General features: G+C 39.7%; 47 protein-coding genes (1 of these 47 only partly in view). 13 read left to right on the forward strand and 34 right to left on the reverse strand.

Annotated elements, in window-relative coordinates; translation table 11 throughout:
* On the reverse strand, nt 1-918 hold the 5' portion of the coding sequence (locus MJ612_RS01650) for an alpha/beta hydrolase-fold protein (RefSeq protein WP_187028824.1). Its footprint begins 243 nt before the window's first position; only the first 918 of its 1,161 coding nucleotides appear in the window; it begins with the start codon at nt 916-918; its stop codon lies beyond the left edge, outside the window.
* Nucleotides 919-1,126: 208 nt separating this feature from the next.
* On the opposite strand from MJ612_RS01650, the gene MJ612_RS01655 reads away from it, so the two are divergent.
* From MJ612_RS01655 to MJ612_RS01710, 12 genes are all read left to right on the forward strand, one after another.
* Nucleotides 1,127-3,853, forward strand: a complete 2,727-nt coding sequence (locus MJ612_RS01655; protein WP_187028826.1) for an alpha-L-rhamnosidase-related protein — start codon at nt 1,127-1,129, stop codon at nt 3,851-3,853.
* 452 nt (nt 3,854-4,305) lie between these two features.
* Nucleotides 4,306-5,478: a site-specific integrase gene (locus MJ612_RS01660; RefSeq protein WP_187028828.1), complete on the forward strand. Its 1,173-nt coding sequence runs from the start codon at nt 4,306-4,308 to the stop codon at nt 5,476-5,478.
* 61 nt (nt 5,479-5,539) lie between these two features.
* Entirely contained in the window at nt 5,540-6,520 is a 981-nt protein-coding gene (locus MJ612_RS01665; RefSeq protein WP_187028830.1) for a hypothetical protein, read from the forward strand.
* A 175-nt stretch (nt 6,521-6,695) separates the two neighbouring features.
* Nucleotides 6,696-6,989 (forward strand): helix-turn-helix domain-containing protein, encoded by a 294-nt coding sequence (locus tag MJ612_RS01670; protein ID WP_187028832.1) that lies wholly within the window; start codon nt 6,696-6,698, stop codon nt 6,987-6,989.
* Nucleotides 6,983-7,753, forward strand: a complete 771-nt coding sequence (locus tag MJ612_RS01675; RefSeq protein ID WP_187028834.1) for a helix-turn-helix domain-containing protein — start codon at nt 6,983-6,985, stop codon at nt 7,751-7,753. Before MJ612_RS01670 ends, MJ612_RS01675 begins: the two co-directional genes overlap by 7 nt.
* Nucleotides 7,671-8,444, forward strand: a complete 774-nt coding sequence (locus MJ612_RS01680; RefSeq protein WP_187028836.1) for a P-loop NTPase family protein — start codon at nt 7,671-7,673, stop codon at nt 8,442-8,444. The genes MJ612_RS01675 and MJ612_RS01680 overlap by 83 nt, the downstream gene beginning before the upstream one ends.
* A gap of 2 nt (nt 8,445-8,446) precedes the next feature.
* A complete protein-coding gene (locus tag MJ612_RS01685; RefSeq protein ID WP_187028838.1) occupies nt 8,447-8,932 on the forward strand; it encodes a DUF4200 domain-containing protein in 486 nt (161 codons plus the stop codon).
* A 2-nt stretch (nt 8,933-8,934) separates the two neighbouring features.
* The gene (locus tag MJ612_RS01690) at nt 8,935-9,114 is read left to right on the forward strand and encodes a hypothetical protein (RefSeq protein WP_187028840.1); all 180 of its coding nucleotides are present in this window, start codon (nt 8,935-8,937) and stop codon (nt 9,112-9,114) included.
* 288 nt (nt 9,115-9,402) lie between these two features.
* Nucleotides 9,403-10,053: a hypothetical protein gene (locus MJ612_RS01695; protein ID WP_187028841.1), complete on the forward strand. Its 651-nt coding sequence runs from the start codon at nt 9,403-9,405 to the stop codon at nt 10,051-10,053.
* Nucleotides 10,054-10,124: 71 nt separating this feature from the next.
* Complete coding sequence (locus MJ612_RS01700) at nt 10,125-10,817, forward strand: SOS response-associated peptidase (RefSeq protein ID WP_187028843.1); 693 nt, start codon at nt 10,125-10,127, stop codon at nt 10,815-10,817.
* A 179-nt stretch (nt 10,818-10,996) separates the two neighbouring features.
* Nucleotides 10,997-11,656: a DUF5715 family protein gene (locus MJ612_RS01705; RefSeq protein WP_187028844.1), complete on the forward strand. Its 660-nt coding sequence runs from the start codon at nt 10,997-10,999 to the stop codon at nt 11,654-11,656.
* A 68-nt stretch (nt 11,657-11,724) separates the two neighbouring features.
* Nucleotides 11,725-12,444 carry a glycoside hydrolase family 25 protein gene (locus MJ612_RS01710; RefSeq protein ID WP_187028846.1) on the forward strand — a complete coding sequence of 240 codons (720 nt, stop codon included), beginning with the start codon at nt 11,725-11,727 and terminating at the stop codon, nt 12,442-12,444.
* Between the two features lie 291 nt (nt 12,445-12,735).
* Here MJ612_RS01710 and MJ612_RS01715 read toward each other — a convergent pair whose 3' ends face one another.
* From MJ612_RS01715 to MJ612_RS01875, 33 genes are all read right to left on the reverse strand, one after another.
* Nucleotides 12,736-13,380: a hypothetical protein gene (locus MJ612_RS01715; RefSeq protein WP_187028848.1), complete on the reverse strand. Its 645-nt coding sequence runs from the start codon at nt 13,378-13,380 to the stop codon at nt 12,736-12,738.
* Between the two features lie 74 nt (nt 13,381-13,454).
* Nucleotides 13,455-14,015 (reverse strand): hypothetical protein, encoded by a 561-nt coding sequence (locus tag MJ612_RS01720; protein ID WP_187028850.1) that lies wholly within the window; start codon nt 14,013-14,015, stop codon nt 13,455-13,457.
* Between the two features lie 140 nt (nt 14,016-14,155).
* A complete protein-coding gene (locus MJ612_RS01725; protein WP_187028851.1) occupies nt 14,156-16,108 on the reverse strand; it encodes a protein kinase family protein in 1,953 nt (650 codons plus the stop codon).
* A complete protein-coding gene (locus MJ612_RS01730) occupies nt 16,108-17,508 on the reverse strand; it encodes a protein phosphatase 2C domain-containing protein (RefSeq protein WP_187028853.1) in 1,401 nt (466 codons plus the stop codon). The genes MJ612_RS01725 and MJ612_RS01730 overlap by 1 nt, the downstream gene beginning before the upstream one ends.
* On the reverse strand, nt 17,508-18,239 hold the full coding sequence (locus MJ612_RS01735; RefSeq protein ID WP_187028855.1) for a vWA domain-containing protein: 732 nt from the start codon (nt 18,237-18,239) through the stop codon (nt 17,508-17,510). The genes MJ612_RS01730 and MJ612_RS01735 overlap by 1 nt, the downstream gene beginning before the upstream one ends.
* A gap of 92 nt (nt 18,240-18,331) precedes the next feature.
* Nucleotides 18,332-18,817 carry a DUF805 domain-containing protein gene (locus tag MJ612_RS01740; protein WP_187028857.1) on the reverse strand — a complete coding sequence of 162 codons (486 nt, stop codon included), beginning with the start codon at nt 18,815-18,817 and terminating at the stop codon, nt 18,332-18,334.
* A 46-nt stretch (nt 18,818-18,863) separates the two neighbouring features.
* The gene (locus MJ612_RS01745; protein WP_187028859.1) at nt 18,864-19,730 is read right to left on the reverse strand and encodes a hypothetical protein; all 867 of its coding nucleotides are present in this window, start codon (nt 19,728-19,730) and stop codon (nt 18,864-18,866) included.
* Nucleotides 19,731-19,752: 22 nt separating this feature from the next.
* Entirely contained in the window at nt 19,753-20,511 is a 759-nt protein-coding gene (locus MJ612_RS01750; protein WP_187028861.1) for a S1C family serine protease, read from the reverse strand.
* A gap of 15 nt (nt 20,512-20,526) precedes the next feature.
* Nucleotides 20,527-21,252: a hypothetical protein gene (locus MJ612_RS01755; protein WP_187028863.1), complete on the reverse strand. Its 726-nt coding sequence runs from the start codon at nt 21,250-21,252 to the stop codon at nt 20,527-20,529.
* A 2-nt stretch (nt 21,253-21,254) separates the two neighbouring features.
* The gene (locus tag MJ612_RS01760; RefSeq protein ID WP_187028865.1) at nt 21,255-22,925 is read right to left on the reverse strand and encodes a hypothetical protein; all 1,671 of its coding nucleotides are present in this window, start codon (nt 22,923-22,925) and stop codon (nt 21,255-21,257) included.
* 4 nt (nt 22,926-22,929) lie between these two features.
* On the reverse strand, nt 22,930-23,775 hold the full coding sequence (locus MJ612_RS01765) for a hypothetical protein (protein ID WP_187028867.1): 846 nt from the start codon (nt 23,773-23,775) through the stop codon (nt 22,930-22,932).
* Nucleotides 23,762-27,172, reverse strand: coding sequence for a hypothetical protein (locus MJ612_RS01770; protein ID WP_187028869.1), 3,411 nt, complete (start codon nt 27,170-27,172; stop codon nt 23,762-23,764). Before MJ612_RS01770 ends, MJ612_RS01765 begins: the two co-directional genes overlap by 14 nt.
* A 16-nt stretch (nt 27,173-27,188) precedes the next feature.
* Complete coding sequence (locus tag MJ612_RS01775) at nt 27,189-28,673, reverse strand: FtsZ/tubulin family protein (protein WP_187028871.1); 1,485 nt, start codon at nt 28,671-28,673, stop codon at nt 27,189-27,191.
* 431 nt (nt 28,674-29,104) lie between these two features.
* Nucleotides 29,105-30,580: a hypothetical protein gene (locus MJ612_RS01780; RefSeq protein ID WP_187028873.1), complete on the reverse strand. Its 1,476-nt coding sequence runs from the start codon at nt 30,578-30,580 to the stop codon at nt 29,105-29,107.
* A 303-nt stretch (nt 30,581-30,883) separates the two neighbouring features.
* Nucleotides 30,884-32,218, reverse strand: a complete 1,335-nt coding sequence (locus MJ612_RS01785) for a hypothetical protein (RefSeq protein ID WP_187028875.1) — start codon at nt 32,216-32,218, stop codon at nt 30,884-30,886.
* Between the two features lie 891 nt (nt 32,219-33,109).
* Nucleotides 33,110-34,378: an McrC family protein gene (locus tag MJ612_RS01790; RefSeq protein ID WP_187028877.1), complete on the reverse strand. Its 1,269-nt coding sequence runs from the start codon at nt 34,376-34,378 to the stop codon at nt 33,110-33,112.
* Nucleotides 34,368-37,400, reverse strand: coding sequence for an AAA family ATPase (locus MJ612_RS01795; RefSeq protein WP_250419018.1), 3,033 nt, complete (start codon nt 37,398-37,400; stop codon nt 34,368-34,370). Before MJ612_RS01795 ends, MJ612_RS01790 begins: the two co-directional genes overlap by 11 nt.
* Nucleotides 37,401-37,515: 115 nt before the next feature.
* Nucleotides 37,516-38,448 carry a hypothetical protein gene (locus MJ612_RS01800; protein ID WP_187028878.1) on the reverse strand — a complete coding sequence of 311 codons (933 nt, stop codon included), beginning with the start codon at nt 38,446-38,448 and terminating at the stop codon, nt 37,516-37,518.
* Nucleotides 38,449-38,865: 417 nt separating this feature from the next.
* Nucleotides 38,866-39,378, reverse strand: a complete 513-nt coding sequence (locus MJ612_RS01805; protein ID WP_187028880.1) for a hypothetical protein — start codon at nt 39,376-39,378, stop codon at nt 38,866-38,868.
* Between the two features lie 138 nt (nt 39,379-39,516).
* Entirely contained in the window at nt 39,517-39,900 is a 384-nt protein-coding gene (locus MJ612_RS01810; protein ID WP_187028882.1) for a hypothetical protein, read from the reverse strand.
* A gap of 129 nt (nt 39,901-40,029) precedes the next feature.
* The gene (locus MJ612_RS01815; protein WP_187028884.1) at nt 40,030-40,716 is read right to left on the reverse strand and encodes a M48 family metallopeptidase; all 687 of its coding nucleotides are present in this window, start codon (nt 40,714-40,716) and stop codon (nt 40,030-40,032) included.
* Nucleotides 40,679-43,954: a type I restriction endonuclease subunit R gene (locus tag MJ612_RS01820; protein WP_187028886.1), complete on the reverse strand. Its 3,276-nt coding sequence runs from the start codon at nt 43,952-43,954 to the stop codon at nt 40,679-40,681. The genes MJ612_RS01815 and MJ612_RS01820 overlap by 38 nt, the downstream gene beginning before the upstream one ends.
* A gap of 36 nt (nt 43,955-43,990) precedes the next feature.
* Nucleotides 43,991-44,893, reverse strand: coding sequence for a Shedu anti-phage system protein SduA domain-containing protein (locus MJ612_RS01825; protein WP_187028888.1), 903 nt, complete (start codon nt 44,891-44,893; stop codon nt 43,991-43,993).
* 61 nt (nt 44,894-44,954) lie between these two features.
* Nucleotides 44,955-46,244, reverse strand: a complete 1,290-nt coding sequence (locus MJ612_RS01830; RefSeq protein ID WP_187028890.1) for a restriction endonuclease subunit S — start codon at nt 46,242-46,244, stop codon at nt 44,955-44,957.
* A complete protein-coding gene (locus MJ612_RS01835; protein WP_187028892.1) occupies nt 46,237-48,630 on the reverse strand; it encodes a type I restriction-modification system subunit M in 2,394 nt (797 codons plus the stop codon). The genes MJ612_RS01830 and MJ612_RS01835 overlap by 8 nt, the downstream gene beginning before the upstream one ends.
* A gap of 125 nt (nt 48,631-48,755) precedes the next feature.
* The gene (locus MJ612_RS01840) at nt 48,756-49,568 is read right to left on the reverse strand and encodes a hypothetical protein (RefSeq protein ID WP_187028894.1); all 813 of its coding nucleotides are present in this window, start codon (nt 49,566-49,568) and stop codon (nt 48,756-48,758) included.
* Nucleotides 49,569-49,666: 98 nt separating this feature from the next.
* On the reverse strand, nt 49,667-50,866 hold the full coding sequence (locus MJ612_RS01845) for a PDDEXK-like family protein (RefSeq protein ID WP_187028896.1): 1,200 nt from the start codon (nt 50,864-50,866) through the stop codon (nt 49,667-49,669).
* Nucleotides 50,867-50,891: 25 nt separating this feature from the next.
* Nucleotides 50,892-52,115: a PDDEXK-like family protein gene (locus MJ612_RS01850; protein WP_187028898.1), complete on the reverse strand. Its 1,224-nt coding sequence runs from the start codon at nt 52,113-52,115 to the stop codon at nt 50,892-50,894.
* A gap of 34 nt (nt 52,116-52,149) precedes the next feature.
* Nucleotides 52,150-52,506: a hypothetical protein gene (locus MJ612_RS01855; protein WP_187028900.1), complete on the reverse strand. Its 357-nt coding sequence runs from the start codon at nt 52,504-52,506 to the stop codon at nt 52,150-52,152.
* 52 nt (nt 52,507-52,558) lie between these two features.
* Nucleotides 52,559-53,284, reverse strand: coding sequence for a hypothetical protein (locus tag MJ612_RS01860; RefSeq protein WP_187028902.1), 726 nt, complete (start codon nt 53,282-53,284; stop codon nt 52,559-52,561).
* A 44-nt stretch (nt 53,285-53,328) separates the two neighbouring features.
* Nucleotides 53,329-54,183 carry an agmatine deiminase family protein gene (locus tag MJ612_RS01865; protein ID WP_187028904.1) on the reverse strand — a complete coding sequence of 285 codons (855 nt, stop codon included), beginning with the start codon at nt 54,181-54,183 and terminating at the stop codon, nt 53,329-53,331.
* A 753-nt stretch (nt 54,184-54,936) separates the two neighbouring features.
* Complete coding sequence (locus tag MJ612_RS01870; RefSeq protein ID WP_187028906.1) at nt 54,937-55,350, reverse strand: hypothetical protein; 414 nt, start codon at nt 55,348-55,350, stop codon at nt 54,937-54,939.
* A 155-nt stretch (nt 55,351-55,505) separates the two neighbouring features.
* Nucleotides 55,506-56,435, reverse strand: a complete 930-nt coding sequence (locus MJ612_RS01875) for a metallophosphoesterase (protein WP_187028908.1) — start codon at nt 56,433-56,435, stop codon at nt 55,506-55,508.
* 594 nt (nt 56,436-57,029) lie between these two features.
* On the opposite strand from MJ612_RS01875, the gene MJ612_RS01880 reads away from it, so the two are divergent.
* The gene (locus MJ612_RS01880) at nt 57,030-57,266 is read left to right on the forward strand and encodes a hypothetical protein (RefSeq protein ID WP_187028910.1); all 237 of its coding nucleotides are present in this window, start codon (nt 57,030-57,032) and stop codon (nt 57,264-57,266) included.
* Nucleotides 57,267-57,671 lie beyond the last annotated feature (405 nt).

Below are 57,671 nucleotides of genomic sequence, written 5' to 3' on the forward strand. Positions count from 1 at the left end.
ATCTACGTAATCTATGTGCTGGATTTTAAAGGCCGGAGACATACAGATAGCTTTAGAGAAAATTTTGGGATACTTCCAGGCAAGCATAAACGAGATGATGCCACCAGCAGAAGAACCACCTACCAGCGTATGCTTACGAGATGGTTTGGTACGATAGGTTTTATCGATGAGAGGCTTTACCTGGTTTACGATGAACTGCATGTAAGCATTTCCTTTCTCTCCTGGAATGTACTCTTCCATCCGGTTTGACGTGTTGTAGATACCTACTACAATAACAGGTTCTATCACCTTTGCCCTGATCAGGCTATCACAAGTTTCATCTAGCTGCCAGTCTACGCCAAACGAGCTGGTTGCAGGGTCGAATATATTCTGGCCATCGTGCATGTATAATACCGGGTAACGCTTGTTCTTATTTTCTTCGTAGCCTGGTGGCAGCCACACTACCAGGTCTCGCTTCGGTAGGTTGTTCCATGTTAAATCTTTATGATATTTAAGAACGCCGGTAACTCCGCCTGCAAAAGTCTTTTTATCTGTACTCGCTTTCCACCGCCTCACTTCATTTTTAATAAGGGTATCGCTACTCACTTTAATATTAAAGTTCGGGAGAGGCAGACCTTTGGTATCGGTAGCTTCCCTGTCCCAGGAGCCTAGGGTGTACTTATACTCAATTAGCTGATCTGCAGGTAAGATCAGTTGTATTTGCCAGGTATGTCTGCCCTGATTTTTAAGGATTACTTTGCCCGGATTCCAGCTGCCTAATTGCTCCTGGTTTCCAGTGATATATACCTTGCTGCTATCCGGCAATTCCGGTGCATAAAGTATAAATGTGATGTTATGTGCAGGAGTATTTCTTGTCTGAGCAAAAACAAAAGTAGTTGATAAGAGCAGGAAGAGTGTTATAAGTATTGGGTGTCTCATAGTAAAAGCTATGGCATGAAAAGGTGTGTTAAGGCAGAAAGGTACGAAAGGATTTATACTTCTCGGGCATCTTTAAAGTTAGTCTTGTTCGTTGTGCTCTTATCTGAAATTATACTTAGCATTGCGTTAAATTAAAGTATAAATTTAGGCACCTGTACCTGGTCTCACCAGAAGTATAGGCTAACAGATCTTACCTACTCAAATTCACATGAAGCACATAACCCTTAGGTCAGGTATACTTTTTTCTTTGCTCGTTTTGGGTGCCTGCCAGTCGCAGAAGCCAGCAGCAGATACAACTATAAGTACAGGCGTAAATAATGACTGGTCGATAAACCCCTCTAATGCTTACAGCCTTTACCCGAACAGAGTAGTGCAAGGTGAGTTTGAAGCAAAAGCAATTTCACCGACTGAGCTAACATCAAACTATAAAAGCCCGGCCAACCTGACCATGACGCCAACCGTGGTATTTAAATTTGCTATTAATGGCCGCGATAATGAGATGGCACCGGGAACCGACCATATTTTTAACTGTATTCCGAGCGATGGCAAATGCGTTACTCCGGTTATTACATTCGGTAAACAAGTAAAGGCTGATGCAGATGTGCCAAAGGATGTATACCTGACGCCAAACACGAAAATGACCGTGCGCCTGGACATGCGACCAGTGCTGGAAGCCTTTAAAAAGCAGGGAGCTTATACTTCGCCAACCGGAGACAAGATCTATAAAGAAGATTTTAAAGGCGTATTTATTGCAGGCGGCACCGACCCTTTGAGCTGGGATTTTGACAACCTGGGCAGCAGAAAAGAGTTGCAGCTACAGGACCCTGACGGCGATGGTATTTATGAGATAACGCTGCTGATGAATGAGAACCGCGAGGAGAAAATGACGGCCCAGCAATGGAAAATGACCCGCGATGCCAGCGCCTTTCCGCAGTACCAGTCCGAATACATGATAGCCGATGCCTTGCATAACCTGGCCCTGGAAGAAATGATAAATGCCGTGGAGCCGGATAGTACGTTTAGGACAGGAAAGGAGTGGGCCGGTGTCTGGACACGCGATATCAGCTATAGTATTATACTTTCGATGGCACAAGTACAACCTAAGGTATCGATGTATAGTTTGATGCGCAAAGTAAAAGATGGCCGTATTGTGCAGGATACCGGAACTGGAGGCGCTTACCCGATCTCTACAGACCGCGTGATCTGGGCAGTGGCTGCCTGGGAAGTATACAAAGCTACCGGTGATGAAAAGTGGCTACGCGATACCTATGCGATCATCAAAAAATCGTTGCAGGAAGACCAGAAAAATGCCTTTAACCCTGAAACCGGTATGATGCGCGGCGAGTCTTCGTTCCTGGACTGGCGCGAGCAGACTTATCCGCGCTGGATGCAGCCTGCCGATATTTACGAATCTGAAAACCTGGGCACAAATGCGGCACATTACCAGGCTAACATAGTGGCTGCGCAGATGGCCGATATCCTGAAAGACATCCAGGCTGCTGCCGAATTCAGAAAGAGCGCTGAAAGTATAAAGCAGGGTATAAACAAGTACTTATGGGTTGACAAAACAGTGCATTACGGGCAGTACCTGTACGGGCGCAACTATAAGATCTTATCACCGAGAGCAGAAGCGCTAGGGGCGGCCTTGTCTGTTATTTATGGGGTTGCAGATGCAGACAGAAGCAGGCAAGTTGTGATGAATACACCATTAACTGACTTCGGGATAACAAGTATATTCCCGCAAATTCCGGGAATACCACCATACCATAACAATGCAGTCTGGCCTTTTGTACAATCTTACTGGGCGCTCGCAGCAGCAAAAGTTGGGAACGAAGAATCATTAACTGCAAGTATAGCTGCCATTTACCGCCCGGCTGCCCTGTTCCTGACCAATAAGGAAAACTTTGTAGCAACAAACGGGGATTATGCAGGCACACAGGTAAACTCCAGTAACATGTTGTGGAGCCTGGCCGGCAGCCTGAGCTTGGTGTACAAAGTATACTTCGGGATGGATTTGAAGGCAGATGGAATAGAGCTGAAACCGTTCGTACCCAAAGCCTTTGCTGGAAACAGAAAGCTAACTAACTACAAGTATAGAAACGCGATCCTGAATTTTGAAATGAGCGGCCATGGTAACCAGATTAAAAGTATAACCATGGATGGGAAGCCGATGGAAAAACCATTTATACCGGCTACACTTACAGGCACGCATACTATAAAAATAGAGCTGGCCAATAACGAGGTTGTAAGTGAGTTCGGATATCTGAAGGTAAGATACTCACCTGATATGCCGAAGGTAAAGTATGTAAACGGACAGCTAACTTGGCCTGCTGTGGAAGGTGCCGAAGAGTATCACGTTTACAAAAACGGAAAGTGGGTGGAGCAAACTAAAAAAACAACATATACTGTAGATACAGACAACTATGGCGAATACATGGTAATGGCTGTTGACTCAGATAGATCAACCTCGTTTGGCAGCGAGCCAGTTATGGTTGTGCCCGGCAAGTATAAACTGGTATATGAAGTGGAGAAAGCTGCACCGAAATCCAGCCAGCCTTACCGCGACTTTTCAGGAACCGGGTTTATAGAAATCAGCAAGCAGAAGAACAAGTATGTAAAGCTAACTATAACAGTGCCAGAAGATGGCGTGTATGCCATTGACTTCCGCTATGCAAACGGCAACGGCCCGATAAATACCAGCAACAAAGCTGCAATCCGTACATTGAATTACAATGGAAGATTTGCAGGCACTATAGTGCTGCCTCAACGCGGCGATGGGGAGTGGAGCAACTGGGGCTTCACTAACGCTGTAGATGTACAATTACCAAAAGGTAGCCATACAATATCCTTAACTTTTGAGCCGCACAACGAGAACATGCACGGTGAAGTGAACCAGGCCATGCTTGATTACATGCGTGTTATTAAAATCAGGTAAAGTATAAAATATTTAAAGTATAAAAGTCCTCCTGATTATTTAAATAAGCAGGAGGACTTTTCTTTTTACAACATGTGTAGAGTAATGCTTTAACTTAAATTAATTGTGAAGAATAGCAGTTAAAATGAAAGGTTATCGAACCCGGAGAGTAAATAGCTTTTTCGCCCTTTCCAGCCAGATACAGCAGTTTTTGGAGCAAAAAGAAAAAGGGAAAAGCGATCAAAATTATCACTTTCCCTTTCAGTAGTCCGTAGGGGAATATACCCTATAAATGTATAGAAAAGTATATATATCAAAAGTGCTTATACGTTATTTAAACGCGCTTTTCGTGCTATGCTTTACTACCCAATTATCGCTATATAAAAATATTTTGTTACTTTTTTGTTACTCTCATTTGCTTTTGCTACGTTTGATGGTCTGCAAAAAAGACTGAAAATAATCCAACGAAAACGATGGCAACAGCACCTACAGAACCTGCTCCTGAGAAGGTTCCCCAAACCCGCGTAGTAATCAAAGGCAAGATAGTAAAACTACGTGCCCGTCGTCTGCCTGCAGGGGGAGAATCTTTCTACTTAGACTACAACCACAACGGCAAGCGCAAGTATGATTTCCTAGGCATCCACCTGATGGACAATCCTAAGACCAGCAAGGAGCGCCAGCAAAACAAAGATAACCAACTCTTAGCTGAACAGATGCGTTCCGCAAGGGAGCTGGAGCTTTCTAAAAATTCGGTCATCGTCAAAGCATCTGTCCAGCGCAGGGCTGACTTCCTGAGCTTCCTTGATGAGTACACCGAAGCGTATCCTAAAAAAGATGCCCGTGTGATCAAGGCTATGGCCAGCCGCTTCAAGCAATTTATAGGAGAGCCACCAGCGTTTTTGTTTACTGAAGTTACCGTACGCTTGTGCTCCCGCTTTCGAATGTACCTGGACCAGCAATGCTCAGGCTCTACACCCTACAACTACTTTAAGAAATTCAGGAAAGTACTTCGCCAGGCTGTTAAAGATGGGCTTATCAGCAAGAACCCCGCAGAAGATGTAGAGAACCGTTATGTGGAAGGTATCGAAAAAGAAGTGCTCACCATGGATGAGATACAAGAGTTGGCCCGCACGGAGTGTTACCTACCAGAAGTAAAACGCGCCTTTCTTTTTAGCTGCGTAACAGGTTTGCGCTTTTGTGATGTAAAGGAGTTGGACTGGCGCTCCATTGTAGGTAGCGTGATGCGCCTAAAGCAGCAGAAGACCGGCAAGGATGTCGTGGTAAACTTAAACTCTACTGCCCTAAAGCTTTTAGGTGAACGTCCAAAACCAAAGTCTAAATTACCGGGAGAAAAAGTAAGCAAGGAAGAACTGAAAGAAGCGAACCGCGTCTTTACCCTTCCTTCCAGTAATACCTGTGGCAAGCACCTGCAGAACTGGGCTAACAAGGCTGAGATCGGAAAGAAAGTTACCTGGCATTGTGCCCGTCACTCATTCGGAACCAACCTGCTGATCTCCGGAGCGGATGTGCGCTCTGTATCCGGGTTGCTGGGTCACTCCAGCTTAATTGAAACACAGAAGTATGTACGACTGGTAGAGTCCCTGAAAGAAAAAGCCGTGGATAATTTACCTGAGATAGTTTTCTAACATTATATACTTAAATAGCAGCTCTTTTCTTACTTATTAATTGGCCTTTTACATCATATTTATGCCTAAAAAAATAACAGACAGCACTTTAGAAGAAGAGGTGCTGCTACCCGATGCACTGACCATTAGTGACCGTGTGCAGGCTATTTGCCTGTGGGCGTACCGTGACGGTATGCAGAAAGCAGATGAGCTCTACGACGCGGCTGAAGCTCGCATCTTAAAACAAGGAATAGACCCGGTGAATTACCAGGTTGCCGTGGGACGAGAGCTACAGGAGGTGTTTACTGCTTACAATAACAAGTCTACAACCAACCGTTTCCTGGTTCCGCAGGTAGGGCTTACCCTGGAAAAGATAGCAGCCGCTTTTGAAGCTTATTACCTGCCAGGACTGGAAGATACAGAAAAGGATAAGGTACTTCGCGAGGAAGTGCTGATTAAACGTATCATGGCGGATGTGACGGAAGCTGTATGTATTCGTATCCTGTTAAACGACTTTGTACATGCTCATGAACTAGGATTCAGAGCCTGGAAAACATTAGCTGTAGGTAACAAGATTGGGTTTCGGGAAGCATACACATTTCCCTGGCGAAGCGAAGGAGATACGTTCAGAGAAGTTTACCAGCTATATGAGTTACTTTTAAAGGACAAGTTGATTTCAGCGGACACCGGATTTGTAGACTTTTACGGTGTGTTTACTCCAAATTCCCGGTTTAAACCTGTTAAGTGGACCGGAGAAGGAATCGGCAGGCTTATCTTTTTACTTGAATTGCTGCTCATGGAAAACTTTATACATGTGGATACTGCCGTACTAAAGGCATTAAAGTTCCATGAACCATTGTCCTATGATCCTTCTGCTAAAATCTACCCGTGGCTGTTTAAGCGGGTTGAACGTTGCTTCACCGACAGTACAGGCAGTAAGCTTACAAAGTTAAAACTTACAAAAGCGCGGAGCATTGTCGTCGAAAAGAGTTGGGAAGGGACAGAGTGGCGTATAGAATTGGAACATTTAGTAAAGCAGTTAAAAAAAAGCCCGGGCCGTTAGCCCGGGCTTTTTTGTTTTAAACAAGCCCCACCTGGAAAGCGAGTTATCCACAATCAGTAGCAAAAAGTGCCTTCCTGTATGCTGGAGGAGGGTCCTGTGTGAGTCCTATGACATCCATGTCCTCGCCCTTCTGCATCTTGCAGCCATTATTCACACTTAAAACTTTTCAAACACAATGAAAACAATCTTTGATTTGCTGGAAAGAATTCTGGCAGCACTCATCCTAATGGGAGTGCAACACAAAAAGGTGCTGAGCCTAAAGGAAGCAGCCTGTTACCTGGACATCTCCAAACAGAAGCTGTACCAGATGACAAGCGAGCGTGCCATTGCTTATTCAAAACCATGCGAGCGGATTTTCTTCAGTCGCGATGTGCTGGAAGCTTGGGCCCTGAGCAATCCCGTTCTTTCAAAAGAAGAAATTGCGCTTGAAGCTATTTCAAGAAGCAAGAAAGGAAAGGGAAAATGGTAAAGCGACCTAATAACAAATCGGTGCTGCCTGCTATTATCCGGTTTCACCTTCTCTTGCTGGCAGCAGAAAAACTACTCTATGGAGAGCTGGTCGCCCTTTGCGGGAGAATCGATCATTGCTGGCCTAGTAACCGGTACTTAGCTGCTTTGTATGGTGTTAGTACCAAATCAATTTACCGGTGGCTAAAAAAACTTGAAAAGCTGGGCCTGATCCGGATCGTTCTCAACAAGGAGCAATTTAACAGGCGAGACATCTATTTGATGCCTTTACCCGAGACATCTGAAGACCAACATACAGACAGCCATGTCCCGGGGGCAGGACATCTGCGTCCTGCTAAAAAAGAGTCACTCTTTATATATAATAAGAATGACAGTAATAATGACAAAAGGAATGGCGAGAGGGAATGGAAAGCAAAAACGCTCACGCCCACCACTACACTTGAATCATTTACTTTTTTAAGGGGACATTTTCCAACCCTGGAGCAGGTGCATCACAGCATGATGAGCCAGTCAGGAGAAGACACCCCTAAACAAGAGCTTGCAGACGAAGCAAAGCGTTTTTTTAACCATTATACTTCCAATGGCTGGATGGTCGGTAAAGCGCCCATGCGAGACCTGCAAGCCTCCGTGGCCAAGTGGCTGGATAATGCACCTTATTTCAATAAACAACGAAACCCAAACTATGAACAACATAGCCGATATAATCCGAAACAATCCCCATACGCGCATCTTCATACCAAACGATACGACAGTGACACGTTCTAATCCATTTCAAGGGAAGACAGCTGAACAAGGTTTGGCTGAACTGGCGAGAACACATCAATATTTAGCAGAAACCAGATACCCAGCCTGGCACCCAGAGTTGAATATTACCGAAAAGAACCGGAAGGCAGTACTTAAGTTTTGTGCTGCCATCACGCAAGACCTGGATGCACTTCGTGCATTTGGGATGCGACCGGGTAGAGGAGTACTGCTAAGCGGACCTACCAGTGTAGGGAAGACGCATTTACTGGAACTGGTAAAGTATTACCTGAGCTTCACTGATAAAGATCAACCATTGGTTATTACCAAGGCCCAGGAGGTTCAGTATGCTTATGCTAAAAAAGACAAAGACCAGGGTGGTAACCAAGCCTTCAAACGCATCGCTTACAAGAAACATCACAATGGGCTCATTGTCAACCAGAGTTTTGATGACATCCTATCAGAAAGACCTACTTCACAGTGGGGAGAGCCGCCTGTTTTTGCTTTTGCTGAACTGATCCCCATGCGGGAAGAGCTATTCACAACACAAGGAGTATTGTCCCACTTTACAACAAACTACCGCAGCCAAGAGATAAGTGAGCGCTACGGAGAACGGGTACTGGAACGCCTGAAATGGATGTGCGAAATCATCTTGTTCCCTGAAGATGCCACGAACTGGCGTGCTTACAATCCTTATAACCTAACCCTTAATTAAGTATGAAAACGAAAGCAGATCCTACGACCCCTGTAGCTACCCGCATCAATACCTGCATTGAAGAGCAGTTACGTAAAGGGGCAGCTAGTTTGAATATGAGTATGTCTCAATACATCGGCTACCTGCTCACTATTACTCTTTATGGTTCCGATGTACACGAGCTACAGGAAAAATTAATAGAGTTGACCCAGCAACTGGAAGTGATGCAAGCCCAACTTGAACAGGAGAAAGCAGCAATCTGGAAACAGGAACCCTATGCATCTTTTCTTCAAAAGGTGCTCCACAACGACAGTATACTAGCGACATTATATACAACTTACATTACAAGACCAGTACCAGTTAGAATGTTGATAGATCAAAGTTTCTACCCGGGTGTATTTTTGAATGGTGTCAAAGAAGAAGATAAAGTATTTCACTTCACTGGGACATATGGGTGGAGTTATGCTGATGCCAAGAAATCTCATGTCACCATTACTAATAGGAAATAATCATGGAAGATTTTGATATAGTACTCACGCCCGCAGACCTGGAATTTGGGCCTATGGCAGAAACAGGAGAGAAGAGTTTTTCCGGTGTGATCTGTATAGCAGTTTTAGTCATCGGTATTGTCCTAGGCGCAGTACTTTACCAGGCTCTGAAAGAAGAATTGCCTAAACGTGAAAAGCTTTAACCTTATCACCTTCAATACAGCCTAAACAAAAACAGGATGCCACACCAGCATCCTGTTTTTGTTTTATCTAAGCTTAATTAAAATGCTAGTTTGAAAGGTAGGGTGATAGCGTAACAAAATGTAACATTATATACATACACGCAACATAAATACTTAACTTTTTCTATATTTAGGAACACGCACCGCAAGGATTGTAGCTGTAACCATTTGTAACAGTGCTTTCCGGAAATTAAACTGTGCATTTTTAACTCATTTAAAAACTAGAAAACAAACTGAATTTTTGTTTCTATGAAGCTACTGGATAAATGGTGGGTATCGCTCTTTATTTACCTATGGGCCATCCTGTTTGTGATAGGTTTTGAGATAAGCAGGATCTATAACCAGTATGTGCTATACATAGCATTAGCAGCAGGCGTATTGGTCTTTGTCTCTATTGTGTATCAACTTTCCAAAAAGCGATGGCTTAAGGCAGTAGCCGGAATTATGCTTTCCTTTGGTATTACAGTAACAGGTATTGTCGTGATCTTTTTAGCCGGAGCCTTTAACAGTGTAACAAAAGGTAACACCAACGCTTTAGATACAACTTATTATAAAGCGGAATTTGAAGACCATACTCGGTTACCTTTTCCTACCTCTGCCAAGATCCTTGTTAAAGATGAAACAGCACAAGGATTCGGTTTTGAAAATGAATTTGATGCGCACTGCCTGATCCGGTTGTCGAAAGCTGAATATCAGCAGTTGCTGTCTTCTATTAATGCTGATCCGGAATTTTCGAGAGATAATACTGCACCAGATTTTAGCGGAACAGTACTGGCCGGAAAGGTAAAAGCAGCGGACTTTTCCGCTTCGTATTCCCATGATGATCCGGGCTATAGCTGGTACGCGGTTAGCTTTCATGAAGACGGAGAAAGGGTAGCTTTAAAGGTTTCTACTTACTAAGTGCGGAATGAAAATAATAGTGTTACAAATTGTAACAAAACGTAACAAGCAATATCAAGTAATCAAAAGAGATGTGCGGCAGGTATTCCATTGCTATTACGGTAAAAGATAAAAACAACAAAGCTTCGCGCGTAGCCCGGCTGCTAGAGAAGTATAAGTTAGAAGCGCATTACAATGCCGCGCCTTCGCAGTTGTTACCTGTTGTAACAGCAGATGAACCGGACAAGATACAGCTCTTTTCCTGGGGCTTAGTACCGCATTGGTCTAAGGATCAACACCACGGAAATAAACCAATCAATGCCCGTGCGGAAACACTGCTGGAGAAGCCAAGTTTCCGGGAACTGGTCAGCCGCAGGCACTGCCTGGTTCCGGCAGATGGCTTTTATGAATGGCGGAAAACAGCATCCGGAAAAGTGCCTTACCGCTTTCTGTTAAAAAGTGAAGAACTCTTTTCTTTTGCAGGACTCTGGGATGAGTGGGCGGATACGGAAACAGGTGAAATGCAGCGGACTTTTACCATTATTACGATGGAAGCAAATGAGCTGGTAAAGCCAACACACGACCGAATGCCGGTCATTCTTTCACCGGAAAAAGAAGAGGCTTGGCTCGATGTAACAAAAGGTAACAACTTGTTACAGCAATTCCTACGGCCTTTTCCGGCAGAGGAAATGAAGAGTTATGCTGTGTCTGCATTGGTGAATTCTGTTTCTAACAATTCCGCTAATTTGTTACAGCAGGTACCGGAGCAAGGAAGTTTGTTTTAGGCTTGTAACAATTTGTTACTCACATTTTATGGACATGCTATATATAACTTACAACTTTAGTTTAAAAAAAACTAAAGTTTACTTCAGCTGCGCGATAGCTAGTGTATCATATAAGGCAGCCAGTTTTATACAGAAAATAAGAATTCCTTGTATGCTCACCTAAATTTTTAAAAGCAATAATGAAGAAGAAAATTCTTTTATTAGTCATCCTTGTTGCCGTGCTAGCAGGACTACTGGCTTTCCCATTTCGTCACAAGATAAAAAGGAAAATAAGGTATGTAACAGACAGGAGCATGAACCTTATTTTTGGCCGATCAAACAGCTGTGATAATTGCGCAACGCTGTTTGATGATAAGGTAACAATCCATGAGCAAGCTTATTTAAATGAAGGCATACTACCACAAGATAGCGATGACGGGTTAAAGCTACTTTTAGCTAATGAAACATTAGTAGAACTCCGATCAAGTCAATATTACATTGTCCGGAATTTTAAGTATTCCAAGCCCTATTTGTTGCCAACGGCACAGGCGTTTATTGATACTCTAGCGAATACTTATACTTTCGAATGCAAGGCAAGGAAATTAACATACTTACCTTTTACCATATCAAGTGGTACCCGCTCGGTTGCTTCAGTTGAAAAGTTGATGAAAAGCAATAGCAATTCAATCAAGAACAGCAGTCACTTAAAAGGGAAAACCTTTGATGTGAGTTATACAGCTTTTGGTGACAACAAGCAGCAACTAAAAGCTTTTATTTCTGCTCTTGATCAGTTGCGCAGAGAAGAAAAGTGTTACGTGAAGTATGAGCGGAATGGCACGCTGCATATCACGGTCATCTAAAGATTTTTTGGGATGGGTGGTAATCTAAGCACATCTTGGTACCTCACAACAAAAATTGTTATTTAAAAATGAAGAAGGTTTATAAATGGATACTGCTGTGCTTACTATTATTTGTGTGCGCCGCTATAGTTATTGCTTACTTGTTATTTACTAAAACTGCAGAAGTGGTAATAGATAAGACGAAGTATCCTGTGACAGGAATAGATGTCTCTAACCATACTGGTAAAATTGATTTTAACCAGATTAAAGAGCAAGGAGTGGATTTTGTTTATGTTAAGGCTACTGAAGGTTCTAATTTCACAGACCAAAGTTTTGAGCGTAACTATAGTAATGCCAAGCTTGCAGGGATTCCTGTAGGTGCTTATCACTTCTTCAGGTTTAACAAGAGTGGCAAAGATCAGGCAAAGCATTTCCTAAAGCACATCAAAGGTAAACAGCTTGAGCTCCCCTTGGTACTGGACGTAGAAGATTGGGGAAATCCTAGTGGGATGAAAAGAGAGACAGTAACGGCAGAACTTCAGCATTTCATTGAAGATGTAGAAAAAGAAGTGAAAGAAGATGTAATGATCTATACCAATGAAAGTGGGTATAGATCATATATAAGTGGAAACTTTGATAATAAGAGTATTTGGATCTGTTCTTTTAGTAATAGTCCGAAGATTAATACAAAATGGACACTCTGGCAACACTCTCATATTGGTGAGTTAAATGGTGCAGAGGGCCGGATTGATTTAAATACTTTTAACGGAAGCAGGGTGGAGTGGAACACCTATTTGCTATCTAGATAGGATCAGAGGAGACTTTATGAAGAATTAAGGCTGTAAAATTAACTATATGAGAGGATTAGTAGTATTAAACTTAACACAATCAAAGTAGAAGAGAAAGCAGTAAGACTATAAGTTAGTTGCACTACAAAAGGTTGGTCCTGTTGCAGTAAGGATACACACTAATACATCAACAGGGCTAGGAAATGAAAATATGAAAATGTCACAATTTAAGTTACACATACAATAACTGAAATTGCTCCCTTTTCAGAATAGGTATAGTATACTTAAATGCTTCAATTTCATTTGTTTTACTTAATTGTATCGGATTGCAAATGAGCTTGGTCTGTTATTAAGATCCTCAACATTATCTTTTGATTTTCTTAAGTAACATATAAAGACATAGGATTTTCTAGTAAGCAATATTACAAATTCACCATAGCCAAAAAAGTTATTCTTTGGCATAAATTCTTGATGCATTGTTTCTGATGCTCCAAGTAAATCATATAATGTGCCTCCAAACAGAAAGGGGCCAACATTACCTTTTGCTATAATAGCCTCTGAAGATTTAAAATGCTTAAATTCAGAAAGATCATTATAGTCACTACCATAAACTGGATGATTATACTTTTCACTACTTAGAATCTCATATCTTACAGAATCATTCATTTCAAAAGCTTTGGAAAGTATCAAACTACTATCAGCTTCATTCATGAAAATAAGGGCTTCTCTATCATCTTCATCTACAATAGACTTGTAACCATTTGGAATATATACATTAAGATTGTTCCTGTCAATCATTTCCAATTGCTCCTTAGTTAAAGAGTCAACCATTGAGGATTGGTTAAAAGGAAATTGATCTGCAACACTCAAGAAGTAAGTTGTTTTATTTATTGCCTTGTTTTCAGAGCAAGAAAAATGGATGAGGATTACGAATAGGTAGATGCAATACTTCTTCATTGTTTTCTAAGATTTTTAATGCCATACCATTATAATTATGGAATGATCTGATAAGTAATTTGGAGACTAAAAAATTACATAGGGCCTAATGAATAATCCGTAACTGTTCTATTCTGAACGTCATAAATCATTACATCACCTGCATAACAACAGTCAAAGGAAATTTCAAGGAAATCTAGAGTGTCTTGTTTGAAAGGTTCTACTGATTTTACTTCCATTTCGCAAAAGTTTCCGGTACTTGTTATTTTGTTTTCCTTTACATAGAGACATGCCTTATAAATGTATTCGTAGTTCTTCTTATTTGAATCAATTGAACTACAATCGCAATTTTCTTTTTGTAATGCATCGTACTTATTTCTTATAATAATTAAAAGTACGACAGCAGTTATGATTAGAAAAGCTGAAATCAAAATTACAAATGCCGTTTTAAACCAGGCCTTTTTTATCCTTTTTCGCTCTAAAAGTACTAGAAGTATAATAAAAGCTAGAAGTATAATGAAGTGTGAATTGAGAGTTAAGTTAACTGGAGAGCCTTCAATACATATGATTAATAGTAGATAGACTACAACATACATCTTCCAATTTAAAAATCTCTTTTTTAAAACTTTGATGTTTAATTCTTCTTTAGGTTCCACAAGTTTGTTGTTAAACTTTATTCCTTCGTGTTAATAATGTAATAGTGAGTTTGCATCTCAAAATTTAATTGAACTTTGTAAGACTCTTTTGATTAAAGAAAATGTAGTATTCGGATTTATACTTTTTTATAGTAGCAGGCTTAGTCTACATATTCACAAGAATAGGGTGTTACAATATTCTTCATTTCTGTTATCATCCAAGTAGTTGTACCATCAGTAAAGTTTATTTTCTCAAGCTTAATATCTTGTTGATAGCATTTCATCCCACTGTATGGGTGGATTGTTGAATAATTGACTCTGAAAACTCCTTGAGACTCAGTTTGTTGTATGGAATTAGCCTTTTCTATATAAGCATCGTTAATTCCCCCAAAATTATAGTAATCACAAAAGTCATCTTTGCCTTTGTCCTCCCATTCTTGAATAAAAGTTTTGAGCCAGACTGCGTCACAATCATTGTTACTTAAAGCCCAAAAGAATTGTAGCATAGCTTGAGTAGCAGAATGTCCATTATCATCAAGATATGAACTTGAACTTGGAGACTGATAAATTTCACCAAGTGTTTTGGTGTAATCTAAGAATGAAATCGCATTTGTATCTGTAGTATCAACTTCTACAGCAGTAGTATCTACAACTGTTTCTTCAACAGTTGTTTCTTCCGTTTCATAAGCAATTTCTTCATTAGTATCCGATTTAAAATCAGCTACTGCTATTGTTCCAAATATTATGACAGCTAATAAAGACCAAATTATGGTTGATGTATAATCTTTCTTTCTTACTGTTGGGGTTATATTTGTTTTTGGGGACGATGATATGTGAACATAAGTAGGGGAATTAATATGAGAAGCTGGCTGAGTTTCTGATTTATACTTATTTCTAACAGGTGATATAGGTTGTTCTTTAGAGAAGTTAATATCAATTCTTCTTAAGCTATCAGTTATCGTGCGTTGTTTAACTTGAGAGCCATAGGAAATAATAAGTGTCTTACCCAGATATTGTTCTTTGTCAATTTTTAAGGGGGTTTCACCGATCTTTTGCAAAGTAGATTTTAGAACAGTAGCTCCCGCAGGACTGGATAAGATTTCAATAAACCGAGAGGATAGCCTATCACCTTGTGAAGCTTCAGGATTGGCCTCTGCTAATGTTTCTGTCTTATTTACATTTTTCGGTGCAATAGACTGCTCAATACTATAGAGTATTGGCTTATCAACTGAAGAAACAGGAGACTTACAGAAGTACTCTAAGCTGTTTAAATAAAAGGACAACGCTGGTTTATTGAGGTTATAGAGCCGCTGGACCAGCTTAGAGTTCCTGAAATTCTTGAAATCTTCACCAGTGAAAAGTAGGTTGTCGAGCGTATTATAACCTCCTTGCATCACTTCCAACCAAAGACTTTTGTCGTACTTCAGTGCTTCAAGTGCGCAGAGAATTACCCAAAATGAAAAGCGATCTATTTTCTCATTATAATAAGCCTGAGTTCTTTTAGGATGCTGAAACTCGGAACGACCGTGCTCTAAATTCGTCTTGTTAGCAAATTCAGGTATATACAAGCCATCATAATCAATCAGCTTAATTACAGGATTACCTGAAGAATCTTTGGTTACAAGAACGTTACCACACTGTATGTCTCCATGGCCAATGGAGTGCTTCTCTAAGCTATCACTAACCTTAACAATTTGTTCCTGGAGCTTCGTTAAAATAGTATCGTTGTGCAGGTTATCTGAAATATACTTATTCAGAAGCTGTCCATTTACCCACTCCATTTTAACGACCGGGTAATAACGTCCATGTACATCTATTTCATCTTCCAGAATCTCAATCTCGGTGCACCAGCTTTCATTAATGCCTTCCAGGTAGTTGCTAATGCTCCTATACCTATCTAGCGTTTCATTGTCAGCACTTATAAAACAACGAATGGCATACTCTTTAGACTGGGCTTTCGCTTTAAACACGACAGCATATGCACCTGAGCCATAGGAGTAAATTTTAACAGGAAGTGTGCGTGATGGTACAAAACTTAAACCATGCAAAGATCTGAAAGCATCTGTCCCATGAGTTTTGATAACCTGGTTATACTCAGCTATAGTTGGGAACATTATTCTTTAATTTCAGTAGGATCAGTCTGCTTTACTGAATCGGTTTTCTTAACTGTATTAACCTTTTGAGTTGATACTTTCTCTTCGCTTAGTTTGGCTTCCTGAGACTTTTGTTCTATAGTAGGTTTATCTGTTTTTTTATCTTCTGTTGGAGCTAGAGTTTCTTTTGACTTCGCTGTTGAAGTATTACGAACTACAGGTTTTTCTATCTTAGGCTCAGGTGTAACAATTGCTTCTTTTTTAATGCTATTAGAATCAAGAATTACGGATGTCTCATTTGATAAAGGTTGACTATTAGCAACCAATTTTAGTCTGTCAATTTCAGCTTGTAAATTGTTAATTGTTGCATCCCGCTCTGCAATAATGGCTGATTGGTTACTAGAGTCTTGTTTGGAAGCTCCGGGTTTTACAATAATGAAATAAGCGAATAGTAAAGTATTTAGTAGTACCAGTCCCACAAGTAATAATAGTATTGTTTGTTGAGACTTAGAACTTTGTTTTACCTGGTGTAATTCATTACCAATTTGGTTAACAGAGTTTGTTATGTGTTGCATTTCGATTTCTGATAAATCGCTTGATTGGCTCAAGCTTGATGGGTTTGAAACAAATGATGGTATAAATTCTGATTTTTTCTCTCTCGGAAAACTGAAGTCAATAGGGGGTGTTATTTCCGAAACTTTGTTGGAAGAAAAGTTATAGATAACTAAAGCTGTAATATCATCTTCTTCCAATTCTTTGCCATCCCACCGAGCTAAACAGAAGTCTTTAAAGCTATCAAAGTCTTCTATCTGAATTAAGTCATGTATATAATTTGGGTGCTTCAGGAATAACCTGCTCAAAGCATCAGTAGCTAGCACAATTATAGACTCGTCTTGTAATGGTAGCTCTTTTTGCCAAAATATATTAGTCTCTGTTTCGTTGCTCAATAAACTCTCCGTGTTCAGGAAAAACTGATTTCTATCTAGAGCCTCCGCTGAGTCAAATGGGAAAGCATTTGTTCCATCAGGGTTGATGATAAACAAATTTGAATCACCAACACTTGTAACATGGATTGCCTTATTACCTATAAGTTGTAAACCTAAAAATGTAGCAGTAGCGCCTTTTTTGAGTTTTTCTCGCTCAAGGGATGCCTTAGCAGGATTTGCGCTGAATTTGTAGTCCTGACACTTAAACTCACTTGCTTCTTGAGTAAAAGAAGCAAGCAATTTTGCACTGTCAAATTCGGGATTAGATATGAACTTCTGAGTAAGCAGCGAAGCCCAGACTTCGGAATTAAAACTTTGAGTTGTCCCGTCAGCAATGGCATAGACATGATCATTTGGTGAGATACCAAATTTGTCCTGAATAAACTTATACTCATAAGATGCCCGCTTATGAAGTTGGAAAACTTTGATAGCCATTATTGCGGGGTACCAATATTTAAGAAGTTGATCAGGTCCGTTGCATTTCCGTTGAAAACATAGCCTTTCGCCCTATCATGTATATTATAGCCCTTTTGCTGCGCGATCCGAATCATGTTCTCATTTAATGGTGTAGAAATATCAAACAACAGCTGCGCAAATTTATCCTGTACCTCTGGTGTGTCATTAGGGAAAAGCACTCTATCACCAGTAGCGGAAGAAATATGAATATTTAAAATGCTCACCGGGCCATAGTTCGTACTAAGCATTTGTAATTGCTCAGCCTCTTTCTTAAGCAGATTAAAATCACGACCTGCATCTGTTGCTTCACCATCTGTTATATTAATGACAATAGGAGGGTGGCAGTCCCTATGATTTCCCCAATTTATCCAGTCCTGGCATAGTCTTCTAGCATTTTCAAAGGCTTTCGTCATCGGTGTAGCACTTTGTGCGTAAGGTTTAATCCAGATAGGTTTATCGTTTTCCTGACCAAGCGGGTATTCAAATATGTCGTTAATTGATACGACCCATTTATTGGTTAATTGACCTTCCCAACCTGATTGTACTTTATCACCATCTTTACCATAGCCGAGTATAGCTAGCTCAAAACGATTCTTAAGTTCTCCACCACTACCAATACATCTGAGACCTACTTCATAAATGACATCATTGATGGCATTTGCTAACTCCACTGATTTACTATGAGAAGCATTACCAAATCTACCATCCATAGATCCACTCTGATCTATAAGATAAACTATAAGGCATGGATTTGTACTGCTTATAGTTAAGTTTCTAATATCAAACATTGTGTTGTAAAATTTTATCTATAAAGTTCTCCGCTTTGATATTCACTTGTTGTGGTGCTTTGCGTAGTGTATTCCTGCGTTGGGGTAGCATGGTTGTTATGCCCACCACTGTAGCCACCCTGGTAGCCCTTTGTTGTATTTGGTGTTATGATTTGAGACTGATAGTTACTCCCAGGTGTAGCACTTGAAGTGCCCTTTGGATTAGCTCCGTACTTATTCCAACCATTTTCTCCTTCAGAAAAGATGAGCCAAAGTACATAGAAGGGTATAATTTGCCACCAGCCATTATTTCCTAAATCATGGCAACGTTTTGCGCCTTGTGCCCATAAAAACCAAAGCATTGGTATATAAGCTAAACCAAGCAATGCTGTGTCGTCTGAGTAGTTGTCCGCTTCAAGAATTGTTGAAATAAAAGCTTGGGCAATAACATATAGAATAAAGCTTATGCCGAATTCAGTTCTTCTAATTCGGCCTTCAAATGAGAAAGGATTTTTAAACATGTTTGTTTGGATAAAAGTTGAACGTATGTATTGTTTAAAGCATATTTCAATAGTATTCTATGGTTCTTTTAACTAAAGTTTCTTGGTCATCAACTACAATTAACAATTCGGTCCAATTACCATTAATATCATAGTTATCATAGACAAGTCTAATTGGGCATTTAATACCTTCAGAAGTTTTACTTATTCTATGATCTCTACTCCAATATTTGGTATCGATAACATTACCTCGAGAGTTATAAATGAACTCTAAACTATCTATAAATAGCCCTTGGTAATGCTCTACTTTATGTGTCAAAAGTGAATCATTGTAATAATATTTAAAGTGAGGATATTGTATGTTATGCTCCAAATATTCTACAGTATTTCCCATCTTATCTTTTACTTCAAATGGCCCCCATAACTTACCTTCACGAGTAAGTACATCTGTATTCATTCTTTTATTTATTGTATCAACTGTATAGTAGACATTATTTGTTAATGTCCAATAACTATTTGGATAGGTATGGTAATTTGCCGTATGTATAATTTCACCTTCAGAATCTATATTATTAACTTTTACAAGCTGGTTTTGGCCGTTATAGTAATATAAAGATTCTCCACCTATATGGAGCCCATCCAGATCATTAGAATATCTGGTTTTAACTTTATTACCAGTTGAGTCAAAAAATGCTATAACATATTTTGAAATCTTATTCTCTGAGTCAACATTGCCACTGCATTGGGATATGAATTGTGTAGGATTAAGATATTCAGTTTCTGTTGTTACAGACTTTACCTTTCCTCTCAAGTCATAGCTCCGAAGAACATTTCCATTATAAGGTTCAAGTTCTATGGATTCCTCACATGATAATAAAATTATTGAGGCACCTAAGAATGATAGTACTAGAGATAATTTATATATTATTTTCAAAGGGTTATAGTTTAGATATAAATTATAAACTCTTGCTAGTCAGATTCAGACGTTGAATATTGACTGCAAAATTCAAGTTTGCTTCTCCTACACCTGATGTTGTGATGCCTATAACTTCACCACGCATGTTGAAGAGTGGACCACCACTACTGCCATTTGTTATTTCAGCAGTAGTTTGAATCAGCTTGTTGTCATCCCGATAACTGGAAACGATACCTGTTGAAAGTGTATGTTCAAGGCCTTTAGGATTCCCAATCGCAAAGACATCTTCACCAATTGCTGATAAGGACCTCGCAATAGGTACAAAGGGAACTTTATCACCTTGTGTGTTTACTTTGAAAAGTACGTAGTCAAGGTCGTTTGCATCGCTTGATCTTAATATTTTTGATACTTCGTAAGTAGTACCATCATACATTTTGATGTAATGGGTATGAAATCCACTAAAAACGTGCTGGTTGCTGATGCCAATACCATCTGCTGATATGAAGAATCCGCTACCTTGCGCACCACTTTGGCCATCATTCGTAGATAAAACCAGGAATACTCCTTTTTTGCTCTTTTCGTAAAGTGAGCTCAAGCCAGAAGTGTTATTAACCTCGGTTACCGGTGTATTTCTAGCACCTCTTTCCGGTTTAATTCTATCAGGCCTTGCAGCTGGAATTAACCCTTCAGATTGTGCAGTCAACTGTCGTCGTTTCGATTCTTTTCCAGACCTTGAACAACCTGAACAACCGCTGAGCGAAATTAGTAAGCAAGCTAAAAGTATGGTTTGTAATTTCATGTTATTAACTACAAGCTATCTCTTTTGTAAAAACTTACCCACTTTAGATGTTACTTGAATAGAGAATCTTCTATTATAGCCCTCATCTCTGGTATTTCTTGATTGGCCAAAGTACCCGCTACCTGCTATGATTACTTCACACTGACCTTTGAGTTTATTAAAGTCAATACCGTTATCCTTCCAAAAATTAAATAAAGCAAGAGCCCTTTCATAACTTAATTCGTAACCTCGATTAGGATCGGTAACCCAATTGTTTTTATATCTTTCTGTATTACCTTCAATAATAAGTAAGTATTCTATTTCTTTATTTGCTTGAACAAGAGTATTAACTTTATTATAAAGTTCTTCACCAGCTTGCATTAACTGATCAAGTTCATGCAAACTCAAATTTGATATATCTGACTCATTGGGTTTGAAAACTACATCTAATTTAAGTTTATAGCGTTTATTCTGATGATCAAAAGTGTAATAGTCTGGATCTAAAGTAGAAAGAGCTTTTTCTACATTTTGTATTTCATCAAACTTCTTCCTTTCAATAGTGAGTTGATTGTTAGCTTGATTTAAACTATCAATTTTTGCCCTTAAATCTTTAATTATAGTCGTTGAATCTTCGCAAGATTTAATGATTACTTGGTCTTGTTGTCTACCAAGTAAGGTTATAGAAAACAGAATCAGTATAATAAAAAATAGGCTCGTCATTAAGTCAGAAAAACCTACCCAGAAATAAGATGTTTTCTTCATAGCTAAAACTGAATCATGCCTTTGATGATAGCATATATGAGGAAACCTGCCAAACCTAAAAATCCTGTAGTATTTAGTGCTAGTAATGCAGTTACAGCCTTATAATTTTTCTGTTTGGTTTGTGCGCCGTTGCTTGTGAGGTGTTTGTTTAAAACCCGGAACTCATTAAGGAAGTCGTCGTTGATATTTGTTTCTTGCGTAGCCTTTTTTGAATTTTCTTTTAGTGCTGTAGCAAGGTCTTTCAAAGCTTGCAGCATTAGCTCTTGCTTTTCAGAACTTTCCTTACCTTGCTCTGCTAATAGTTGAAGGCCATCATCTATACCTTCTAATTTATCAAGTTGTTCAAATTTAGGTCGGGCTTCTGTAAATGCCTGGTCAAGCTGCATTACCTGTTCCTTTGTCATTGTCTCAACAGATTCAATGGCATATTCAAAGGCATCTTTGAGTTGCGGCTCCATTTCAATAGTAATCTCCTGTACTTCACGAATCTTTTGCTCAACAGCTTCTTTCATCACATTGATGCTCTCAGTTACATTGCGTTGAGCAGAATCAACAACCACATTTAAGGCATTGCCATGGTTTGTAAACTCAATCAGATGACTTGCCAAAAACTGATTAAGGTCTTTGTTCTGTGAGAAAGTAGCATCTATACCAGCTGCAATTCTTTCAACTTCTACAGTACGGCTAACTAGCGCTTTTAAGTTATTAGTTAGCTCTACAGTTTGTACCATAGAGTGGTTCAGCGTCTGATAATAATTGGCAAATTCATGGAATGATTCCATCATTTTACTTAGTTCCTTAAACACTGTTACGTTGGCTTTAGCCATCTTAGCGGTGTCAAGTTGTTCTACCATAGCCATCGTTCTTTCCTGCACTTTAATGGCTTCAAAAGATTTGTCCATTACAGCAGAAAGTTCTTTTATAGCAGGGTTGAGTGTATTGGCAAATCCTTTTAAGCGGTCGTTAAGTGCAGAGATACCAGAGGTTTCTGTTCGGATCAGTTCAGGTAACAGATTTACCTGTAAGAAAGAAAGGAATTTATTTTTGTTTTTCTCTGCCTCAGATTTCGCAGGACGATAGAAGAAAATGGATAGAGCTGTTGTCAGGCCGAGACCTATAGCGCTGGCAATCATGGCTATTTTCACACTTCCAAGAATGCTAGTTAGCATGTTGTCAATACTGGCAGCACCAGCTGAAGCGTCCATTTGGTATAACCCCAGTATTATACCCAACATGGTAGCAGCAAGACCCAGATAAAGAGGAGCAGGCATAGAGTTATTTATTTCCTCATCCAGCGAATCAATATTGCGATCTACAATATCTTTCAGGAGATGGTAGTCTGCTACTGAGCCTTTATTATTTACTAGATAGTTATTAATATCATCAAATATCTGTTGTTCAGCTTCCGTGATCGCAGGGTAATCCACTAATGCTACCTCAACAATTTTTTCATCCAATGATGTATAGGTATTTGTCTTAAGATGTTCTTTTATATCATCTAACCCTCCATCCTCAATCATACTAACAGGCACATCGCCTATGCGTATGATGGCATCATCAGTTTTTAAAAAAACTGATTTAAGATTGATGATTTTAAGATAGATATAATTATAAGCGATGTACACCTGGAGTGAAATTATTACTCCTATGATGAGGTATTCAATGAATTCCATAAAATTAATTAAATCTGATTTTCACTTTTTCTTTCACATACCAGTCGTTACCCTGCTTGTGTACCACACCAGGGGTAAGTTGGCTTATGTTATTAAAACTGGTATAAAATGCGTTATCAAAGGCGCAGGCAGGTTTCAGAACTGTATCAGAGTAACTCCTTAATATATCATATTCCTCCGTAGTTGGCTCTAAGTAGAGCTTACCTACCGATGGTTCAGCAACAGCATATTCTATGCGATACACATAGCGGAATCTTTTTTCCTGAATTGCGTTAGTTTCCGAAAACACACGATCATCATAAGGTCCATCAAAAAACAGTGAGCTATTCTTGGGTAAGGCAGGTTTCGGCGTTATAGGCTCCTGCGCTTTAGGTTCAGGTGTCTTTGATTGGGGGTGTATCACTTCAGTTTGTATTGTTAGCTTTTCCTTTTCTCGTAATTGAGAAAGTTCAAGCTCTAGGTGAATAACTCTCTGTTTATAGGACTCCTTTATCTGTTCTAGCTTATCATAGCGTGCTTCAAGCTTTTCATACTTGTACTTGAAAGTACTTAAACTATATGACTCATTATTTGAAGTACTTTCTATCTTTCTTATACTCAAAGGTATTTCGTCTTCATTTTTAGACATATTAATTCTCTCATAATCATTAAATAGTCTATAAGCTAAAATAGAGTTGACTACAATAGCAACAAGTAAAATGACAGCGAAAATCAAATTCAGTAACCAACTAACAAGTCCTATTTTTATCCCTAAAACCAGCAGCAAAAAGATAACTAAGCTACCTATAATTACTGTAATAGTCTGACTCTGTAGAGAGCCAGACTTACTTTTGCTTTTACGCTTTGCCATCTATAGAATCTTTTGCAAGTTTATTCAATAAGCCAACCAAGGGATAAAAGAAGAGCGTTTCTTCAACAGCTGTCACATCATCGCTGTCAAGTTCTTTCTGTTTCTCGCCTAATCCGCGCATTAAGTAATTCATCAAATCATGATCACCATTCTCAATTACTTCATCGATAACATTAAGGGATGTTTGACTTACATCGAACTTGTTTTTAAAATTGATTTCCTTATGTAACTCCAAGAAGAGCTCTAAGAAGTGCAGTACTTCATCTACTACGCCTTGAACGTGTTCGTCCGATTTGCTTAAATCCCGGTAAGAGTACTTAAGTGCATTACTTGATGTATCATAGGGTCTTAGCAGACCAATTTCAAGAGTACTTCCAAGTGACACAACAGTCAAATCTTCTAGGCTAATGCCATCGTAAGCACTAGTGTATAATCCACCCTTAGCTGTAATTTCTTTAGGGTTGGGTTCAATCTTTATTTCAGTTTTTACCTTACTCTGCTCACCAGATACCTTCTCAAATATTTTGTTGAATAGCAACGATAGATTTGTTTGATTACTAGTATTATCGGCTATAAAAGCTGTTTTAGAGCCAGACCCGCTAAGTAATAATATTGATGGCTTATCAAAACCAGCAGCGTGCATCACCTTAGACATGTGATAGAATACTGCACTGTAGTAAAGTAAGAAAACTAGTTTTAAGTCCTGGTCATTAGCTAACTCTGTAGCAAAATCTATTTTAACATTATTTTGTGTTAATGTTTTGTTATTAGTTAAGCTAAACAAAAAGTTAATAATGTCTTCGGAGTTTCTGCTAACAGATAGTTGCTCAAGCACATTGTACAAGTTGTCGGAATTTGATTTTACAAGTTCACGATACTTATCCAAATGCTTCTTAAGGAAACCATTTGTAGCCATGCTGCCGCCATAACCATCTCCAAAGATTGCATTTCCAGCAAACTTAAAAGAAGTTAGGAGTTGAGGCCTATCTTCCTTATAAACAACCAAATCAGCAGTACCACCGCCAATATCCAATGATGCTACAGGCAATGAATGAGCTGTAACACCTGCTTCGTTATTGTAGAAATAGAAAGGAGCGAGGCTTTCAGGTAGACTGTTCATAGCTTCTACAACTCTAAATCCAAATATCTCCTGTACTTTACCGCGCCATACCTGTCCTAAAGCATTGATCTTATTTTCGCCCATACTGGATGGGTAGAACCAGGTAATCTTAGTTTCTTCTAAATTACCATCGTTTAACAATACTTTGTTTCGAAGCAGTATAAGGATGTGCTCAATATAGTGTTCTAGCTGCTTTCTGTTTTCGTTGTCGTTATAGTTACTCCACTTTATGTTAGTTTTATGATTTAAGTGTGGCTGAATCTGGGATTTCTCGAAATCAAAGGCAATGTTATAGTGGTTGTAAGTATATGTACCATGATTAACATTGACATTCTTATTGTAAAGAACAACTGTACGCATCGGCAATTTATAGTCATTCGAACCATCATTTATTGTCTCTGGCAATAACTCATGACTGAATTGGAAATAAAACTGCCTAACCAGTGCAGATTTTTCATTCGGATCAAAAGAATAGGCTATCTGTGATTCCTCTTTTTCTACCTTAAATGGTCTGCTGTCTCTTTCGTTTTGCTTTTTATATTCTATATGAGTGTTTGAAGTACCAAAATCGATTGCAAAACTAAATTGGTTGTTTCCAGATTCGTACTTCTTAAATTCAGGAATAAGGAAACCATGCATGCTGGCATCTACTTGTAGCTGTACATAGTCAAAGTTATCTTGCACTACATAGTATTGAGACGATGCCCCCTTATTTAAGCGCGTGTTATTAAATTTGGCATCGACTCTAAATCCATTAGAATCATAAAGTTGTAAATCAACATTTCGAGAAGGCATACCATTCACAATACCAATTCTATAATCTTTGTGTGAAAAGTCACCCTTAACAAGTGGTGTAATTGCTAATGCCAAATCAGCATCAACCAAAATACCATCATGCTCGCCTAAACCTGACATACCGCCAATGTTCGTAACTGTAGATGGTCTTTTATAAATCTTGCTATACGTGATTTTATTAACACCTCTGCTCCCCGTAATTGGAATATGAAGTCTTACTTCAACCGACTGTTTCTGCTCTATAATTTCTATAAGCTTTTGGCTAGTCAGCTCTTCTTTAGTAAAATATTCAAAGAAAGTAGGTTTAATGGGCAATAGATAGTTTTTGCCAAGCGTGTAGAATTTGTTGCTATTTAATTGGTAAGGCACTTTTATGAGGTGATCTTCCAAAAAGTCAGCCTGCGTCAGGTAAGGATACTGATCCCTTACGTGCGGTAGACGGCGTAACTCTATTGGCGTATCATCGCGGCGCGGAGCAGGTGTAGCAGGGTTCCATTTTTCAACAGTATAGGTAAGTTCGAAATTGAAACGCTCTACCGGCAGAACTAATGGCGATAAGAGCTTTCCGTTTACCTCAATCTGCTTAGGACTTGCAATGGCGAAGTCGCTCTGTATACTCTCTGGATTGGCACTATACTTATAAAGTGGCAGATCAGATAAAGCATGCACTGTATCGCCAGCGTTGCCTCTAATATGTAGGTACTGTAATCCTGAAAAATAATCGTTGACATCTAATGTGTTAAGCACATTAAACAAGTCTTTATTTTCCTTTGAAAGTTTTTTTACTGTAAGGTCAATATACTGGTATAGCTCCTTAAAGGTCCTGGCAAAATTGTCCTTTTTGGATAGAGCATACATATATTTGATGTATTTCGGCTCACGCTGGTACAATGGCAAGTAATGATCATCTAACATGATGTCATTTCCAAACCGGATGTCTACATGTAATTTGTCGTTGTCAGGTTTACTATCGTTGTATGGTGCTGCAAAAAACAACGTAGTAGGAGATACTCCACCAATTACATGGTGATTATATTTTAGGATATAGAAATTATCAACTTTGTCAAAGTTAAACTGTATATCCTGACTGATAAACAATTCTAGCGTTTCGGCTAACGCTTTATGCTCTGGATGAGTTGAAGCTTTAAGGGTGTTAAGTTGATCCCATTTGTTCCAGGCAATTAACTCTAAGTCATCACTGTTGATGTCATAATTAAATAGTATTTGCCCAATATCTAAAGCATCAGACACTAGTTTATGGTGATAGGTGTTGCCATCTATACCATTAACATTAACGAAGTGAAAAGCTGACCTCACCAGATCCATTCTTGCAAAAGGAGATGGAATAGAAGTTGGAAGGATATTAACTTGGTTATCGTTATCTTTTATTGTCTGTACAATGTTGCCACCTGGCTCTAATGATGGAAACCAATCTGACTCAGTTGGACCGGCATTATGGATGCGGAATACTTTCTTGCTCATAGCTGGATATACTATTTTAGATACCTATTTTTTCTATCAATACCTCTGCTGTCGCATCGTAGAAGCTTTTGACGAATTTCGTTTCATTTGGCAAAGCAGTGTAGCGGGTATAAGTTTTTGAAACTCTATCTTCCACTAATGTTAGCTTTGCATCTTTTTTAAACATAAGTTTCTTTTTCGGCTCATACCCTTCGATAAGTTCCAAAGCATTATCAAAGTCAACACTGTGGTTAAATGGCTTAAATGAAGGGGTGTTATCTTCTAACTCGTTTAGCCATTCATCATAATTTTGTATGAACTTGTTGAAAGAGTTCGTGTAGTAGTAAGATTTAAAAAAAGATTTTGGTACACCTCTGTGTTTCTCTTCTAACCATATAGTGGAAGCACTCATTGCCTTAGGCAAACCTAATTTTAGGTACTTAGAGAAAAGCGAAAGTTGAGCTAATGGTTTAGTCAAATAAGTAAATGATTCATAACCTAAAGATTTAAAAGTTAGGCTTACATCTTTACTCTCAATTCCAAACTCTTTATAGGTAGGGTTATCTGCTTGGCCGTTTGTTGTAGATAAGTTGTTAGCTTCTGCTGCAAAGTTTAGTATAGCTAAAGCACCTGCTAATTCAACAAAGTGGGCGTTGTTTTTCTGTTTATCTTTCCCATCAAAGTTGTCATACATACCGCCATCTTCGTCTCCTATATAATAAAAACTGTTAAGGCGTTTATCAGCTACAATAGTTCGTTCATAATACGCTAAGGCTGCTTTTGACTTACCAAGAAATGAAGATGAGTCTATCTCACTTCCTGTTGCTTCTCCGGATTTTAATTTAAAATAGGGTAGAACAGTCAGTGCACCAATAACCGCATTTCTAACTTGGAAGGTCTTACCATCTGCTGCATTCATTTCTCTTAAGTTTTTAAGAAGTAGGGGGAAGCCTGATGCTCCGGTTCCTCCGAAAATTGAGCTGATGATGAAGATGCGGTCGTTGTTACCGAAACTATCTAAAAACTGTGTAAACTCTTCACTTTGTGTGAACTGATTTAGTACTACACTGCCAATATTCGGATTGCCTTTGAAGCCAACATCCATGTCTGCAGCCAGGTTATGGGCTGAGAATAATAGGTCTATAAAAGCTTTACTATTGTTATCTAAGCTATTATAGCCTATATAGTCCCGGAATTTCTGACTGTGTGTACCATTTATTTCAAATTTAAAATTATCAGAAATATCTGTCTGGCTTGCTCCTGTTAATTGAGAGAGTGTTTTGATCTTAACATTAAAGAACCCGCTTTCCTCATTTTCAAAAGGTTTTTTTATCTCCTGATATTTGGTTAGCATATCTGCTGTACGGTTCATGTCTCCATTTGCAGAGTCCGGATCAATGATGATTGGAACAACAGTATCAATACTGTCATCTAATTTAACACCAGCTGCCAGCATCATTGTAAATGCACGTAAGACCCTTGAACCGGTGCCACCAATACCGAATATGTAAAGTTTTGCCATAGCTTAATTAGAATTTTAAAGGGAAAGGGTTAGCCTTATTTTTAGTACTACCAATGCGTATAATAAAGCTTGAAAGGACTGAGAAAATAAATGCGTAAAATGCAGTAATGAGTGACATGTTCAGAATGAATGATTCTGTATCAGGGTACGCGCTGTTATCAACAAATTGAATTAGTGTATTAGTTAAATAAGAATACCCTATAACAGCTGCTATAATAGCGGAAATGATGACTATAAATATCCATTGGTACCATCTACCATAAGTGGGGTTCCAGGCATAGTAGAAAAGTGACATGAAAATAAGTGAGCTGAGAATAATTATAGCCCCTAAATATGTGTATCCACTATAGTTGTGTGAATCAAATAGAAAGATTGAAAATTCATCATGGTATTCAAACCAATCATAAAGCATGGCAAAAAAGCTGTTCATATTATTGTTGGATGTTTAATGGTATATTTATGTAATGCTGTGTGTTGGAAACTTTATTATAAGCTCTGTCTATAGCTCCGACCAAGTAATTAAATCCAAGCGTTGTTTTCTCATCTCCTTTAATTTTTGTGTCATCTAAAGTGTGCGTTTGACCTATCCAAGTAGGAAGCTGTTTTTTCAAAGCTAATTTTAAGCTACCGTAGGGATTCTTGGTGGTTTGAAGCGTAATGAGATGAGAATATTGGTTATTAGCCAATTTGTTTTTCTGTGTAGGAGTAAGTTTACTAACTTCTTGGACATTAGATATGACGTAATCTGAATTATCCAGAATCTCATAATTTGCTTTATTCAGCAAGTAGCTTTTTTGTACAGGTAGATTAGATAGATTAACCCCTATTGTAAACTGAAAGTCTTTTGACCTTCTGTCTTTTTCTGCATTTGTAATATGGCTAGGTCTCAGATTAGGGTTTTGGTGTGACCTAAAAGTACCCTTATTCATTAACCCAGGAATAATTTGATACCTGACATTTTTATTCGCTGTAGTATTAAAAACAAAATGATTTTGGTATCCTGGTAAATTGCTAAAATTCAATGCATTTTGTATAGTTGCTATGCTGCCAGCAGAGCCAAAAAGCCAAATGTAATAAGGACGTTTCTGGTCAATATTTATACCCTTGCCTTGTACAGGATAATAGTTTCCTTTAAACTGAGAATTTAATTTAATTAATACTGTTTGAAGATTTTTATCTTTCTTCAATCGGTTCTCAAAATGCTTTGCTGTAAAATTTGACTCTGATTCAAGTTGTCCCAGTACACTAGTTGGGCTCCCTTTTACAGAGTATATGCCATCTGTAACTAAAATTCCAACATCCTGACGGTTTGTACTATCAAGAACCGTTTTTAAGATAAGGTTAAGGTCGCTAGTATTTATATTTCCTTTATTTATACCAGCTTCTGTTAAGGATGAAGTAACCTTCTCAGGTTTTGATACAAACTTATGAAGAGCCGTATTAATTAGATAGGCATTAAAGCTTTTGTAATTAGTTTCGCTTAAAAGTCTAGAAATTGCAGTTTTTATCTCATAATGTTCAGAGATATAACCATTCATGCTGCCGGAATTTTCGAAGAAAAACCGAAGCTTGTTTATCGCTGATGCTTGTACAGCTGGCTCAGCTATAGATGTTTCGTCAGGAGTAGGAGTAATGTTAGTATCTGTTACCTTGACTTCTGATTCAATACCTTCATCTATTTGCTTTTGTCCAGCATTTGTTTCTGCTTCTTGTCTGGCTTTATCACGAGGGCTTTCACAAGCCATCCACGATAAGCTAGCTACAAGTATGTAGTGAGGTATTCTTGTCATACAATTTGTTTTCTTTGAGATATTTTTAAAATCATTTTCTATTGGCGCTGTAAATAGGTACCAATAAATAAGTTCTTTATTAGTTTTGGCAGGTGCTTTGATATGCTGCAAAACCATGTTTTGCCCACTTTATAAGTAAGTGTGGGTTTCTGATTTTGCACAGGCAAATCATAATGTGATAGGCTTGTGTATTCAGGTAATCAGGAGTAGAATAAGTTAATACCGGAATTGTATAGATTACATACCAGTTTGAAACAAATATAGAGATAATATATAAGAACCGGAATATTCAAATATTAAATATTGGGTAGTTTAATGCTGCAGAAATATGAACTAAGTAGAACCTCCTTGCCATAAACAATAGTGGGAGATCTCATGATTTTCTAATTACAAGATGACTATTGTTTACCTTGATTACTTTTATTTCATTTCAGCGCGACCACCATGCTTCTCAAGCAGGTATAACATCCTGGAAATCTCAAATCGAACCCAGTCTTGCAATTCTGCTTTCTTTCTAGCTTCATCTTCGCTTAAACCGTCATGCCTATGGTTTAAGTAGAAGTAGTAGTGTTGGCTTATATGGTGAAAAGTCCCATTAAGTCCGCTTCTCATGAACATTACTTGCTGTTGATCATAGCGTCTTTTATCAATAACTTCATCAACAATGTAGAATGCTTCCTTCATTATTTCAGGCTTACCATTTGCCCCTAACGTAAGCGGCTTGTATACTTTAAAGTAATGCTGACGCAATTCCAAGGTGCTACCGGTTTTGTCTTTCAGAGAAATCACAACTGGGACATCGATCAAATTTTGCTGCCGGCTTTTGTTAAAATAATTTAGTACCGACTTCCCTTGGCTACCATACTCACGGATAAGAGCTGCCAGTGTATCGAAGTCAAACCCCAAAGTAATGGGGGAAGGCTTGCAGCACTCATATAATTGGCCTGTTACTGTGACTGCTGAATCTTCACTAAAAATGATTTCTTCAATTTCGATCAGGTCAGATAGAATAATATAGTCTGGCTCAAAATCAACAGGCTCTGGCCTGGCTATTGAAAAGAGATCAGCATCTTGCCTGCTTAAGTTATGCTCATCTAAATCTTTAAAGCTAACAACTCTTGCCATTTCCAAAGGATGAGGCATTGACTCATCGTCTTCATTGTTCAAACTGATTAGTAAATCAAAATTTGATGGATCTAAGTAGTTGTCAAAGAACTTCAGATAGGGACTTAGCTGCTTATATACCTTAGTTTTGCGAAAGGTGCGCGGAAATTGATTCTTTAGAGATGCCGCTTCTCCATAACAGTCTAATCTTTTAAGGGCACTTAACTCTGCTAATACATCTTCAGGGCTTGCGAAATCAAGAATAACATCATACAAGAAGATGGTATACTCGTGAGTAGGCTGACCCAGTTCTGGTAAAATATCAAATGCGCTACGATTCTGTTTCTTGGCAGCCATTAACTGCTCGAGATCAGATTGCACCGGAGAATGCAGGAATCGTTCTGCTGCTGCCTGCAGGTGCTCCAGAGTCTGCTGTAAATTCTTTTCAGAAAGTTTGGTTTTATTTACAAGCTTCCAAAGTATGGTCTTGTTCTTATTGGATAATGGAAGACCAAATTTTTTAAGGATCACTTCTTCAATACCAATTAATTCTTCAAACAGATCTCCATCTACTTCTAGGCCGCCTATATGATCAAGCTTCTTGTATAAGTGATAATAGGCAGTTAGCCTACTTATAATGTCAGTTTTCATAATATACTTTCCCTACCTACGCATATTCTACTTCCACAATTTTAAGTACATCCTGTGTTAGAATTGCTTTCCAATGTAATTATGATATAAATATATTATTATGTAACTATATAAACTTGATGTTCGCTAAATATTTTTGTTTCATTTTATGACCTTCGATTTCTATCTGGGTGGATATGGACGTGATAGTTACCGTCTCACACTAAACAACGGTAGTCTAAGCTGCTCTCAATATTATGGAGTACCTACTGAACATGATAAGATTATCAAAATTAGCAATAATGAGCATTGGGAGAAGCTATTAAGTTTCTTGAAAAATTGTAGCTGGGAGGAGGTGTATGATAGCACCATACTTGATGGGACGCAGTGGGAGTTAAAGGTAATGGGCAGAGGTATTCGAATCAATTCGTATGGGTCGAATGTTTATCCAGACAATTTTGATGTCTTCTTGCTCCTGTTAAACAACATTTTGAATGAAGCAGAAATACATATAGATGGTTAACTTGCTTTCAATCCCAGCAGCCCATGGACCCAAATTGTAAGGTTTCTTGCTTACACCTCGGGCAATGCCAGTGCTCTTTAACTTGCTGGTAATCTATACTCGGATATATGAAGCTTTGCTCTTCATTATTCGTTTCCAGCTCTTCTAAGTAAAATTTAATCTTCTTCCTGCACTTAGGACACTTTGAATAAAGCTTGCTAAAATCTCGGCCCACCACTACTCCGCAGGCATCACAAAACGCTGGTTCCATCTGAGTCCTAGTTTCAGGATAATTAAATCCAATACCCTGCATTATTGGCTCCGACTCTAGCCCACAAGGACAAATAGCTTGAATGATGTTTCCCATACTTTCCTTTACCTCAAATTAAATTGATACCTATAAGAGTGTTTTAAACTACTAAAGGAGTTAAACCGGCAACTGATTCAATTACTTTTCTGCCGATACCTTTTACCAGGCTCCCATCATGTTCAACCAAGTCTACAAAATCTAGGCTACAAGAGTGGCTGTCTGAGTAAAAATCAGAAGGATGATATGATTCATGAAGCTTATGTATTCCATGTACCTGCGGGTATAGGAGTGTGCTATGATTAGCGCCAAAGTGAATGTTATAGGCATACATCTGCTTTAAATCATTATCTGAAGGAGTATGGTCTGAAAGCACTTTCCATTTGGTATCAACAATCACTTTCTTGTCACATTCAATACCCTCACAATCTTTCTTAAATTGAATTACAATATCAGGCCGAATTGTTTTGGATCTCCAAAACTCCTTGCTTGCTTGCCCTGATACAGTTAGCTTATTTACATCAAATAAAGGTTCGTCTTTCTTTAGTTGCCTGTAGACATATTTTTCGAAGAGCTGATTCATGTCGAACAGAATAGAGAGAATGTTTTCACCACCAGATGATAAGTCAGGGCTATAGTTCAGGATAATTAATCGGGACAGCTGAATTACCTGTTCGTAGGGTTGCGTTTTTCTGTTGAATCTAATTTTGCTGAAAGTAGCATCAGTAACTTCTATGTCTGTATAATCACCAAAGGTATAGAGTAATCTAAGTGCGTTACTTCTTACATGAGCAGCATTGACTCCTGATAAAATAACAAGCGCTTTTTTAATTATCTGATGTAAAACATGGTTCCGATCATATATCTGATGTTCCGTAAAAAAACGCTCTTTATGAACGAGGTTCCTTTTTATCTGCTCCTTAAATAGAAGCCTGCCTTTTAAAGCATTTTGATTGTCCTGATTCTGACGATAACGCTTTACTAACCCCTGATGTACCAGTTGGTCAACTCCTTCCAAAAACTGCCATAGAAACAGCTCCAATAAGGAGGAAGAGCGCAACCGAAGCATCGCATTTGATAAGGAAGAAACTGACAGATAACCAGTTTCTCTGAGAAGCAAAAACAGGGCTTTTTGCCACTTTATAGTGTCATTCCCAACATCCGCTTTAGGCAACACTTCAATTGTAAGACCATCAACCTGTATGACTCCTACATAGCTTTTAAAGTGCAGCCGTTTATGGCCCACATTAAAATAGGTATTACCATGCTTCTCGTTATACAACACAAGTCTGTTGAAATGCTTTGTTGTAAATTTTTCTTCATCTACTTCTAGGCATGAATGCTCAAAGACTTGTACTACATTAGCTGGCATATACCTGTTTAAATGTATCTACCGACCAATATGTAGGATCTGTAAATTCAAATACATCCTTTTCATTCAATTCGTAATCATTCCCCCAACTACCTTTAGCGAACTTTCTTTTGCCAGTGCCCCCATTAACTTTCTTCTTCACAAAACCTTCGCCAAGCACCATACCAATGCGCCCGTAGTCGCCGTAGAAGTACTCTTGAAGTAAAGGAATAATGTTATCCTTAAAGATCTTTTTAAGTTCTGATAACACATCATCTGTATGTGCTAAGGAGATAAAATAGGAATGCCCTATACAATGATCTCTGTTAAGCAACACTTCAATTCTATCATTAATAGAAATGAACAATTCCTGAGGATTTATACCTGGGAAATTGAAACCAGTGAAATGCCTACTAGTATTAAAACCAACTTCTCCTTCTCGTTTCAAATCGTCCCAGATTGCATACTTTTCTTTATCTAAGTCTTCTGGTGTTCCGATAACTTCCAGTACTGTACTTTCAGCAGCTTTGTAGCGGTTGCTGTGCCATGCATTATCCTTATACCGCCATAGCAGGTTGTAAAAAATATGAGCTGCACTTGGAACTAGCGCAGCATCCGGAGTTAATTCTTTGAATGAAAAACGGCGTCTGAGAGCAGTATCTAGGGCCTCTACACTACGGTCTGCCGTGTTCATTGTTCCCAGCAGGTAAAGATTGGAAGGCACAGAGAAGTCTTCTTTAGAATAAGGCAGTGTAACTTTTAATTGCTCTGCATTGCCAGCTCTCTTGTCAGGTTCAATAAGCGTTATCAACTCGCCGAATATTTGAGAGACATTACCCCGGTTTATCTCATCTATGATGAGAACATGGTTCTTCCGGAACTCATCTGTTACTATAACAGATTCAAAATAACTTTGCTTTATCAGCCCTTTGTTAAGGCTATAGATAGTCTGTTGTGAAAAGGCTTTCTTGTAAATCTCTGTTACAGGTAAGTTGACTTCTTTTACGAGCCATTTCACCTTGCGGAAGTGTCGGTAAGAGATTGGGGAATCCTGCTCAAAGTAATAATCACCACTTATTTGTGCGATTGCCCTTATTTTATAATTGCCGTTAGAAACAAACACAAAGTCACCAAGCTTCATGTCCACAACAAACATTTTAACAGCAGTCGTCTCATACTTACTTCTTTCCAATCCATCTTTATCTAAAAGATCCTTTATATCTTTTCGATTCTTTACCCCTTCAAAGTTTGTTCCGCCGCCCCATCCTAAGGCTATACAGTCGTTCTTTAAGCAGTATTGATAGATTTCATCATCGTCTGAAGAAGCTGTGTTGCCAACAGACATCTTATAGAAACGTGCATTTTTAAAGTTGTCTCTTATGACACTTTTAAATTGATCAGACTGATTTTTAGGTTCATAATTCACATAGCTTTCTGCTCTTTCACATATATTCTTGAAAATACCTGGTAAAAGCTCATAAGCGATGTCGCCTGATTGTGTTAATGTGGCTTCTTCATCATCTTCTCCCTTCGTTTCTTTAGAAGGCAGCATCGGCTTTATACCTTCTACAAAATCTTCATAAGAGAAAGATTGATGAAATGTAACAAACTCAACCTGCTTACGCTCCTGATATATTTGAAACTGCTCATTTATAGCATCCCTTGTCAAATACTTTTTCTTCAGTTCTTCTTCTGTAAGTTCCTCAATTATCTGGAGTGCATACTGCTTTGTGTGATAGGTCTTTCCTGTTCCAGGAGGACCATACAGAATCTGATTTAATGGCATGCTTTTTTTGACTTCTTTTGGCTTAGTATCTTCTGATTTTACTAAAATGGGTGTAGATGTAATAGGAGAATAGTTGAAAAATGTAGCTCTGTATGCCTTATCAAAAACAGCTTTCCTGAAAGCAGCGTTATCATACTCTTTAGGATCTGTGCTGTTGTCTCTTTCGATTTCATACTGGACAGCTTCAACAATGGCGCTTATATGTTGTTGAATAGCCTGTGCACTTGTGTTCTTAAAGAAAGCTGCATTTTCTCCTCCTGTAAAGGCTCCCTTTTCAACTCCTGGAATATTATATTCTTCTGGTGCTATGAATGAAAATGATTTGCCCTTAAGATTTAGACAATACCTTTTTCCAACTTGAAAACTTAGTTGCTTACGACCTGTGCTAAATACTAGGTTATCTTCATTTGGTAGGGCTAGCTCATCTTTAATGAAGTCTAAAATATAAAAGTAAGTGCTTAAATCTTCAGGAGTACACTTGCTAAGTCTATCTTTAAATTCCTTTTCAGCTTTTTGAAAATTATAGTCGATCGTGCTATTAAGTTCTTCCCACTTAGGTATATGATCAGTGACGCCTGCTAAAAGCATATTCCAATCTGAATACCTCTTTTCTATTGGGGCGAAACCATTTTTAGAAAGCCGGTGCCCATTATAAAGCCCTCCAATCAAACCATCTTTATCTACACGAAAAAATAGCTGATAAGCATCCTGTACACTAGCAGCTTGCTCCGGAATTACTGCTCCCCAAACCCAATCTGTTCCATAGTTATTAGCGCCATCAAAATCATTATAATGCACTTTTGCACTGTCTAATGAGTTTACACTGATAATATCATTTGCCAGATGCTGTAGTAATTGTCTTATCTCTTTTTTCTCTGAATGACTATAAAAGAAAGGAAAGAGTATAATATATGGGTCTTTCCACTGATGAAACATGCCCAGCCTACTAGTTTTGTAATCTTTTAAGCTTTGGAGATACTCAGGTGATGGAGAGTAATGAGAAGTAATGTCTCTACTCTCAATCACTGCTTTAAACTCATCTATCGTCTGTGGGCTTACCTTCTTCCCATTAAGAAGTTTCTGAGTTATCAGATAGCGAAGCAAAATAACCGGCTTGAACTCTTTGTCGGGTTGCCAGCTGTTAGCCAACTCGCGAAGGTAGTCATGTTCAACCCTATTGAGTTCGTCAAAAATGACTTTGTGATCACGTAGTTTATGTAGCTGACTACTCTTTTCTATAATATTGTCTATCTTCATCTTGGTCTGGCTTATGGCGCTAGGAGTTTGATACTAAATCAGGATTGTAAACTTCTGAAGGTTAATGATCACATTTGTTCTTCCCAAATGTAACACCTGTTTAGATGTATAAATTTTAACTTAGTCTCTCATCTAAAAGGTATTCTGCTTCGTTCTTTAATCTTTGGATCAAGATTTTGGCAAAACTTTCAAAGTTCTCTTCATGACAGTCTTTAAGATGGCTAGAGTAGAAATTATTGAAAACTACTGCATCACCGTTATAATAGAACCAGTAATTAGTTATTGTGCCACAATTATGAAAGTTATGACCAGCACCATAATTAAAAAAACATAAATACTCCTTTTCCTTATTTTTCAGATGATGTTCTGTGAAATGTCCGAGAGCAATACATTTACCACCATGTAAAAAGGCTACGTCTGCTTTCTCCCCACTTCCTAATTTAAAATCATAAATAACTTCTATCCCTGAATTAGTAAATTCTGATAAAGTCTTTAGTTCTTCTTCTAATGATCTTTTGATAGTAGATTTAGAGATAACATTACCATCTAGGGTGTACTTTTTTTCATTACCACGTCTACTCGCATAGAATAGGTAATCTTCTTCTTCAAAATAGATTTTGTCATAATCAGGACTTATAATGTATTCACCCCACTTACTCATCACACCCATTCTATAATCATCAGGATCTATTCCATAATATTCTGCTGAATTATATTCTAGTAGTTGTCTTCCTGTGACCAGGACTATAAAACAATCAAGTTGTTCTAATAAGTCTTCTTCAACAGAATATATGTCTCTCAATAATATTTGGCCAGTATTTGAGACTAATGCCATATTATGGTTTTCATCCCAGTCACAGTAGCTCACACTTATTAACTTTTGATCTTCTCCCCACCAGTCACACTCAGAAATATCTACATCAAGTAGTCTATTGAGATTGATTTCAATTGCATCTTTATTATTGATTAATCGCCAGACGGTAATGGTTTCCTGATCATCTTCATCTTCATTTATCAACTCTCGGTGGGCTTTTAGTTCTAATTCCATAATATATTTGGCTTTACAGTAAGTGCAAGCTTATGATTGTGAATTATATTAGTACTTAAATATATAGCTTTTAAGTTTTATTCTAAGATAAAGCTTATTTGTTATATAGATTAAATTACTTATTTATGTAAATTAATCTACACCGATATGATAAAGCGCTTAAGAGTAGTTTTTAAATCATTGCCACTTGGGATACAACGATTAATACTTGTAGGAGTCATTCCAGTAACTTTTATAATTTGGATGCTCACATACTTTTTCTGGGAGATTACTGAAAACTATCCAAAGTCATATGAGATGCTGGAACATCCATTTAATACTATTATAACCGGGGCTATAATTTATTTATGCTGTGTTGTAGTTAGTCTATGGGTGTATGAGGGGTTCAGAACAAATAAATCTGAAAAGCTATAGTTTTCAAAGGTTGAGTTCTGTATAATATTGCTCTTTACTTTTTAAAAGCAATGCATAAATTGGCTTACCATCAATCAATAGAGTTGATAATTTAACAGCAAAGTTAGCTCCTAAATAAGTTGAAGTCATACTATTATTGATCACTTCTGACGAAACTAACTTCATTTTAAGAGAGACTATCTCAGCTTTAAGTGCATCACGAATTTTACTATTATTGAATTTATAATATATAGTAGTGTTGTTATTCTCAAGTACAAGAAGTGATGCTACTTCTTCTTCATTTTCAAGATAGTGCCAGTTAGCGTATGGAGTACCCTCTAGATTTTTAATTGCCTCCAACGACCAATTCTTATTCAACAAATAGGAATCAACAGCAGAAAAGTCACTACTCTTATTATATACTGTAATAAGATTTTGCAAAGAGAGATTTTGGGGAAGAGCTTGACCAATACTTGAACTAGGTATCAAGGCAATACAAGTAATGACAAAACCTTTATACAACTTACTTAAATTCATACTCAAATAATATCAAGCTTTTATTTAGAACTTTTCTGTTAGTTATTTCTGTATTAGTGTGCTACTTGAATATTAATGCTCTAAATACCATCTACTTTGCATCTCAGTCATACAGGCTTATTCTCCCTCGATGGTAAGTTAATTGATATGTAATCTAAAGAAGACATAAGCACTTTTTATTTCTTCTATTCCGCTATTAGACGGATGTGGATCATGAACCAATAATTCATTTTTATAAATAACTGCATGCTCATAGCCCCTATTTGACTGCCCACTTACTATGCAGTATGAATCTCTAAGATACAAATTGATAAAATCTCTCCAATCATCATAAGAAACATGTGTCAATACAGTACTATAATTTTCACGTAAATAGTCGTTCAGCCTTTGCTCATATTCCTCCCAATCTTCATCAACCCCTAAATGTGGTAAGTCTTCAATATTGCATTTTAACACACTGGCTACACAGGCAGCGAAGCAATTTCCTTCGTCATTAAATTTGGTTTGATAAACCTTTATCATAATTCTATAGGTTTCATTATTATTTAAGTCAAACTAGATCAAATAATAAATTGTAATCTTTGCTTAATTTAAACAAATTTGATTACCCGAAAGGGTAGAGCCAAGTCTGACATTTTACTTATAGAGTACTTACAAATCCATCCCAGCCCCATTCACCCTAAGCCAGTTCTTCCGCTCCCTGTAATCCGGCAGCACTTTATCTACTTCGTTCCAAAAGGCTTCGGAGTGGTTGGCGTGGATTAAATGGGCAAGTTCGTGCACGATGATGTAATCCAGTACCTTTAGTGGGGCCATCATGCATTTCCAGTGGAAGTTGAGGTCGCCGTTGGTGTTGCAACTGGCCCAGCGGTTTTGCAGGTCCATAATGCGGATCTCGCTGGTGGTAAGGCCCATCAGCTTTTCGTAGTAGCGAACGCGCTCGGGTATGCGCTTGGCGCCTTTCTCCTTGTAGTATTGCTTGAAAATCTGCTCAGCTTTAGGGGCCTGCTTCTTTTGAAGTAGGAAATAACCATCCTTTAGCCTAAGCGGGGCTTCCTGTTGATCTACCAGCTCCAGCCTATAGTTTCGACCAAGATAGAGGTAGCTTTCACCGTTTACAGGTTCGCGGGTTTTCTTTACCTGGTTCAGCTCTTCCAGTTCTGCCTGGTGTTTAAAGATAGAGGCAGCTTTGCTGTCCACCAGTTCGTCAATGGCGGCATCCGATAGCTCTTTGGGAGCCATTACCATTACTTCGCCGTCACGCTCTACATAGATACTGACTGTTTTGCGCTGGCTTCGCTTAAGATTGTACTGGATCAGGTGCTTGCTGCTCTTCATGTATCAACTCGTTGTGTCTGCGTCTTGCCAGGTCCAGCAGATCATTTATAATCTTGTTCTCGTGTTCAATCAACTTCTCTACATCCGAAGAAATGAGAATGTCAGACAGGTTGCCTTTTAGGAAGTTTATCTCGCTGCCCTTTTCCCAGAAGCTGGTAAACTTAATGGTTGCCCGCATCTGCTTTACAGCCTCCTTTATGGTGGCTTTCGCCTTTTCTTCCTCTTCAGCTGATGGAGTATTACCTTTGAAAGCAGTCTGCATCATCAGGTCGTAGAAAGGGGCTTCTGTGGCAGAGAGCCCGGCTATACCTTCCTGACGGCCAGCTGCGGCTTCGTTCCGCAGATTTTCCAAGGCTTTGACCATCGCTTCCCAGTCGTCGTGGTGCTGCTTCAGGAGTTTCTCAAGGCGCTCGCTTAGTTTGGTGTAGAAAGCAGGGTCATCGTCCAGGTTTACCTTGATGTGCTTACGGATGGCGTGCTCCATTTCAGAAGCTACAGCTTTTGGATTGCTGTTCTTCCTAGCTTCTTTGATAAAGTCCTTAGAGAGCAGCTCTACCGGCGGAATCTTCGGGTTAATGCCCAAGCTTACCAGGTGCTCGTTGATGAGCTGGCGGATCTTCTCGCCGGCACCTTCTATGTTGATGGTGTCGTCTTTGTAGCGGTTGCGGATAAGGATCTGCAGGTGGCCCAGCTGTTTGGCCGGTATGCGGTATGGCGAAGCGGCAGGGCGTGGCAACACAATGTCCATACTTTCCATGAACTGCTTCAGGTATACATCAAAGCTGGAGCGGAACTTGATGTCTGCGGCCAGTTCTATGCATTGCTCCTGAATCTTGAGCAGGGTAGGGATGTCCTTTATCTGCTGGGTCAGGTACTTTTCAAAGTTGGCTACGCCTTTTCCTTCGAAGAGCTGCACCAGCCTGCGGTAACGCGACTCCAGCACCGGTATCTCCGTCTCCACACCCTTCAGGTTCTCCATGATCTCCTGCACCTCGTCGGAGCCGTAAATGCTGAGGGCGGTCTGTAGGTTTTGGGTGTTGGTGGCGTAGTCTATCACGTAGCCGCGGGTTTTGCCTTTGTAGGTACGGTTTACGCGGGCAATGGCCTGCAGTAGGTTGTGCTCCTTCAGCTTTTTATCCAGGTACATCACCTGCTCAATAGGCGCATCAAAGCCCGTTAGCAGCATGTCGCATACTACCAGGAAGGCTATACCTGTTTCGGGTTTATCGTAGTCGAAGGCTTTCTTGAAGTTGTCTACGGCGTTGGCGGCAGAAGCTTCTTTACGGGCCTGCGTGATGATGGCTTCTTCGTTTGTGCCCTGTCCGGATACAACGGCATATACCTGCAGGAACTCGAGTTTCTTTATCAGTTCTTGATCTGGCTTGGCCTCAGCCTTCAGCGCAGCTACTTTCTCTTGCAGCGCCTTTAGCAGGGCATCTTTATAGCGCACGGCTGCCAGCACCGAACTTGTTACCACCTGTGCCTTAAAGCCATTGGGCAGGATGTTTTCGGTGTAGTGATTTACTATATCTCTGGCTACGGCAGCAACGTGTTCTTCTGCCTCACGAAGATCGCTCCCTATCACATATTTACGCTTAAGGAGTTCCTGTTCTTTCTGCTCTTTACTGCCGAAAGCTTCCTCAAACTTCTGGTCCAGTCCGCTTTTGTCGTTGATGGCGTTGTCGGGTTCACGACCTTCGTAGAGGATAGGAATGGTAGCCCCGTCGTTTACGGCATCGCGCAGGCGGTACTGGTCTATGTAGCCGCCGAAGCGGTCGTGTGTCTTTTTCTTATGGCGCTCTGTGATGAGCGGCGTACCGGTAAAGGCGATCTTGGTGGCATTCGGGAAAGCCTCGAACAGGTTGTTGCCCAGGTCGCTGCTCTGGGTGCGGTGCGCCTCGTCTATCAGGATCAGGATCTTCTCGGATGGGTTTACCTCCCCGAACACGTTGTACTGCTTTAGCGGCTCTGCTGCCTGGCTTAGTATCTCGCCGGCTATACCTGTCAGCTTGTACTCCTTTGCCTGAAACTTGTGCATCATCACCATCACCGCGTTGCTGGTAGGGGTGGAGAGCTTCGGCTTTACATCTTTTATACTTTCGATAAAGTCTATCTTCTCACCCGTTAGCATCGCGGTGTCGCTGAGCTGGTCTTCCAGATCGGTGCGGTCGTTAACGAGCAGCACTTTGTAATCCGCCAGCTTAGGCTCGGTACGCAGCTTTTTGATGAGCATCACCATGGTTAAGCTTTTGCCGGAGCCTTGCGTGTGCCATACCACACCGGATCGCTCCATTGGTGTCTGGCCCGTTTTCAGGCGTTCCACTATCTTACCCACGGCTCGGTACTGCTGATAGCGGCACACGATCTTAGCCTCTTTGCCGCCGCCTACAGGCATAAACAGGGTAAAGCTGCGGACAATATCTACTAGGGTACGCGGGGGAAGAATGCCCTGCACCAGCCGCTCCTGGCTGCGCTCCACATCCAGTGGCTTGATATAGTTCTGGAATGCCTCCGGGTAAATGTACTTCCACTCGGCAAAGAACTGTTCATCGAAACTGGTGATGGTGCCGTAGCAGGCTTTGTCGCCGTAGGTGGCTACGCAGATCTGGTTGTACCAGAACAGGCTTTCTTCGCCTTCCTTCAGACCGGCGGCATGGGTGGACGGGCGCTGGTTGCTGTAGCGCTGCAGTTGCTTCAGGGCCTCGTGCAGCGGGTTGGTGGTATAGGCGTTGGTGTTCTTACACTCCACTACTACCAGCGGCAGACCGTTCACAAACAGCACCACATCGGGAATGATACAGGCTTTTGCCAGCCCCGGCGTATCTACCTTAAATTGGTTGATGGCAATGAAGCTGTTGCGCTCGGGGTGGTCAAAATCTATGAGCTTGACAGGGCGCGGATCGGCGAGGTCATCGTGGTAATCTGCGCGGAGGATGTTGTTGAGCAGCGTGTGCGTGAAGCTTTTGTTGGCCTCCAGCAGGTGCATGCGTCCGAAGTCGCTGATCTCGTTGTAGAGCTCGTCTACCTGCTTCTCGCTTAGCCAGGGCTGCCCGTTCTCATCCAGATTTATACTTTGTAGGGCTTTCTTCAGCACGCCGGGTAGCAGCACTTCTTTAAAGTTGGTGCGCAGCGAAAATGTAGCGTCTGTGGGTATACCGGCAGGCTGTTCGTATACTTGCCAGCCGAGATTCTTCAGCTGCTTCAGGAAGGGTTGCTCTACTAAAGTATGTTCTGTCATAGCTTATTTTTAAACAAATCAGATATGTATAGTTTATTAGATTGATAAACCAGGTCTTTCATCCATTATCTTTCGAACAGCATACTTATCTAGTTTATCCATCTTTTCTATTTCTTTAATTTCTTTTTTCTTTTGCTCTTCATCCATAGAGCTATGTGCCATTATAGCCTCGTCTTTCAGAATTATATTGTGAAAATCAGACCACTCATCTGGTCCGTATTCTGAAAAAGGAGACAATCCAACTGCTTTAAACTTTCTGGCCGTGTAATCCATTTTTACAGTAAACATACCAGGTTCGCCCTTAAAACCTTCCAAAAGCCTGCTATAGGTACAATGAAACATGTTTTTTTCTTTAAAAGAGCCTTGTAGAAATGAATTCGCTCCTTTACCCTTGCTTTTCACTTCATCTGAAAATCCATATACAAGAATAAAATTTATATGAAGTTCTTTATCTGGAGTATTTTTAAAGTTGTCGAAGAAAAGCGAATCTAGTAGTTCTCTGCAATACTCAATAGGTGAACTTCCAAGTGTTGTATCCCACTGTTTTAGTTGACCAAGTGCTTGATTAAACTCCTGTGTGAAACTGATATTATTAGAAGGTGAAAAAATCTTTTTAGATGCATCTTCAATTTCAATAAAATTGAAATAAAGATTTAGAGAATCCCAAGTGACAATTAGAAAATCAGGTTTTCTATCACCATAAAAGTACTTGATAGCAGGCTGTGTAATTATACAGTTTCCAAATATTCTCTCAGATGCATTCACTTCACCTAAGCAACCTAATATGCTAGTAGGATGCTTTTCAAAAAACTTTTGGAGAGCTTTTTCATCCTTACTATCAGAGCCTTTTTGCTCTTCTAATATCTTAGTTAATCTATTCTTAGTTTTCTTGAAATAGTCGCTGAATTTGAAATCATCTAAATTGAAAAAATCTTCCATTAATTTTATTTATAGCGTGTCTTTAAATTTTGAGTAAGTATTATTCTGTTTTATTAGTTGCTTAGCAAACAGCTTCCTCGTCTACCTGCACGCGTACTTTACCTGAAAGTAAATCAGACATCAAGCCTTTTTTTATCTTATTATACTTGTTAAGATTGTTTTTCTCTTGATATATAAGTTTATCTAAGTGTGTTAGCTTACTACCTATTAAGCTTTGTTCCAGAATATCTACCTCTGGAATTTTAATGATAGCTACATCTGAGGAATTTATTGCAGGATAGTTTGAGCCTGCGACGAATGGTTCAACCTGTCTCATAAAGTCCTCTGATAATATGTACTGGTAAAGAAATGCTGGATTTGTGTTTTCTAATGGCGATAGAACTGCAAAGCCAGTTGAGCAAATACAACCGCTATAATTGGTATTAATGAAAGCAAAAGACCGTAGGTTTGGCCTTACAGTAGAAAGTATAGTATCGTTTTCTCTTACTACTCTTCTTGCCCTACTTGGTGCATCTTTAAACTTAAAGTTCTTATAGCCTCCTATAACGCCCGTCTCAAGAATACTTTCAATATCTACATACTTTATATCTGCGTTTGGGAGAAATGTCTCTGGTAACTTTTCCCTATTTACTTCTGAAACTAAACCTATACTTGTCACATCCCACTCCTTCGGAATCATACCCAGCGGAGAGGGTTTGTATAGTTCAGGAGCGTCTTGGTAGCGGGGGCGGAGTTTGCCTGTGGCCACGTCTATACCTCGGGTGAAAAGGTCTTGCATAAGCCCTTGCTTGATGGCTTTATACTTGGCAATAATGGCTTCCGTCTTTTCAATCTGCCCATCTACTGTCCGCAGGATTTTGGCTATTCTTTGTTGTGCTGGTATGGAAGGATACTTTACATTAAGCTTCTCAATCCTATATAAAGCTAACTTCGGTACACCTCCACCTACACCAATTTCCCTATAAAGCTGTTCTTCTATGAAGATGGAATTGAGATAGTATTTAAGATACTCCTTATCTAACTCATTAAAATCTATGGTTGTAAGCTTTGCAGCATTTTCTGTTAGCTGTGCATTGTCTAAATGATCTGGTATAGTACCAAATAGACCGAGAGTACCTGCAATTGTCACATAAATATCATCTTTAGAAATCTTGTAGTTTCTAATGAATTTTTCTATTTCTGGCGTTACATATACTAAAGCGGAGTCATCTATAGAAGCATTAACCATATCAGTTACTCTAAGATATGGGTACGGCGTTTTGCCATTAGCAAATTCACTCCCTGCAGGTAGTCTTTTGCCTCCTTTAACTCGGCAAAACCTACCAATTTGCTGTTGTTTCCAATTACTCATACCCCAGCTCCACTAAAAAATCCTGTAAAATAGCCTGCTCTTCTTCTCTGCTGCTCAAAAGCTCTTTCAGGTTCACCTGGTACTTCTCAAACAGGTTTTCTAATTGTGCCAGCACTTCCATTTGGTTCTGCTTCAGGTGTGTTTGCAGGCCAGTCCATAAAGCATTTTGCCAACGCTGCAGTATCAGCTCTTCGGCATCGGCAGGTGTAATTTTCTGGCGTGCCACTTCTACCAGCTCGTCTTTCTTCTTCTCTATCGTGCTGATGTCGGCTTTCAGCGTCTTAAGCTCTTTTGTCAAGGCCTCGTGCTTCGCCACCAGCACTTTTACACTTCTGTCGGTCTTGGCTTTTGCCTTCAGGTCTTTCAGCTGGTTTTTAGGCAGGGCTCCGCTTTCGCTGTTTTCCCAGTCGTAGTCTTCGCCTTCGGCTTCTTCAAGGGCAGCTTCAATCTCGGCTATGCGTGCCTTATACTGCTCTATCTTCTCCAGTTGCTCCGGAAACTGCGAGGCCAGTATGTCGGCATCGGGTATAAGCTCCGGTCCCCAGCCGCTGGCCGCCACCGATTTCAGGTCGCTGTTCAGGTCGCTCCAGAAGCCGGCAAAAGCACCGCGTAGCTGCGAGTCGCTGAGCATAGGCAAAGGCTGGAAGAACTCCACCAGGGAAGTATAGCCCTGTTTCTTAACCTCGTGCAGCGGCTTACCATTTGGCAGTTGCTGTAGCTCCTGCTGGTACTGGCTCCACCACAGGCCAAACATGCTGTTGTATTGCTGCAGCACCTCGGCCACACCCGTATGCGCCTCCACCAGCGGCTTTATAGTTTCTTTCTCGGTTATGTGCTCCTGGAACTGCAGGTAGTTCGGTTTCAGGTTGCAGAACAGGTCTTCTTTCAGGCCCTTGTAGTGCGCCATGCCGTTCTGTTGCAGCGTCTCTACCTCGCCGGCAGGTATACCGCCGTTTAGGTGTGCGTGCACGTCGTGCGGCTCCGGGGCAGGAGAGTTGTCCACGTAGCGGCGGATGTTCAGGTTAAACTCTTCCTTCTCCAGGTCTTCGTGCTTCACCAGCTTAGCGTACTTCTCTACCGGCTGGCGGTGATGGTACACGTAGCTGATCTTCTCAATATCCTCAGGGCGCAGCTTGTTCTGAGCCTTGCCCTCTTTGTACTCTTTGTCGGCGTTGATGAACAGCACCTCTTTGCGGTCGGCAGCATTTTGCTTGTTTACCACCAGCACGCAAGCAGGTATACCGGTGCCGTAGAACAGCCCCGGCGGCAGGCCGATCACGGCCTCCAGCAGTCCGCTTTGCACCAGCCAGGTACGGCAGGCTTTCTCCTCACCGCCCCGGAATAGCACTCCGTGCGGCATTACTACCGCCATACGGCCTGAGGTTTTAAGCGTGCTCACCATGTGCTGAACAAACATGAAGTCGCCTTTCTTGCCGCTCTCCGGCATCCAGTACTTAAAGCGGTCTTTGTGCAGCATCTCCTTAGAGGTGTAGTTCTGGCTGAACGGCGGGTTAGCGATCACGCGGTCGTAGCGGCGCAGCTCTCCGTTCTCCTGCAGGTGCTGTGGGTTTTTCAGGGTGTCTTCGTTGCGGATGTCGGCAGAGTAGAAGCCGTGCAGCAGCATGTTCATGCGGCACAGCGCCCATGTAGTACCGTTCATCTCTTGTCCGTACAGCGCCAGGTCACGGGTATTGCCGCCCATTTCCTCCACAAAGTTCTTGCTCTGGATCAGCATACCACCCGAGCCCACCGTAGGGTCATAAATGCTCATACCCTGTGCCGGCTCCAGTATGGTTACCAGGAGGCGCACCACCTCGGCAGGCGTATAGAACTCGCCACCTTTCTTGCCCGCGCTGTCAGCGAAGTACTTTATCAGGTATTCGTATGCAGCACCCAGCAGGTCCGGAAACTCAAAGTCAGAGTCCTTCAGGGGGATGTTCTCGAAGTGCTGGATAAACTCCACCAGCTTCGCATCGTCCATCGCCTTCTGGCCAATCTTCTTATTGTAGTTGATGCCTTTCAGCACGTCCTGCAGGGTGTTCGGGTTGGCATCCTCGATGGCAGCCAGGGCTTTATTGAGCGAAGTGCCCACATCCTTCTTCAGGTGGCGGATGTTCTTCCAAAGCGATTGCTCTGGTATGTAGAAGTTATACTTGTTCGGGTTGTCGAGCTGCTTCTGTATCAACTCCTCGCTCCAACCCTTCGCCTCGTACTCTTTCTTCAGGTTAGCTCTGTCTTCCTCAAACTTGTCAGACAGACGCTTCAGGAACAGCATCCCGAAGATATGCTCCTTAAACTCAGAGGCATCCATGTTTCCCCGCAAAATATCGCAGGCCTTGAGTAGGAGGGACTCTAATCTAGGTAGGGTAAGTTTATGTTTGGTCATTTTACTTTCACGCTTTATAGCGTGAAAGTAATTTAAATATACTTAAACTAATAATTGATATTTTGCTAATTTATTGTATTATGAAAGGGTAGAGGCTAACTATAACTTAGTAAAGCATTTAGTTCTTATTGTTGATGTTTGAGTCTGAACAGAAGATCGTCCACCCGTTCAAGGCGGGACTGTAGTGTTATAACAGGTTGTTCTTTATTTATTAGGCTTCGGGTAGGGTGGGCGATGCTGTTTCTTAATTCATTTATAGAGTAAATCTTTTTCCATTCGTTACTGCCGTAACCTAGTTCTTTGTAAAGGTCAAACTTACTTATGATTTCAAAGAAGTCTTTCAGAAAGAGAAATTCTGTAATGTCAATTGCTAAATCAGCTGAATTTAGCTCTTTATAGCGCTCTAAATTATCTTTTAAATAATCATTTCGGTTCGCTTTTTCTTCTAAGTAATTGAAGATCTGCTGCTCCTGTAAATTACACTTTATAAAGCCGCTTAACGTCCTTTCAAGTTCGCAGATTAAACTAAAAATATAAATCTGTACATATCTGTTGTTCAGGTCGCTTACAGTAACCAGCCCTGATACCTTGCCATGAAGGGTCAGGAAATAGAATACCCTATCGTTTAAAGCAAAGCTCCAGATCAGTTCTTTTATACTGGTATCTAGTGGTAAGGTGTCTTTATACTTTATGCGGTGTCTGTTAGTCTGGCTATAATCGTGTGGGGTAGCTGTTTCAAAGTACTCATATGTATGGCCATCTGCAGCTACAATTGGTAACACATTAAACTTGTTTTGCTGCATGATCTGCAGATGATTACTGGTATTATTGTCTGCAGTATCCTGAACTATAGATGTCCAGTTATTTTTACTAACCCCTATAGTTGCCGCTGTAATTTTTGCACTTCCATCTTGCTGGTAGTAGAATTCTTCAATCATAGCTGACGAGGTTTGGTTTACATGAACTTGATACGAACCAATCAGATTAAGTACTACATAAAAACAGAAAGAGCTGCCCTATGGCAGCTCCCTTAACTTTATGCAGGTGTAGTTTCTATAAAAGCTTCAACTTCACACGCTGCGATATATTCTTTAATCTCTAGCCAGAGTTTTCCGACATAGCCATGTCTGAACTCAGGCTTTATAAGCTTTAAGGTATTTGGGTTATTGAACTGTTTAAAGTTTATTGGGTCCGAGAAAACTTTCTTGCCGAGCCATCGCTTCTCTTGTTGCGTGTCGTTTAATCTACTTATACTTTGAGCAAGTGCTGCGTATTTGGAAGTCCCGCTAGCATCTCGGTCTTCTCCGTTCCCTAATACAGTTATACCATAATATAGGTCACCAATACCTCTCTGTATGAAAAGGCAAATTTGGTCGTTACCATTTTCCCCCAGCTTCAGCATAATACCATACCAGGGGTTGCCTTTCTTTTTCTTTTTAACAACGTCTTTCACCTTTTCCCAAGAGACTTTACGAGTCTCTAGTATAGAACCTGGCATATCTAGTTCTATTAGATGGCACAGTTCCTTCCAGAAGTTCCACTCTGCTTGTATCTTAACTTTGTTCCAGCTTTCAACAATCTTAGCTGCGTTTAGAATATGGTCTTCTTGTTTCAGAAGCTCTATCACTTCATCCGTTTCTTTGTCGTTCATGGTTGTGCCTGTAATTTTGCGGATAATGTTTTCATACTGTTGTAGTGTTTCGTGTAGGTAAGGCACATTTGTAACTTCCTGTTTACAGTCCTCAATCCATTTCAGAATATCTTCTTTATAGGAGATGGTTTTGATTTCGTCCTTACTTAATGCTCCGCGTGTGTATTCGTCTGGGGTTCTGCCATCTACAGTCAGATAAACAAGCAGGGGAGTAGCGCCTTCTGCTATCATTGTGTTGTGATACCTTTCTAATTGCCTTTCCTGATCTGGTGCCCAGATCTTATTTTCAACTACAATAGCATTGCTGCCTGACCTAACCAGTATGTCAATTTTTCGGTACTCCCTCTTGATATTCGGAGATGCAAAGTCAACCACATTTCCCCCGCACAATTGAATGAATTTATCCAGAAACAGGCGACCCTGTCCATGTGAACCATTAGGGTTAAGCAGCTCAGCTATAAATTTTGAATGCAGGTGTACCTCGTCGGAATGACTTCTGAGCAAGCTAAAAAGATTGATTCCTTTTTCTGCTTGCGTGGAGTATTTATGGCTGATGTCTTCAACCTTCTCTAAAAGTGTTTTCAAAGCTATACTTGTTAAATAATTATATTTAAGCAGCTGGCTCGCCTACAGGTAGCTCAAAGCTTTCAAGCTCACAAATCTTTATGTAATCTTTGATCTCATTCCACAGCTTGTTAATATAATCTCTTCTATATTCAGGATTTACAAGCTTTATCGTATTTTCTTCTCCAAAATATTCAAGATTAATGTGCTCGCTAAACCAATTTCCAGCAATCCAATTTGCTTCTCTGTCCCAATCACTTAGTTCTTTTAGTTTTGATGCCAGATCATTATAAATAGGAAGATCAGATACAGCTCTATTATTATTTTCATCAAGTATAGTTATTCCATAATACATATTGTCATCACCTCTTTCAATGTATAAACATATATCATGGGTGCCTATTTTCTTCACCGAGAACATTAACCCATACTGAAGGTTTCTTTTTCTACTTCTATGGATAGCTACATCTAAACTATCGCCAGAAAATTTATGGTTTGGTAAAACTGTATATTCTCCTTCTACTTTCTTTTCTAATTCATTCCAAAAATCCCATTCAGTATACCACCTTACATGAATCCAATTATCTACAATTTTCTTAGCATGTAGCACATTATCATTTTTACCTAATAGCGCCATTAATTCAAGCATTTCTTCTCTGCTCATAGAATTTCCTGTTAGTTCTTCAATTAAGTTTTTGTATTGGATGATGGTTTCTCTTACAGATGGGGTAAGTGCAGCTTCTTTTATACAGTGCCCTAACCAATTTCTTATATCTGCACTGTATGATAGTGTCAGCAGCAGACTGTCCAGATTGTCATTTATTTGTAGATCTCCTAAACTGTATCCACTTGGCTCTTTGCCATCTAATGAAAGGTAAATGATAAGAATATTTGCGGTTCCTTCTTTTACAATGGTATTGTAATACCTATCCAGCTGTCTATCCTGATCACCAGCCCATATTTTATTCTCCAGGATTATAGTAAGCTCTTTGCTGCGGATCAAGATGTCAATATTCCTGAACTCTCTGAATATTTCTGGTTGTGTGAGTTTTGTGGGTTCTACACCACACAGCGTAAGAAAGTGATCAAGGAATTTTCTTCCTAGTTTGTGAGAGCCTTCTGGATCCAGTAATTCAGCAATGAAATTAGAATGTAGGTTTACTTCGTCGTGCTTGTTAAGTAGCAAGCTAAAAATATTAAAGTCGTTCTGCTCCCTCAGCTTTTCATACTTATAGTCGATGATGCCGATTTTATCTAATAGTGTCTGCATTAGGTTAAGCTTGTTAGTTAGTAAATCAGTTAGTTTAGTTCAAAAAATGACTAGCTCCTTCATCATCTATAAGCCCCTGCTGCTCTAAGTAAATCATTTCAGCATCTAAGATTTCTTGAAGTTCTTCGTAAGTGAGATAAATACCTTTTTTTGCACATAGGTTAATGATGAAGTATTCCATAGCTTCCTCATCCAACTTAGCTGGTATGTGAATGGGAATATCAACAATAGAAGGTTTGTTGCTGGCAATACCTGAAAGCTCAAGAAATTCAAATTCAGCATCTAGAATTTCTATAATATCATCATAGGAAAACTTGTTCTGTAGCTCCACTGAAATGTTACTTAACACTATTTCTGCGGCATCTTCTACAATATATTCTGGTTCATTCATCTCTATAAATTTTAGTTTCTAATTAGACGCTAAGTGATATAAGCGAAACTGCTTAGGCTGTCTCTAAAACCAATGGGTTGTTTAGTTCTTCCCTAATCTTTGGTGCCCTGCTATAAGTATCTAAGAAGTTTCCTTTTCTAGGCTTAGGCTCCATCTCCAAATGTATTTTCTGGTTGCTGAGTAGCATCAGGCCAAAGCCATTCTGCCTGCAAAGAGAAATTAAGGTCTGAAGATGACTTCTTCTGCCGTTGGAGGTAAGGGTAGCCAGTAGGTTATCCGCATGTTTTGAGTAAACAAGCCATTGCTCGTTTGCTGGATACTGCTTAAGTTGCTCTACCACGCTGTTTAGTCTGTGGCGGTTTAAGTCCAGCCTGTCGAACAGTACTATAAAACCTACTAGCGATAAAAAGAAAAGTGGGAACGCACTTAGAAGGACAATCCACCATTTTAAATCTAGCAGAGTGAAGCAAAGTACTGCAGCACCTAAGGTAAGACTGCCAGCTGCTAACAAGCTATTCCATCCCAGTCTATCTTCATTAACAGAGGAGGTAAGTGCTTGCAAGGTCTTGTGGGATTTAGCCTCCATGCTGACGGTATAAAATTGTCCTTCATTGGTCTGAAAGCAAATCAGCCCATCGGCACGTTTTCCTCCTTTTTCTTTTTTTGTCCAGGCTTCCGTGCAGGCATATATGTTGTTTATGCTTCTTTGTTGCTGATAATGTTTTTTAAGCGCTTCCAGGGCTTTGTCCTGTATCGTCTTTTCTTTGAGTTTACTCATCTCTTGAATAGTATTTATTGCAAATTCTCTTATAAATTAGGTAGCTAAACCTTTATGTTCCAGGTCACGCAATTCAGCACGCCACCTCCCATAGCAAGCTCAGCTGCCGGAACAGGAATAAGTTTATAGCCTTTTAATATTTTCTTTGCCTCCTGAAGTGCCGCTACATCTTCGGGAAGATCAAATTGTGGAAACAGTATGGTGCTCCCGATCCAGGCAAAGTTTATATAGCAACCTAGCGCAGTGTAGTCTCCTTCGCTATTTTTTACATCGGACGCAACTGCTGGAAAGTCAATTAGCTTTAGCCCCGTTGAGGCTAGCGCCTTCTGATATTTAGCCTTCCATGATGCACTTTCCGTGCTGTGGTTAGCCACTAATAGCGTGTGGTCATCTAAGAATCTTACCATGCCATCGGCATGGCCGGTAAAGTCATAAGGTTGTTTAGGCAGCAGGTGAACATGCTCTACCAGTAATGTTTGCTTAAGTTTCTGAACAAGTTCTTCCTGTGGTATATCATTGTCTTGCAAGATGACATTAGTTAGCACAACAGAATTTTTAGAGCGAACCAAATTGCCACCATCAAGCACCACCGGCGAGTTGCTTGTGTTAGTCTTTACCGTTGGATGATATGTTATCTTATCGGTGTCTGTACGCAGGTGTTTATACTTCTTAGTCTTTAGATAACCTGGATCAAAAGTGAACTGTGTAAATTCATTTTTATTAATCTGCAGAGGCATATAATCCCTGCACCAAATATCTCCTGTGTTCTGAATGAACCCATAGTTGATACCTGCCTTGTGCAATGTCTTTTCAAGGCTGTACCAAAATGCATGTAATTCTAGCCTTTCTGTTATAAGGCTGCTGAAATAGACAAAGTTTGTTTCCTGATCTGTGATCATAAAGTGCAACTACAAGATATGATTTAGCTCTTGATTAGCAGGTGTAGGGTTGATTAAGTAGCCCTGCTCTATCCACCGTCCAGCTACAAACTGGCAGAATGGGCCAACAACGCCATTTCTTGCCCCCCTGGATGGAGACCTTAAATATCTGACCTCTATTTGACGTTGTGGATTCTGGTTTATATACTGGACAAGATTAGTGAAGCAGTTTTCCCAAAAAGGAGGGAGAGTTTGCCGCGTGACACAGATTTGCTTAATGCTTGGATGATTCTCTAAAATAGCTGGTATATCATTTATAGTGACGTCAAATTGGGCTAATTCATCATCCTTGAATCTACAGATCGCTTGCTTGTGAGCTTCATTTGCTGGATCTGCATTATTGATAGACTCTAATATGTCTGTAACAGCAATGTTATTTTTTCGGCAGAAATCGATCCAGTTGTTCCTGTTCCCATTTAGTAGTGAAGCTTCAAGATGTACAGTTGGCAGGATACACCAGAATTCATTACGCTGTGTTCTGCCGTAGAACCAGTCAGCATTGTTGTTCGGGCAAACACTCCATCCAGGATTAAATGTGCCAATGAATAATGTTTTTACCTCCCAGTCTACATATTGAAGCTGTAGGTCGTTTATAAACTTGTGGTGACAGGGCATATATGTTAATTAAAAGTGATTCTTGTTTGTAATTTTATATCAGAGATTGCTATACTTAAGGTTGGGGAAAGCTTAATAGATTTAATATCGAAGAAGGTGCTACCGCAGCTCGTTTCTGAACTTCTTGATAAGAGCAGGAGCCTCTAGTTTATCCCCATAAAGAAAAGTTTCTGAAGTCTCGTCAGGAAGCAGGTCCCCCAAATTAGAGCCGTATTTCTCTTTCAAAATGCGCCCGATCTCCATGAAGCGTTCAAAGCCTTCCCACACCATTGGCTCTCTCCACACCTCCTGGCCCTGGTGTTCTATAATGTTATAATCTTCTCCTCTGATGGTATCAGACCTAAAGGTGAAAATGATGTGGTCACCCTGGATGTCAGGTAATTCATCCGGGCTTTTGAGACTCAAGCGCCTGAATCTTTCCTTGAAATTAATCTCCCGTAGCTTTGCCTGTCTTTCTTCCTCTGTATCTCTTCTTAATGTAGCGGGGTAACCAAAGGGTGATGAAGATTCCACGATAGCCAGTATTTTGAAACAATCTGGGCATTCCAAATCCATTGCAATCCCACTAGCATTCTGGCAGGTATCCTTACCTAACCCTTTCCAACCACAAGATGGGCAGGTGAAAGAATAGGCTTTATAGTCAGTATATTTGATATGTAACGCCATAGTTAGCAGTAGATGGGGTTGACATGGTAGAAATTATCGGGGTGCAGGCATTGCTCTCCGTTCCATCGGTATGCTACCAGCTTACCCATTTTGGCCACACTATAATCCACGCAGCATACATTCTTTTCGTACACACTCACTTCAGCATCACCTTTTAGCCAGTAGTGCCCAAAGAACACTGGTTTCTCCGTTTCGTGGTATGGTTTATTTTGTCTTGCTAATGTAGTGGGTACTAGATCATCAACTAATGAGTCATAATCCTCCATGCTATACTTTCTGTAGGTAAGGTTCTCGGGGTTCAACCACCATTTGATCCGAAGCTCAGATCTTTTATGACCATCCTTGTCGTAGAAGAATAGTCCTTCTGGCATTTGTAGCTCCTTGCCTTTGAGTGTCACTTCAATAGCATCATACAGTTTGGATTCCTTACTATAGTAACTAAGGAGCTGGTCTGTTAGCCGATCATTATAAAGGGTATCTCTGAGGTACTGAATTTGGTCCTCATCCCAGCAGGCATGTACTACTCTTAAGCCTTTTTCTTCATAGAAGAGCGGGAGTGTCTTGAACCACTCAATGTAGCTCTTATATTCTTCAACATACTCTGCAAATTGATTCAGAGTCTCGTTATGCTGGTGCGTATTCTTTTCAGTACGCTCTCGCATATAGTTGCCGTCAGTATCTAGAGAGTTGAAAAGGATTGCGTTGAATTCATGATTTCCCATTAAGGCAATTGCTTGTTCATGTTCTACCATTGCCTTTATAATAGCCAGTGTTTCCCTTATTTTAGGACCTCTGTCTATGTAATCCCCAACAAAAATAATCTTTCTCTCAGGGTGGCTATAGTATCCCTTGCTGTTGTCATAGCCAAGTTTCTGAAGCAGTTGCTCCAAAGCATCTGCATGGCCGTGAACATCGCCTATAATGTCGTACATGTTTTGTTTGTCTTGTAATAATTGATTACCTGTGCATTCAGCTCAAAGTTGAGTCTAGGTGCTAGGTTTCTACTCTATACACATTTGCAAAAAAACTCTCCTCAGGGGGCAGGTGTATCTGACTTTTGACTTCCCCTTTTTAGACTTTATCTCGTGTTGGCCCTACAAGCATTTCTTTTTGTTATAACTTATTAACCGCTTCGGTACCTGTAGGTGATCTTATCTCAAGCAATTAGGTATATCCAAGTTGTAATATCTTTCTACTAGGATTAGCTGAAGCTTAAAGTTTTATTTTTGCTAACCTAATGACTCAGGTTAGATCTCAGCCATGAAATGAGTAGGTTGTCATGATGTACCTCCAGTAGTACAACTGGTAGATTCAGCTTGTGTTTCATAGGTTAACAGGGGTAATAGGAAGTGTATTAAGTTTTTACTATATTCGATATGCTAAATATACAAAAAGTTTGATTAGGTAGCCAAGCAGTGCAAACTTTTATGTATCATTTAACATCCAATTTTATAGAATATCAAATTAATAAGAATAGAGGTTAAAGCTCAATCATTAAATAACCTAGCAGATAGTTATTAATTTTTATGCAAACTCAAAATGCTACAGAACAATCCTTACCTGATGAACCATCAGGCTTATGGAATTATGAGCACATGTCAGTTGATTTTGATGAGAAGCAGAATCGAAAAGCTTACTGGAAGATAAGAAATGACCCCAATAACTTAAATTTTACTGATGAAGAGGTAAAGAACTTAGTCGCATGGATAAAGCACATGAGTAAACTTGCTCTGGAACTATGGAAACGGATTGATAGTAAGTAAGATAAATTAAGAGAAAGATGAAGGTAGGGGGAAGATTATCATCTAAGCAAATGCTTTTGGATATAGGTGCTATGCGGAAATATGCACTAAAGCTCTTGGAAGAGAACAAGCCATATACGCATCTACTAAAAGAAATTTTGATAGATGATTATTATTATGTAGAAAGTAAGCCGTTGCCTTCTATTAAAGAATTAGTTCAGCGAAGTGTTTAAAGTATAATAAAGTCCGGGATTATATTTTAAAGTTTTATACCGATCTAGTTTTAGATCATGATTCCAGACTAACTCTTTCTTTTCAGAAAGTTAGCTATGTGTTTTACATCAGAGAATTTTGGGGAAATGAGTCACCCCATGTGAAAGTAGACTATATGCCGGTAGTACCTAGGATAGGAGAAGATATTGAGCT

It is taken from the genome of Pontibacter deserti (assembly GCF_023630255.1).
In the GTDB taxonomy this organism is placed as follows: Bacteria; Bacteroidota; Bacteroidia; order Cytophagales; family Hymenobacteraceae; genus Pontibacter; species Pontibacter deserti.

Excerpts from the sequence above, each read along its gene's own strand:
- MJ612_RS01655 (WP_187028826.1), top strand. The coding sequence starts at position 1,127 with ATGAAGCACATAACCCTTAGGTCAGGTATACTTTTTTCTTTGCTCGTT.
- MJ612_RS01660 (WP_187028828.1), top strand. The coding sequence starts at position 4,306 with ATGGCAACAGCACCTACAGAACCTGCTCCTGAGAAGGTTCCCCAAACC.
- MJ612_RS01665 (WP_187028830.1), top strand. The coding sequence starts at position 5,540 with ATGCCTAAAAAAATAACAGACAGCACTTTAGAAGAAGAGGTGCTGCTA.
- MJ612_RS01670 (WP_187028832.1), top strand. The coding sequence starts at position 6,696 with ATGAAAACAATCTTTGATTTGCTGGAAAGAATTCTGGCAGCACTCATC.
- MJ612_RS01675 (WP_187028834.1), top strand. The coding sequence starts at position 6,983 with ATGGTAAAGCGACCTAATAACAAATCGGTGCTGCCTGCTATTATCCGG.
- MJ612_RS01680 (WP_187028836.1), top strand. The coding sequence starts at position 7,671 with ATGAACAACATAGCCGATATAATCCGAAACAATCCCCATACGCGCATC.
- MJ612_RS01685 (WP_187028838.1), top strand. The coding sequence starts at position 8,447 with ATGAAAACGAAAGCAGATCCTACGACCCCTGTAGCTACCCGCATCAAT.
- MJ612_RS01690 (WP_187028840.1), top strand. The coding sequence starts at position 8,935 with ATGGAAGATTTTGATATAGTACTCACGCCCGCAGACCTGGAATTTGGG.
- MJ612_RS01695 (WP_187028841.1), top strand. The coding sequence starts at position 9,403 with ATGAAGCTACTGGATAAATGGTGGGTATCGCTCTTTATTTACCTATGG.
- MJ612_RS01700 (WP_187028843.1), top strand. The coding sequence starts at position 10,125 with ATGTGCGGCAGGTATTCCATTGCTATTACGGTAAAAGATAAAAACAAC.
- MJ612_RS01705 (WP_187028844.1), top strand. The coding sequence starts at position 10,997 with ATGAAGAAGAAAATTCTTTTATTAGTCATCCTTGTTGCCGTGCTAGCA.
- MJ612_RS01710 (WP_187028846.1), top strand. The coding sequence starts at position 11,725 with ATGAAGAAGGTTTATAAATGGATACTGCTGTGCTTACTATTATTTGTG.
- MJ612_RS01715 (WP_187028848.1), bottom strand. The coding sequence starts at position 13,380 with ATGAAGAAGTATTGCATCTACCTATTCGTAATCCTCATCCATTTTTCT.
- MJ612_RS01725 (WP_187028851.1), bottom strand. The coding sequence starts at position 16,108 with ATGTTCCCAACTATAGCTGAGTATAACCAGGTTATCAAAACTCATGGG.
- MJ612_RS01730 (WP_187028853.1), bottom strand. The coding sequence starts at position 17,508 with ATGGCTATCAAAGTTTTCCAACTTCATAAGCGGGCATCTTATGAGTAT.
- MJ612_RS01735 (WP_187028855.1), bottom strand. The coding sequence starts at position 18,239 with ATGGATGGTAGATTTGGTAATGCTTCTCATAGTAAATCAGTGGAGTTA.
- MJ612_RS01740 (WP_187028857.1), bottom strand. The coding sequence starts at position 18,817 with ATGTTTAAAAATCCTTTCTCATTTGAAGGCCGAATTAGAAGAACTGAA.
- MJ612_RS01750 (WP_187028861.1), bottom strand. The coding sequence starts at position 20,511 with ATGAAATTACAAACCATACTTTTAGCTTGCTTACTAATTTCGCTCAGC.
- MJ612_RS01755 (WP_187028863.1), bottom strand. The coding sequence starts at position 21,252 with ATGAAGAAAACATCTTATTTCTGGGTAGGTTTTTCTGACTTAATGACG.
- MJ612_RS01760 (WP_187028865.1), bottom strand. The coding sequence starts at position 22,925 with ATGGAATTCATTGAATACCTCATCATAGGAGTAATAATTTCACTCCAG.
- MJ612_RS01765 (WP_187028867.1), bottom strand. The coding sequence starts at position 23,775 with ATGGCAAAGCGTAAAAGCAAAAGTAAGTCTGGCTCTCTACAGAGTCAG.
- MJ612_RS01770 (WP_187028869.1), bottom strand. The coding sequence starts at position 27,172 with ATGAGCAAGAAAGTATTCCGCATCCATAATGCCGGTCCAACTGAGTCA.
- MJ612_RS01775 (WP_187028871.1), bottom strand. The coding sequence starts at position 28,673 with ATGGCAAAACTTTACATATTCGGTATTGGTGGCACCGGTTCAAGGGTC.
- MJ612_RS01780 (WP_187028873.1), bottom strand. The coding sequence starts at position 30,580 with ATGGTTTTGCAGCATATCAAAGCACCTGCCAAAACTAATAAAGAACTT.
- MJ612_RS01785 (WP_187028875.1), bottom strand. The coding sequence starts at position 32,218 with ATGAAAACTGACATTATAAGTAGGCTAACTGCCTATTATCACTTATAC.
- MJ612_RS01790 (WP_187028877.1), bottom strand. The coding sequence starts at position 34,378 with ATGCCAGCTAATGTAGTACAAGTCTTTGAGCATTCATGCCTAGAAGTA.
- MJ612_RS01795 (WP_250419018.1), bottom strand. The coding sequence starts at position 37,400 with ATGAAGATAGACAATATTATAGAAAAGAGTAGTCAGCTACATAAACTA.
- MJ612_RS01800 (WP_187028878.1), bottom strand. The coding sequence starts at position 38,448 with ATGGAATTAGAACTAAAAGCCCACCGAGAGTTGATAAATGAAGATGAA.
- MJ612_RS01805 (WP_187028880.1), bottom strand. The coding sequence starts at position 39,378 with ATGAATTTAAGTAAGTTGTATAAAGGTTTTGTCATTACTTGTATTGCC.
- MJ612_RS01810 (WP_187028882.1), bottom strand. The coding sequence starts at position 39,900 with ATGATAAAGGTTTATCAAACCAAATTTAATGACGAAGGAAATTGCTTC.
- MJ612_RS01815 (WP_187028884.1), bottom strand. The coding sequence starts at position 40,716 with ATGAAGAGCAGCAAGCACCTGATCCAGTACAATCTTAAGCGAAGCCAG.
- MJ612_RS01820 (WP_187028886.1), bottom strand. The coding sequence starts at position 43,954 with ATGACAGAACATACTTTAGTAGAGCAACCCTTCCTGAAGCAGCTGAAG.
- MJ612_RS01825 (WP_187028888.1), bottom strand. The coding sequence starts at position 44,893 with ATGGAAGATTTTTTCAATTTAGATGATTTCAAATTCAGCGACTATTTC.
- MJ612_RS01830 (WP_187028890.1), bottom strand. The coding sequence starts at position 46,244 with ATGAGTAATTGGAAACAACAGCAAATTGGTAGGTTTTGCCGAGTTAAA.
- MJ612_RS01835 (WP_187028892.1), bottom strand. The coding sequence starts at position 48,630 with ATGACCAAACATAAACTTACCCTACCTAGATTAGAGTCCCTCCTACTC.
- MJ612_RS01840 (WP_187028894.1), bottom strand. The coding sequence starts at position 49,568 with ATGATTGAAGAATTCTACTACCAGCAAGATGGAAGTGCAAAAATTACA.
- MJ612_RS01850 (WP_187028898.1), bottom strand. The coding sequence starts at position 52,115 with ATGCAGACACTATTAGATAAAATCGGCATCATCGACTATAAGTATGAA.
- MJ612_RS01855 (WP_187028900.1), bottom strand. The coding sequence starts at position 52,506 with ATGAATGAACCAGAATATATTGTAGAAGATGCCGCAGAAATAGTGTTA.
- MJ612_RS01860 (WP_187028902.1), bottom strand. The coding sequence starts at position 53,284 with ATGAGTAAACTCAAAGAAAAGACGATACAGGACAAAGCCCTGGAAGCG.
- MJ612_RS01865 (WP_187028904.1), bottom strand. The coding sequence starts at position 54,183 with ATGATCACAGATCAGGAAACAAACTTTGTCTATTTCAGCAGCCTTATA.
- MJ612_RS01875 (WP_187028908.1), bottom strand. The coding sequence starts at position 56,435 with ATGTACGACATTATAGGCGATGTTCACGGCCATGCAGATGCTTTGGAG.
- MJ612_RS01880 (WP_187028910.1), top strand. The coding sequence starts at position 57,030 with ATGCAAACTCAAAATGCTACAGAACAATCCTTACCTGATGAACCATCA.